We start from the raw sequence: 57,671 nt of genomic DNA, 5'->3' as shown, positions 1-57,671 counted from the left end.
AAGCGGTGGCTATTTTGCACTACTGCTCGCTAGGTCATGTACAGGATTTGATTAATCAACTTGATATTGATGGTCACGACAAACTCGCGCGTCACTTTGCGCACCACTTGGGTTTGATTCACTCAGAGGTCGAGCCAGCGAACAGCTATCTCTCTACTTCGGTGTTCGACCACTTTAAGCAGCGAATCGGCTGGATTGTCGCATTGGCACTGCTCGGCATCGTGTCAGGTTTGATCATCGCTCAGTATGAGGACACGCTAAGTCAGCTTGTGCTGTTGGCGATCTACATGCCAGTTATTGCCGCTGCGGGGGGTAACACGGGTACGCAGGCAGCAACCTTGGTGATTCGAGCCCTGGCTACTGGAGAGCTGAAAAAGCGCCAGTGGGTGGATGTGCTTTGGAAAGAGAGTCGAGTAGCAATCTGCATTGCGGCAGTGATCGCTTTGGTGATTGTTGGTCGCATCTTGGTGTTTAGCGATAGCTCTTCAACCGGCGGTTTTGACTTAAATACCATCGCACTGGCTATCGCAGTGGCTCTGTTTATACAGGTGACCATTTCGACTATTTTAGGTGGCTTACTGCCTATTCTAGCGCGTGCGTTTAAACTCGACCCTGCGGTACTGGTTAGCCCAGTACTGGCATCCATCGTCGATATTTCAGGCATGTGGATCTACTTCACGGTTGTGAACTACTTCTTGGGTATTGCCTGAGAAAATTCCACCACCTGTTGATAAAACAGCGTCTCAAATTGAGTAATTGGCGCGACAGTCGGCTGACTGTCGCGCTTTTTATTTGGGTAATAGTCAGCGACAAACTGCACGAACAGCGTTTGCGGCTCACCTTTCTCATCTAATCCAAAGCCGGCCATATTGTAAGTTCCATAGACAGAACCACTTTTAGCAACAATATTGCCTTTTACTGGAGATTTACGCATGCTGCGTCGATACTGCAGTGTGCCTGACTCTCCTGCTGTCGGCATAATGTCAATCAGTCTAAGTTGCTGCTCATTTTCCCACACATAGCGCAGCACTTGGCTTAAGCTGTGATTGGTCAAACGATTGTTGCGTGATAAGCCAGAGCCATCGGCCAATTGCGCGCGACTCAAGTCAATGCCGGTATTAGCGAATATAATCTGTTTGATGGCTTCGGTTCCGTTAGCAAAGCTGCCGGGTTGAAGATAAAAATGGTGGCCGAGTGTTTTGGTGAGGTTATCCGCAATCAAGTTGTTAGAGGACTTGAGCATCTTTTCCAGCATTAGTTCTAACGACGGCGATTTGTGTGATGCTAGCAGTTTGCTTGAATTTGTATTGGGCTTTGCGCCCACTCTCACCTGGCCATTGAAGGCGATACCTTGCTGATTGAGCAGGCGTTGCATCACCCTAGATACATAAAGTGACGTGTCCTGAACCGCAAAGCGCAGCGGCAGGGGCTTATCACGGCTCACCAAGCAGCCATTGATCTTAAAATGGTTGTCGTCTGCCGTGGTCAGTTCCAGTGAACATTGACTGCTCTCTTTCTCCACCTTAGTGACGGTTTTCGCTTGCGTCTCGACATAGATAGGCTGGTGCTCTGGAACAAACACGCGAGTCGATCCATCGTTGTTGGTATAAATAGAAGCTTGCACGCAGTTTTTATCTAACGTGATGGCACTCGCTGGTGCGCTATAGCAAACCCCTAGAATATCCCACGGCCAGCCGACGGCACGTTCATAGCCACTGAAGATACTGTTATCGAGCCAAATGTCTCCATCAACTTGTTTGATTCCTTTGGCTTTAATCTGACTGAGCATGTCAGATAGGTCTTTATTGGTCAGTAGTGGGTCGCCGCTAAATTGAATCACCCAGTCTTGCTGGTTCTGGATTACTCGAGTTTCAAAGCGAAAGCTATCGCCAAGCTCTAGCTTTGCCGCCAATGCAGTGACAACTTTTAGCGTGCTGGCTGGTGGGAATAATTGCTGAGTATCACCAAAGCTTTGGATGGATTGATTGTTGGCGAGGCTTTCAATTTGTGTTGAGACGCGACTGCCTTCAGGAAGCGCTTCCACTGGTGGGAGGGCGAGGGCAGTTTGCGCCGAGATAGAACTGAATAGAATTGCACCGGCCCATTTTGAGCCAGAGATAAGTTGCGAGTAAGCCATACTGTCGTTCCGTGAGCGTCGTTATTATTTGTGTGCGCTCGTTTATCATAGCGTGTTTTATAGCATGGTGTGAGGTCGTAGATAAAAAAGAAGCCAGGCGTTAGCCTAGCTTCATCAATGTGTTAGGTTCAGTTAACTCTTAGAAAGAGTATTTTAGACCTAGACGCAGAGTGTCTTCGCCTTGAACTTTTAGACCATCTACATATTCACTATCAAGGTTATTTAGCTGATAAGCTAAGTAAGCATTCATGTTTTTGTTGAATGCGTAATCACCAGTAATTTCGAAGAAATCACTTTGATCTTCTTTGCTACCATTTACTTTAACGTCAGTCTTTTGGTAAGCACCCATAATAGAGAAACCATTGCCAAAGCCGTATACAGCAGCAAGTTCTACACCGTTGAAGTCAGAACCATCTTTATCATCTACTTCACCAGTCGTGTATGTACCTGCTAAGTATAGAGATTCGTATGTGTAGTTAACACCAGCGATGATTGCATCACCAGAACCATTATCTTCACCGTTGTCACCACCAGAGTAACCTAGACCTAGGCCTAGACCCATTGGTAGGTTGTAGATAGCAGAGATACCGTAACCATTGGTGTCTTTATCTTCGCCTAAGATAGCACTCGCTTTAACAGTTAGTGCGTCAAAGTCGCCAGTGTAAAGAATAGTGTTGTTGATCTGCTCGTTACCTGCATTGATGAACTCTTTTTGAGCACCAGTGAAGGTAGTTACGTCAGACATTTGAGAGATTTGCACAGCTGCAGTATCTTGGCGACCGAATGAGATAGCACCGAAGTCACCTTTTAGACCTGCAAACATGTAGCGTTGTTTGAAGTCAGTGTTTGTATCGTCACTCACTTGGTCATTTGCAGAAGAGCCAACACCTTGCTCCGCTTCATAGAAACCGAAGCCAGATAGGTTGTTTGTAATTTCAGTTGTGCCACCAACGTTTAGACGGAAGCGGCTTTGGTTTGCCATAGTTCCGTCAATTTCTGCACCATCTGAACCAATGAAATCACCACGGAATTCCGCGCGACCGCCGATGTTTAGTTCAGTGCCTTCGCTGCTGTATACGTTAGCTGCGTTAGCGCCAGTAGCCAGTGCGGCAACCGAAACTGCTAGAGCAATCAGAGTTTTGTTCATCTTATAAGTCCTAATTTACTGTCCATAAATCATGTAGTTACTGTGCGAAAGGGATCACCTTTTGCGGGGGTAAGCATGCTTGCATACCAAAAGTCATTCAAGCGATTCACGTCATATTTATGTCAGATTTACTGCATAAATGTTAAACCCGCTGCTTGAGATGATATTTGTACACTGTTCATAATGGCTGGGACTAATAAAATGTTATAAATTTGGTTTTTGAACACCGTTTTATTGTGGGTAAAAAAAACTCAAGGGCTTGTTTGCTATGGGGTTGATGGATGAGTCGAACTGACAGGCTAAATTGTGACAACAAAATCTCAATTTAGTTTCATTGCGATAGCCTGAGAAGCTTTGGGAATAATAAATAGAGGATTGGAATCCAGATCACGCGATGTGATTAGCAAATAGCTGACTTAGATCGATCAATTTAGATGATTTACCGCGAGAGTTTGTTTACACTCAACCCACCAACCAAATTCAACACACAACCTGGTTTTATGACTGGGGGGTGTTTTTTTGTCCAAAGATAACTTTGGCTTAGGGGTATATATAATGGAAAAGGTTCCAATGACTGTTCGTGGTGCAGACCTTCTGCGCCAAGAGCTTGATCGCTTACTTAAACTTCGCCCACAGATCTCTGAAGCTATTGCTGAAGCGCGTGAACTTGGCGATTTGAAAGAAAATGCGGAATACCACGCTGCGCGTGAAGAGCAGGGTATCTGTGAAGCGCAAATCCGTGATATCGAATACAAGCTATCTGTTGCTCAAATCATTGATGTGACGCAGATGGACAACACGGGCAAGGTTATTTTCGGCTCAACAGTGACGCTGATTGATGTGGACACAGATGAAGAGAAAACTTACCAAATCGTTGGCGATGACGAAGCAGACATTAAAGCTGGCCGTATTTCAGTGAGCTCGCCAATTGCTCGTGGTCTGATCGGTAAGATGGAAGGCGATGAAGTCATGATCACCACTCCTGGTGGTGCGAAAGACTTTGAAATCGATAGCGTAGAGTACATCTAAGCGCTCGCATATCGAGTCTTGGTCATACATGAGCTACAAAAAAAGGTCGCAGCTGCGACCTTTTTTATTCGATGTCTACACAGAGCACTTGATACAGGGTACCGGTTACTTGCGTGGAAGCTCGATTTTGCGCTCTTCAGTTTGGCGGTACAGGACAAGCGTTTTGCCGATAGTCTGTACTTTCTCTGCGCCAGTTTCACGCACGATAGCATCGATGATTAGGTTTTTAGTTTCACGGTCTTCCGATGCAACTTTTACCTTAATCAGCTCGTGGTGGTTTAGAGCGATTTCAATTTCCGCTAGAACAGCCTCTGTCAGTCCATTTGCGCCAAGTAGCACAACTGGTTTTAGAGAGTGTGCTAGGCCTTTTAGATGCTGCTTTTGTTTTGTGCTTAGGTTCATTACGCGGCCAATTTTCTTTACTATAAGGGTTGAAAACCTCTATTTTACCGCCATCTATGGTGGAAGACTATAATTTATTAAGCAATATCCCCCTCTCACGGATCATCGCGACGATTTTTATTTTCATTTTTTCCCAATAATCACAGAGTTAGCCTATGCTCTTTAGTAAGGAGGAGAAATGACGTATCGCTGCGTTTCTATTTGTTTGGGTGATAGGTTGAGCCTATTGAAGCAATAGCTCCTATTTGTGTCTTATTGGGATTAGAATGAGCAAACAAAAACATTCGGCCAGTTCAGGCCGTTGGCTGAAGGAACACTTCGACGACAAGTATGCAAATGAAGCGAGAAAGAAGGGTTACCGTTCTCGTGCATATTTCAAAATGGAAGAGATCCAAACGAAAGACAAATTGTTGAAACCAGGAATGACAGTCGTCGATCTGGGTGCAGCACCTGGAGGTTGGTCACAATATGCGGCAAAAATCTTGGGTGAACAGGGACAAGTGATTGCTTGTGACTTACTGCCGATGGATCCTATTGCTGGGGTAAGTTTCCTCCAAGGGGACTTCCGTGATGATGCGGTACTTGAAGCGTTACTTGAAAGAATTCAACCATCCATGGTTGACGTAGTAATGTCTGACATGGCACCAAACATTGCAGGCAACAATTCGGTTGATCAACCACGCGCTATGTATTTGGTAGAGCTGGCATTGGATATGTGTCGACAAGTTCTAGCGACTAATGGTAGCTTTGTGGTTAAAGTCTTCCAAGGCGAAGGGTTTGATCAATACGTCAAAGATGTACGTGAAATGTTCAGAACTGTGAAAGTGAGAAAACCTGACTCTTCTCGAGCGCGTTCTCGTGAAGTCTTTATCGTAGCCACTGGTTACAAAGGTTAACTATTTGCCCATTATGGCAAGCGTTAACAGTATAGCTACAGCCCATAAACTGTAGTACCCTACCTTTAATTACAATTAGTTATCGAGAGGCTGACACCTTGAGTGACATGGCAAAAAATTTAATTCTGTGGCTCGTCATCGCTGTTGTTTTAATGTCAGTATTCCAGAGCTTTGGCCCTGGTGAAAGTAGTGGCAGAACAGTGGATTACACCACATTTGTACAGGAAGTTGGCCAAGGCCAGATTCAAGAAGCGACCTTCAAAGATAGTGAAATCACTTTCACTCGTAGAGGTGGCGGCTCCCGTTTCGTAACATACATGCCAGTCTATGACCAAAAGGTTCTAGACGACCTAATCAACCAGAACGTGAAAGTTCAGGGTACACCACCAGAAGAGCAAAGCCTACTTGGCTCGATCTTCATCTCGTGGTTCCCAATGATTCTGCTTATCGGTGTGTGGATTTTCTTCATGCGTCAGATGCAAGGTGGCGGCGGCAAAGGCGCAATGTCTTTTGGTAAGAGTAAAGCGCGCATGATGAGCGAAGAGCAAATCAAGACGCTGTTCTCAGACGTTGCTGGCTGTGATGAAGCAAAAGAAGACGTAAAAGAATTGGTGGATTACCTACGTGATCCAAGCCGATTCCAAAAACTGGGCGGTAAAATTCCAACAGGTGTGCTGCTAGTTGGTCCTCCTGGTACAGGTAAAACGTTACTTGCGAAAGCGATTGCCGGTGAAGCGAAAGTACCGTTCTTTACTATCTCTGGTTCTGACTTCGTAGAAATGTTTGTTGGTGTTGGTGCATCTCGTGTGCGTGACATGTTCGAGCAAGCAAAGAAAGCTGCACCGTGTATCATCTTTATCGATGAGATTGATGCGGTAGGCCGTCAGCGTGGTGCTGGTGTTGGTGGTGGTCACGATGAGCGTGAGCAAACATTGAACCAAATGCTGGTTGAAATGGATGGTTTTGAAGGTAACGAAGGTATTATCGTTATTGCAGCAACGAACCGTCCAGACGTACTAGACCCTGCACTTCTTCGCCCTGGTCGTTTTGACCGTCAGGTTGTGGTTGGTCTTCCAGATGTCCGTGGCCGTGAGCAGATCCTTAAAGTTCACATGCGTAAAGTGCCGCTAGCGGGTGATGTTGAGCCATCGTTGATTGCCCGTGGTACGCCAGGCTTCTCTGGTGCTGACCTTGCTAACCTAGTAAACGAAGCGGCTCTATTTGCTGCACGTGGTAACAAACGTAACGTATCTATGGTTGAGTTCGAACTTGCGAAAGACAAGATCATGATGGGTGCAGAGCGCCGCTCAATGGTGATGTCTGAAGACACGAAAGAGTCAACGGCTTACCACGAAGCTGGTCACGCGATTGTTGGCCGCTTGGTGCCAGAGCATGACCCTGTGTACAAAGTATCGATTATCCCTCGTGGACGTGCACTGGGTGTGACGATGTACCTACCAGAGCAAGACCGCGTTAGCATGTCTCGCCAGCATCTAGAGTCAATGATTTCTAGCCTGTACGGTGGTCGTCTAGCAGAAGAGCTTATCTACGGTGTTGATAAAGTATCGACAGGCGCTTCAAACGATATTGAACGTGCGACAGATATTGCTCGCAAGATGGTGACACAATGGGGCTTCTCTGAAAAACTCGGTCCACTGCTGTATGCAGAGGAAGAGGGTGAAGTCTTCCTAGGACGTAGCGTTACTCAGACTAAGCACATGTCTGATGATACGGCGAAACTGATTGATGATGAAGTTCGTCAAATCATCGACCGCAACTACGACCGTGCGAAGAAGATCCTTGAAGAGAATATGGACATCATGCACACAATGAAAGATGCACTGATGAAATACGAAACCATCGATGCAGGTCAAATTGATGACTTGATGGAACGTAAAGACGACATCCGTGAGCCTGCGGGCTGGGGTGACCAAGTGAAAGCGGCGCCAGAAGCAAAGCCTCAAGAAGCGAAAGCTGAAGAGAAGAAGCCTGAAGCGGATGCGGAAGCTAAGTCTCAAGAACCATCAAAAGAGCCTTCAAGTGACAAAGATGGTGAGTAATCTTCTCTTAGATTAATCTAACTAATAAACCCCGAACTTGTTCGGGGTTTTTGTCTATTTAGTGATTATGTTTATCCAATCAAAACAAAAGCAACTCGACCTATCGACTCCACGTGTGATGGGCATTCTCAATGTGACTCCTGACTCATTTTCTGATGGCGGTAAGTTCAATTCAATTGACGCTGCACTAAAACAAGCACAAGCCATGATTGATGCTGGTGTGAGTATTATTGACATCGGTGGCGAATCGACGCGACCAGGTGCACCAGAGGTGAACTTAGAAGATGAATTAGCACGAGTCATTCCGGCAATCAAAGCGATCAGGAAAGCACATCCTGAGGTTTGGATCTCCATTGATACTAGCAAAGCGCAAGTGATGAGGCAGGCAGTGGAACATGGTGCGGATCTTATCAATGATGTGCGAGCACTGCAGGAACCAGGTGCTTTAGAAGTTGCTGCTCAATGCCAGGTCCCAGTCTGTTTAATGCATATGCAAGGTCAACCAAGAACCATGCAGCAAGCGCCTCATTATGATGATTTGCTGGCAGATGTGACAAGCTTCCTCAACGAGAGAACCACGGCTTGTGAACAGGCTGGGCTTAAGAGAGATATGTTGATTCTTGATCCAGGGTTTGGGTTTGGTAAAACGCTTGAGCATAACTATCAGTTGCTTGAGCATCTTGACAAGTTTCACCAACTAGGGCTGCCACTTCTTGCGGGTATGTCTCGTAAGTCGATGATTTTTAAGCTGCTGGATAAAGCACCAGCAGAGAGTGTGAATGGCAGCGTGGTTTGTGCCACAATAGCCGCCATGAAGGGTGCACAAATTATTCGTGTGCATGATGTGAATGAAACCATAGAAGCGATGAAGATTGTTTCTATGTTAAAAGCAAGCGGCGTTTAAGACGGCGATTGTTTGACGACAAATTTATAGATAAGAACAACGAAGGTTATAGAGTATGTCGAATCAAAGACGTTATTTTGGTACAGATGGTGTCCGTGGCAAAGTGGGTCAATACCCGATCACGCCGGATTTTGTACTTAAGCTTGGCTGGGCTGCGGGCCGTGTACTTGCAAAACAAGGCACGAAGAAGGTTATCATTGGTAAAGACACGCGCATCTCCGGCTACATGCTTGAATCTGCACTGGAAGCGGGTCTTGCTGCTGCGGGTCTAAAAGCGACACTAACTGGCCCAATGCCAACACCTGCGGTTGCTTACCTAACCCAAACTTTCCGTGCTGAGGCGGGTATTGTCATTTCTGCCTCACACAACCCGTACTACGATAATGGTATTAAGTTCTTCTCGGCAGAGGGGACTAAGCTCCCTGATGATATTGAACTCGCGATTGAAGCAGAGCTAGATAAAGAGATTGAGTGCGTGGAATCGGCCCTTCTGGGGAAAGCAATGCGCTTAAACGATGCGGCTGGTCGTTACATTGAGTTTTGTAAGAGCACTTTCCCTCACGAGCTGAGCCTTAAAGACCTGAAAATTGTCGTGGACTGCGCGCATGGCGCAACTTACCACATTGCCCCTTCGGTATTTTCAGAGTTAGGCGCTGAAGTTATCGCGATGGGCGTTGAACCAAACGGCACTAACATCAACCACGAAGTCGGTGCAACCGATGTACGTGCAATTCAAAAACGAGTGGTGGAAGAGAAAGCACACTTAGGCCTGGCATTTGATGGTGACGGTGACCGTATCATCATGGTTGATCACCTGGGTAACAAGATTGATGGTGACCAAATTGCTTACATCATTGCTCGCGATGCATTGCGTCGAGGTGAGCTGAAAGGTGGGGTTGTGGGGACGCTCATGACTAACCTGGGTATGGAAAATGGCCTCAAGCAGCTGGGTATTCCATTCGTCCGAGCCGCAGTGGGTGATCGCTACGTTATGGAGCAATTGCAGGCGAAAGGCTGGAAGATCGGTGCAGAAAACTCAGGCCACGTTATTTTGCTTGATAAAGTGACCACGGGCGATGCGATTGTTGCAGCACTGCAAGTGTTGGCATCTGTTGTGGGCAGTGAGATGTCTCTAAATGAGCTTTCTCAAGGCATGACGCTTTATCCGCAAGTACTAGAAAACGTGCGTTTCTCTGGAGACTCAAACCCACTTGAAGCAGATGCTGTTGTAACAGCAACAAAAGAAGTGGAAGAGAAACTCGGCGACAAGGGCCGCGTTCTTCTGCGTAAGTCTGGTACCGAGCCATTAATCCGAGTGATGGTGGAAGGTGAAGATGCAGAGCTTGTACAAGCGAGCGCAACTAAGATTGCAGACGCAGTTAAAGCCAGCTTTTAAATTATCTTTCAAATGAGATAATTAGTGATGAGCGGTAAGGGATATGTGTGTACAATAACCTTACCGCTGATATTTTGAGCGGTTGATTGTAATATCCCGTTTTTTTGTTAAATATCTCTTGTCAGAGTATATTGCTTCGGCTAGTATTGCCTCCGCCTTCAATGAGGAGGTCGCTTGAATGACGCTGACGTTCATCTCAATTGAACGCAAAGCGTATTTAGCTGAACAATTTAGACATAGGTGGAAAATATGTTTCAGGTTCTACTTGTGATTTATCTGTTGGCGGCGCTTGGTGTCATTGGCCTTGTGTTGATTCAACAAGGTAAAGGCGCAGATATGGGAGCTTCTTTTGGCTCTGGTGCTTCAAACACTGTGTTTGGTGCAACGGGTTCAGGTAACTTCCTAACACGTATGACAGCACTTTGTGCGACAGTATTTTTCGTGATTAGCTTGGCTCTAGGTAATATGTCAACACATAAACCTGAGTCAGACTGGATTGACCCAAGTCAAGGTCAAGTTATCCAGCAAGCTGATGACGCTGTGAGTGATATCCCTGCTGAAAGCGGTGATGAGATCCCACAATAAGAATTTGAGTTTTAATTAACTCTATGCCGAGATGGTGAAATTGGTAGACACGCCAGCATGAGGTGCTGGTGCCTTTGGTGTGAGGGTTCGAGTCCCTCTCTCGGCACCATGTTTTACAAACTTGTAAAAAGCAGGCTTGAGCGTATAATGCTCAGCAAGTCGGACGCGGGGTGGAGCAGCTTGGTAGCTCGTCGGGCTCATAACCCGAAGGTCGTCGGTTCAAATCCGGCCCCCGCAACCAATTCTTAGTGGATGAGTCAATCGATGATTGTTTCAGCATTAAGATGTTGCAAGTTTGGCAGTGCGAGTCACTGCGGATTGAGTCATACTCAATCTATCAGGGTCCAGCAACAAAAAACCCCGACTTTTCGGGGTTTTTTGTTATCTGAATTTTGTGAATTCAGGTAATGCATGGAATTTAAATTGGGCTCTTATGCCCTTTTTTTGTTTCTGGAGAACGTCTAAATGACAGGTTTAGAGCGACAGCTGATTGAAATGCTTGAAGCGCCGGTAGAGGCTTCAGGTTACGAACTGGTAGGCATCGAGTTTATTCGTGCTGGCCAACACTCAACATTACGTATCTTTATTGATCACGAAAATGGAATTAATGTTGATGATTGTGCGGAAGTAAGCCACCAAGTGAGTGCAGTTATGGATGTTGAAGATCCTATCTCTGTCGCTTATAGCTTAGAGGTATCTTCTCCTGGACTTGATCGACCATTATTTAAAGCTGCTCACTATGAGCAACATATTGGTCAAGAGGTTAACCTCGTACTAAATATGGCTGTTGGCAACCGTCGCAAGTGGAAGGGCACTATCCACTCAGTTGATGGCGATAACATCACGTTAACTGTTGATGGACAGAACGAAGAGTTTGTGTTGAGCAATATTTCTAAAGCCAACATCATTCCTAAATTTTAGTTCTCCACGAGACATTTAAGCTTAAGAGGCTAGATAAAAATGAGCAAAGAAATTTTAGCGGTAGTTGAAGCGGTTTCTAACGAGAAAGCGGTACCTCGCGAGCGTATTTTTGAAGCGCTTGAAACGGCACTAGCAACTTCTACTAAGAAAAAGTACGAATTCGAAATTGAAGTTCGTGTGGAAATTGACCGTAAAACGGGTGAATTTGAAACTTTCCGTCGCTGGGAAGTAGTAGAAGAAGTTGAAAGCCCAACTCGCGAGATCTCTCTAGAAGCTGCACGCTACGAAGATGAGACAATCGAAGTGGGTGGTTTCATCGAAGATGACATCGAGTCAGTGACTTTCGACCGTATTACGACACAGACAGCGAAGCAAGTTATCGTGCAGAAAGTACGTGAAGCTGAGCGTGCTCAAATCGTTGAGCAGTTCATCGACAACGAAGGTGAGCTAGTAACAGGTATCGTTAAGAAAGTTAACCGTGACACGGTTATCCTCGACCTAGGTAACAATGCTGAAGCGGTTATCTTGCGTGATGATCAACTTCCTCGTGAAAACTTCCGTCCGGGCGACCGTGTTCGTGGTCTTCTTTACAAAGTTGCTCCTGAAGCTCGTGGTTTCCAACTGTTCATCACTCGTTCTAAGCCAGAGATGCTTGCGGAACTATTCCGTGTTGAAGTACCAGAGATTGGCGAAGAGCTAATTGAACTAAAAGGTGCTGCACGTGATCCAGGTTCTCGCGCAAAAATCGCGGTTAAAACCAACGATAAGCGTATTGATCCAGTAGGCGCGTGTGTAGGTATGCGTGGTGCACGTGTACAAGCTGTTTCTGGTGACCTAGGCGGTGAGCGTATCGATATCGTTCTTTGGGACGATAACCCAGCACAATTTGTTATCAATGCAATGGCACCAGCAGACGTTGCTTCTATCATCGTTGATGAAGATGCAAACTCAATGGACATCGCTGTTGAAGCAGACAACCTAGCGCAAGCGATTGGCCGTTCTGGTCAAAACGTTCGTCTAGCGTCTCAGCTAACTGGCTGGACTCTAAACGTAATGACGGTTGAAGATCTGCAGAAGAAACACCAAGAAGAGTCTCAAGCTTCAATTGAGAACTTCATGAAGCACCTAGATATCGAGCAAGACTTTGCTGAACTGCTAGTTGAAGAAGGCTTCTCAACGCTAGAAGAAGTTGCTTACGTACCAGTAAACGAACTACTAGAAGTTGACGGTCTTGACGAAGGTCTAGTAGAGGAGCTACGTAGCCGTGCCAAAGACGCACTAACGACACTAGCTCTGGCGCAAGAAGAGTCTTTCGATGGTCTAGAGCCAGCAGAAGACCTACTAGGCCTAGAGGGTCTAGAGCGTGAAATGGCATTCAAACTTGCTGCTAAAGGTGTAGCAACACTTGAAGACCTAGCAGACCAAGGTATTGATGATCTAGAAGGTATTGAAGGCCTAACTGACGAGCGTGCGGGCGAGCTAATTATGGCTGCGCGTAACATCTGTTGGTTTGGCGAAGAAGCATAATTTCAGCGAGGAGGGAGCTATATGACAGAAGTCACAGTTAAAGCTTTAAGCGAAGAGATTGGTACACCAGTTGAGCGCTTAGTAGAACAACTTGCTGATGCAGGCATGAAGAAAGCAGACACGGATATCGTTACGGAAGATGAGAAGCAACAACTTCTCTCTCACCTGAAAAAAGAGCACGGCGATACGTCGGGCGAATCTGAACCAACACGACTTACGCTGCAACGTAAGACTCGCAGCACGCTAAGTGTTGCAGCAGGTGGCGGCAAGAGTAAGGACGTTCAAGTAGAAGTGCGTAAGAAGCGCACATACGTGAAGCGCAGCACTATCGAAGACGATGCAAAACGTGAGGCTGAGGAAGCAGCAAAACGTGAAGCTGAAGAGCTTGCGAAACGTGAGGCTGAAGAACAAGCCAAACGCGAAGCTGCAGAGAAAGCACAGCGCGAAGCCGAAGAAAAAGCGAAACGAGAAGCGGATGCAAAACGTGAAGCTGAAGAAAAGGCAAAACGCGCCCAAGCTGAAAAGGCCAAGAAAGAAATGAATGCAAAAAATGCGGATGCAAATACGCAAGCGAAGAAAGAAGCTGATGAGCTAAAACGCCGTCAGGAAGAAGAAGCGCAACGTAAAGCGGAACAAGAAGCAGCGAAGCTTGTTGAAGAAGCGCGTAAACTTGCAGAAGAAAACGAAGCTCGTTGGTCAGAAGAAGAGACCAAGAAGAAAGAGCTAGAAAACTCTGATTACCATGTGACAACTTCTACTTATGCGCGTGAAGCTGAAGATGCAGCAGACCGTAAAGAAGAAGGCGGTAACCGTCGTAAGAAGAAGAAGCCAGCTCGCGATGACAACCCACGCGGTGGTCGCAACCAACGTGGCGGCAAAGGCCGTAACAAAGGTAAGCTAGCGAAACCAACTTCAATGCAGCATGGCTTTGACAAGTCAGCGACAGTAGCGAAGCAAGACGTTGTTATCGGTGAAACGGTTGTTGTTTCTGAACTTGCTAACAAGATGGCAGTGAAAGCAACAGAAGTTATCAAAGTAATGATGAAGATGGGTGCGATGGCAACCATCAACCAAGTGATTGACCAAGAAACTGCTCAACTTGTCGCAGAAGAGATGGGTCACAAGGTTATTCTACGTAAAGAGAACGAGCTAGAAGAAGCTGTACTGTCTGATCGTGACAACGATGCAGAAGTGTCTCCACGTGCACCAGTTGTGACTATCATGGGTCACGTTGACCACGGTAAGACATCGACGCTTGACTACATCCGTCGTACACACGTTGCTTCAGGCGAAGCGGGTGGTATTACACAGCACATCGGTGCTTACCACGTAGAAACTGACAACGGTATGATTACCTTCCTTGATACTCCTGGACACGCGGCGTTTACCGCAATGCGTGCTCGTGGTGCTCAAGCGACAGATATCGTTGTTCTTGTGGTTGCAGCAGACGATGGCGTAATGCCACAAACGGTTGAAGCTATCCAACACGCGAAAGCGGCTGAAGTGCCTCTAATCGTTGCTGTGAACAAGATCGATAAAGAAGATGCGAACCCAGATAACGTTAAAAATGAACTTGCTCAGTATGACGTTATTCCAGAGGAGTGGGGCGGTGACAACATGTTCGTTCACATCTCTGCGAAACAGGGTACAAACATCGACGGTCTTCTAGAAGCAATCCTACTTCAATCTGAAGTACTTGAGCTAACAGCGGTTGCTGAAGGCATGGCTTCAGGTGTTGTTGTTGAATCTCGTCTAGACAAAGGTCGCGGTCCAGTAGCAACAGTACTGGTTCAATCTGGTACGCTAAACAAGGGCGACATCGTTCTTTGTGGTCAAGAATACGGCCGTGTTCGTGCAATGCGTGATGAACTAGGTAAAGAGATCACAGAAGCGGGTCCATCTATCCCGGTTGAGATTCTAGGTCTATCTGGTGTTCCAGCATCAGGTGATGAAGCAACAGTAGTACGTGATGAGCGTAAAGCTCGTGAAGTAGCAAACTACCGTGCTGGTAAGTTCCGTGAAGTGAAACTTGCTCGTCAGCAGAAATCTAAACTTGAGAACATGTTCTCTAACATGGCTGCTGGTGAAGTTGCTGAGCTAAACGTCGTACTGAAAGCTGACGTACAGGGCTCTGTTGAAGCAATCGCTGACTCACTACTGAAACTATCTACTGACGAAGTGAAAGTGAACATCGTTGGTTCTGGTGTTGGTGGTATCACTGAGACTGATGCAGTACTTGCTGAAGCATCTAACGCTATCATCCTTGGCTTTAACGTACGTGCTGATGCATCAGCTCGTCGTGCGATTGAAGCTGCAAGTGTTGACCTACGTTACTACTCAATCATTTACCAATTGATTGACGAAGTGAAACAAGCAATGGGCGGTATGCTTGCTCCAGAATTCAAGCAAGAGATCATTGGTCTTGCTGAAGTACGTGACGTATTTAAGTCACCAAAACTGGGCGCAATCGCTGGTTGTATGGTAACGGAAGGTGTTATCAAGCGTAACAACCCAATTCGCGTACTGCGCGACAACGTTGTTATCTACGAAGGTGAGCTAGAATCACTACGTCGCTTTAAAGATGACGTTCAAGAAGTTAAGAACGGCTACGAATGTGGTATCGGCGTTAAGAACTACAATGATGTTCGCGTTGGTGACCAAATCGAAGTATTCGAGATTGTCGAAGTTAAACGTACTCTAGACTAATGGACAAACATGACTAAAGTTATCTTGTATTGAGATACTTAGTGATGGGTTGTTGAATACACCATGGGGGGCTGGTATTTACCATCCCCCCATTCTTGCTAATAAGAGTAAATATTATGTCAAAAGAATTTAGCCGCACACAGCGTGTAGGCCAGCAGCTACAGAAAGAGCTTGCTATGATTCTTCAGCGCGAAGTTCGTGACTCGCGCCTTGGAATGGTCACTATTTCTGACGTTGAGGTATCTCGTGACCTTGCGTATGTAAAAGTGTTCGTTACCTTCCTATGTGTCGGTGAACAGACACCTGAATCTTGTCTAGCGGCATTGCGTGAGCACGAAGTTCACATTCGCATGATGCTAGGTAAGCGCATTCGTCTGCGCCTAACGCCAGAGGTCCGCTTTTACTACGACAACACTTTGGTTGATGGTATGCGTATGTCTAACCTAGTGACTGAAGTTGTCAACGAAGATAAGCGTAAGCTCGAAGAAGCAGGTCGCTCTGATGAGCAGCCTTCTGAAGGAGAAGAGAAGTAATGGCTCGTCGTCGTAAAGGTCGTCCAATTAACGGTGTTATCCTGCTAGATAAACCAACAGGTATTTCATCAAATGATGCGCTTCAGAAAGTAAAGCGTATCTACTTTGCTGAAAAAGCGGGACACACAGGGGCTCTTGACCCACTTGCGACGGGCATGTTGCCTATCTGTCTTGGTGAAGCGACCAAGTTCTCTCAGTTCCTTCTTGACTCTGATAAGCGGTACCGAGTGATCGCTAAGCTAGGTGAGCGTACCAATACCTCTGATTCAGATGGTGAACTGGTTGAGACTCGCCCAGTGGATGTCAAGCTTGAGAAACTGGAAGCGTGCATTGATCAGTTCCGTGGTGAATCAGATCAAGTACCATCGATGTTCTCTGCACTGAAATATCAAGGTAAGCCACTCTATGAGTATGCTCGTCAAGGTATCGAAGTACCACGTGAAGCGCGTAAAATCACGGTTTACGAGATCATTCTACATCGCTTTGAGGGTGATGAAGTAGAGATGGAAGTCCACTGCTCGAAAGGGACTTACATTCGTACTATCGTTGATGATCTGGGAGAGATGCTGGGCTGTGGTGCACACGTAACCATGCTACGCCGTACGGGTGTTGCTAAGTATCCGTATGAGAAGATGGTGACCCTAGAGCAGCTGAACGAGTTGCTTGAGCAAGCACATCGCGAAGAGAAAGCTCCGAAAGAGTTGCTTGACCCACTGCTGATGCCAATGGATACCGCTGTTCAAGATCTGCCAGAGGTCAATCTTAATGCTGAGCTCACGGATTTAGTTCAACATGGGATGCCAGTACAGGTGTTTGGGGCTCCAGAAGGGACGCCACTGCGTATGACTTCCGGTGAAGAGAAGCTTTTCATTGGGGTTGCTGAAGTAAACAAAGATGGCAAAGTGGCCCCTAAGCGTCTAGTTGTATTTCGCGACGAAGTAGAGTCTTAGTCAAAAGCTTGCTGAGTTTATGACAATAAAGCCGAAGTCTATTCTTGTGTAGAATTGCTTCGGCTTTTTGTTTGGTCCGAACCCTAGAAAGCGGCCTCTATAGTGCGAGTAGGTTCGCGTCTTTAAGCTTACTGCGCAGCTCATTGGCTCGCTTGCGGTTAACTCCAAAGTCTGAGTAACCGGTGCGTGACTCCGAGCGTACCACAAGGTTATTGCCCTCTATTTTTAACTCAAGATCATCAACAAAGCGCATGATTTTAGAGGTGCACTCGATACGTAAGTAATTGCCTTCCTTTTCAGCCGTTTTTGCTCCAGCTAAGGTTAGGGCAATCGACTCAATATCATCGATGGTTGTATCCGCCTTGAGAGTGTATGGGGCAATGCTGTGTTTCTCTCTGTTGTCGATTGTTGAGACACAATTGGGTTTATCACCACATGGGCTGGCTGTGCGATCGCTCATCTGTTCAACTCCTTGACTGCATGCTGTTAGCGTAAACGCCATCACAGCAATGAGAGCACTGTTTTTCATTATTCATTTCCTGTTTTAGACATCCAAATAGTCGAGAATGCCTTCGGCGGCTTTTCGACCTTCATCAATCGCTGTTACCACTAAATCTGACCCTCGTACGGCATCACCGCCAGCAAAGATCTTTTCATTGGTGGTTTGATATTGAAACTCCTGTTCATGACTGGCTTTGATGCGACCCCACTGATCTATCTCAACACCATAAGGCTCAAGCCAGCTCATCTGATGGGGTTGGAAACCAAACGCCATGATAATCGCATCTGCCGCTAAGATATGCTCACTGCCTGGTACGGGCTCAGGTCGGCGACGGCCTGCTGTATCGGGGTCGCCCAGTGCGGTTTTTACTACTTTAACGCCAATTGCTTTGCCTTGGCTATCGACTTCAATGGAGATAGGCTGAAGATTGAACATAAAATTGACGCCTTCTTCGCGTGCGTTCTTCACCTCTCTGCGCGAGCCCGGCATGTTCTCTTCATCTCGACGGTAGGCACAAATAACACTGCTAGCACTTTGACGAATCGATGTACGCACGCAGTCCATCGCAGTATCACCGCCACCAAGAACCACGACCTTTTTGCCCGCCATATCGATAAACGGCTTGCTATCATCAAGGCCCATGACCTTATAAGTGTTGGAGATCAAGAAGGGGAGAGCGTCATAAACGCCTGGGGCATCTTCATTGGCTAAGCCAGCGCGCATATTTTTGTATGTGCCAACCCCTAGAAAAACGGCGTCATAGTCGTCCACGAGCTGTTGCATGTGGATATCTTTGCCTACCTCGATATTGAGCTGAAACTCGATCCCCATCTCTGTAAAAATACGACGGCGATTTTCCATGACCCCTTTTTCAAGTTTGAAGGAGGGAATGCCAAAGGTAAGTAGCCCCCCAATTTCAGAGTAGCGATCAAATACGACCGGTTTGACGCCATTGCGCACTAGAATATCTGCAGCGGCAAGTCCTGCAGGACCAGCGCCAATGATGGCGACTTTTTTATCTGTCCACTCTACTTGCGACATGTCAGGCTTCCAGCCCAACTCAAATGCTTTGTCCGTAATGTATTTCTCAATATTGCCTATGGTGACGGCGCCAAAGTCATCGTTGAGGGTGCATGAGCCCTCACAGAGGCGATCTTGAGGGCACACTCGCCCACAGACCTCAGGCAGGCTGTTGGTTTGGTGGGAGAGCTCTGCAGCTTCAATGATACGACCCTCATTAGCCAGCTTTAACCACTGCGGAATGTAGTTGTGAACCGGGCATTTCCACTCACAATAGGGGTTACCACAATCCAGGCAGCGGTCTGCTTGAGCAGTCGCCTGTTGTTTGGTAAACGGTTCATAGATTTCAACAAACTCAATTTTACGAATCTTAATCGGCTTTTTCGCTGGGTCTACGCGCTGAACATCAATAAACTGGTAAACATTCTGGCTCATAATCATTATCCTCCTTGATAACTCAACTATTGGGCTTGAACGCGCAGTTCAGCGGCGCTTCGACTCTGATGACCAAGCAGGGTGTTGAGATCAGCTGCTTTGGGTTTGACGAGGTAAAACTTCGGAATCCACTCATCAAAGTTGGCTAAGATGGCTTCAGCATGGGCTGAGCCTGTCTCTTCGAGATGCTCGGCGATCAGACCACGCAGATGCTCTTGGTGAATATTGAGGTCGGATAGGGCAATGGCCTCTACAGACTCGGTGTTGACTCTGCCAGCAAACTCACTATTTTGGTCCATGACATAGGCAAAGCCCCCGGTCATCCCTGCGCCAAAGTTAACCCCTGTTGCCCCCAAAATAGCGACGATACCACCAGTCATATACTCACAAGCATTGTCACCCGCGCCTTCGATAACAGCGATAGTACCCGAGTTACGTACACCAAAGCGTTCTCCAGCAAGACCTGCTGCAAACAGTTTGCCTCCTGTTGCACCATACAGGCAGGTATTACCAATGATAGAGGCTTCATGGCAGTGAAAAGCAGTGCCTAGGTGGGGCTTGATGACGAGCTTGCCTCCAGCCATGCCCTTACCAACATAGTCGTTCGCATCACCCGTTAGGTAAAGCTCGACTCCGCCAGCGTTCCACACGCCGAAAGACTGGCCTGCAGTACCATCGAGATGAATTTTTATCGGCGTCGCAGCCATTCCCTGATTACCGTAACGTTTGGCGATTTCACCAGATAGACGAGCCCCAATCGAGCGGTCAGTATTGATCACATGGTAGAACAGATGAGCGCTGTGTTGGTTTTCAACTGCTACTAATGCATTGTCGAGAATCGTTTGGTTTAGCGCGCCTTTATCAAAGGGAGTGTTTGGCTCAGTCCAGTACAGTGGATGTCCTTCAGGGGACTCTGGCTTGGTGATAATATCAGATAGGTCGAGTTTGGTTTGCTTAGCGGTGTAACCATCAAGCGCTTCCAATAGATCAGTACGACCAATCAGGTCTGTGAGCTTCTCTACACCGAGCAGAGCGAGCAGCTCACGAACCTCTTCAGCAAGGCCAGTGAAGTAGTTGACCACCATATCGGGTAACCCTTTAAAGTACTCACGACGCAGGGTTTCATCTTGAGTGGCCACACCGGTCGCACAGTTGTTAAGGTGGCAGATTCGTAGGAACTTGCAGCCCATAGCAACCATTGGAGCCGTGCCAAAGCCGAAGCTCTCGGCACCGAGTATTGCGGCTTTGACCACATCTAATCCGGTCTTTAATCCCCCGTCTACCTGCAGACGAATTTTATGACGTAGCCCATTAACGACAAGTGCTTGCTGCGTCTCTGCTAAACCGAGTTCCCAAGGGCTACCCGCGTATTTCACCGATGTCAGTGGGCTTGCTGCGGTACCGCCGTCGTAGCCAGAAATGGTAATTAGGTCAGCATAAGCTTTGGCGACGCCGGTAGCGATAGTGCCAACGCCTGGCTCAGAGACCAGTTTGACGGATACTAAGGCATTGGGGTTGACCTGCTTAAGGTCGAAAATGAGCTGGGCTAAGTCTTCAATAGAGTAGATGTCATGGTGTGGGGGCGGCGAAATGAGTGTCACTCCTTGCACGGAGTACCTAAGTTTTGCGATCTCTGCGGTGACCTTATGTCCAGGAAGCTGGCCACCCTCTCCAGGTTTAGCGCCTTGGGCGACTTTTATCTGTAGAACATCAGCATTGGTGAGGTAGTGTGGTGTTACTCCGAAGCGCCCTGATGCGACCTGTTTGATGCGTGAATTACGATTGGTGCCGAAGCGACGCGGGTCTTCGCCCCCTTCACCTGAGTTTGAATAACCACCCAGATGGTTCATCGCCATGGCTAGTGCTTCATGAGCTTCTGGGCTGAGCGCGCCAATTGACATGGCTGCAGAATCAAAGCGTTTGAATAACTCGCTCGTTGGCTCAATTTTCTCAAGTTGAAGTGGCTCTTGTGCAGGCTTGAGTTTGAGCAGATCGCGTAAGGTCGCGATAGGTCGTTGATTGACTTGCTGGGCAAAAGAGCGGTAGTCGTGATTATCACCCGATTTCACCGCAGTTTGCAGCGTGCCGACGACATCAGGATTGTAGGCATGATACTCGCCACCATGTACATATTTGAGCAGGCCGCCATGTTCAATTGATTTACGTTTGGCCCAAGCTTTGCGAGAGAGGTTGAGAAGGTCTTGCTGAAAGTCCTCGAAATCAGCGCCTTGAATACGCGTTGTCACGCCCTTAAAGCACGTATCTACAACGGCTTGGCTCAGTCCTACGGCCTCAAACAGCTGTGAGCAACGATAGGAAGCAACGGTCGAGATCCCCATCTTGGACATGATTTTATACAGACCTTTGTTGATTCCTGATTGATAGTTGGTCATGACCTCACGGTAGCTTTTGTCTAAAGCGCCAATATCTATCGATTTGCTCAAGGTTTCATAGGCTAGGTATGGATAGACGGCGGTCGCGCCAAACCCAAGCAATACTGCAAATTGGTGCGGATCTCGAGCTGTAGCTGTTTCTATCACGATGTTGGCATCACAACGTAAATTGGCCTCGGTTAGGCTGCGCTGAACAGCGCCTACAGCCATAGCTGCAGGTATCGGTAGTTTGCCTCTAACTAATGCGCGGTCAGAGAGGACAACCAGCACAGAGCCGTCACGAACCACTTGTTGTGCTTTGTCGCATAACATGTTTATGGCCTGCTCAAGAGAGTGGATTTGTGGATCGTAGTTAATGTCTAGGATGGTGTTGCGGTAGTGTTCATCACCGAGCTCTAATAGCTGCTGCATGTCAGAGTAGAGCAGCACCGGAGAGTTAAATGTCACGCGATGAGCGTGGCCATCGGTTTCACAAAAGACATTCATCTCTTGGCCGATACTCGTCGCCAGCGACATCACGTGCTTTTCGCGCAGTGGGTCTATTGGTGGGTTTGTCACCTGGGCAAATTTTTGGCGAAAATAGTCCGTCACGAGCCTCTCTTTTGATGAGAGCACGGCCATTGGTGTGTCATCACCCATCGAGCCCACGGCCTCTTGTCCCATATCTCCTAGCACTAACAGGACTTGATTGACCTCTTCATTGGTCATCGCAAACTGCTTTTGATATGTGGCGAGCAGGTGGTCATCAAAGCTGCGAGCACCGACTGACTCATCACTGAGTTCACTCAGCGGTTTGAGGGATTGAACATTGTTGGTCATCCACTCTTTATAGGGATGTCGCGACTTAAGATCGTGATCGATCTCTTCAGACTGCCAGAGTTTGCCTTGCTTGGTATCGACCACTAGCAGCTCACCGGGGCCCACACGCCCTTTGGTGGAGACTTCATCTGGCGCATAATCCCAAATGCCTACCTCTGAAGCGAGGGTAATAAGGCTGTCTTTGGTGATCACATAGCGAGCGGGTCGCAAACCGTTGCGATCAAGATTGCAGGCGGCATAGCGTCCATCCGACAGGACAATACCCGCAGGGCCGTCCCAAGGCTCCATATGCTTGGAGTTAAAGTCATAAAAGGCGCGAAGATCGTCGTCCATATCCGGGTGGTTTTGCCAAGCTGGTGGCACAAGCATGCGCATTGCGCGGAAGATATCCATGCCACCGGCTAAGAACAGATCTAGCATATTGTCCAGGCTCGAAGAGTCAGAGCCTACCTCGTTAACGAAAGGGGCTGCAGTTTGCAAGTCGGGCAGCAGGGGGGACGAGAACTTATAGGCACGAGCACGAGCCCACTGACGATTACCTTCAATAGTGTTGATCTCACCATTGTGTGCCAGATAACGAAATGGTTGAGCAAGAGGCCAACGAGGTTGAGTATTCGTGGAGAACCTTTGGTGAAATAGGCAGATCGCAGACTCCATGCGAAGATCAGCAAGATCAAGGTAGAAGCGAGGTAGATCGGCGGGCATACACAGGCCTTTGTAGACGATCACCTGAGTGGAGAGGCTACAAATATAGAAGTCGCTGTCGTCAGTAATCTGTTTTTCAATTCTTCTTCTGGCAATGTATAGACGGCGCTCAATGTCTTTCTCGCGCCAGCCTGCCGGGGCCGAGATGAACACTTGTTGGATATTAGGCAGCGAGTTCGCGGCAATCGGGCCCAGTACGTCAGAGTTTGTTGGTACGTCTCGCCAGCCGGAAACAGTGAGTGTTTCTTGCGCCAGTTCTCGATTGATAATGTCTTTGGCTGATTGGGCTTTGATTGGGTCTTGGCTAAAGAAGATCATGCCTATTGCATACTGCTTGCCCAGATTGAATCCTTGCTCTGATGCGATCAGCCGTAAGTAAGAGTCCGGCTTTTGCAGTAATAAACCGCAACCATCACCGGTTTTTCCATCGGCGGCAATACCACCTCGGTGGGTCATTCTATCGAGTGCATATATGGCGGTGCGCACTAGCTTGTGGCTGGTTTCGCCTTGCATATGAGCGATTAAGCCAAAGCCACAATTGTCTTTGTCCAATGAGGGGTCATATAACGCCATTGCAAACTCTCCCTTTGCTTCCTGCATCCATGCAGGGTTGGTCTGCTCATGTGACGGTGACGAATTGCATTGTGTGTTGAAGATGAATCCGTTTACTGCCTTGTCTGAGCGCACACAAATGAGGGTATAAACCTTCATTTGTGTTGAATTTGTATGTAAAAAAAATGTTGTATAAATAATTGTCGATTTAACAACCTATATCTAGAGCCCATTGAGGTCAAGTATTTTGAACGGCGCAAAATGTATTCAATATTGAATTGCAGACAAAAAAAGACCAGCCAACTGGCTGGTCAAATTAAAATGGAAGGAATCTATAGTTTAAGCTGAAAGCATCATCGAGTTGGCTTTAGCTTCAAGGTTTGAGTTGCCCATTAGGTAACTATCAATGGCAATCGCACATTCACGACCTTCATTGATACAACGTACAACCAGTGATTGGCCGGTACGCATATCACCTGCGGCAAATACACCTTTCTGGTTGGTTGCAAAATCTTCGGTTGCAACATTACCGCGCTCGTCGAGCTTGATATCTAGCTGAGCAAGTACGCCCGTCGGCTCTGGATGTAGGAAGCCCATTGCTAAGAAGGCCATATCACACGGAATCACACGCTCAGAGTTAGCCACTTCTTCAAAAGTAGGGCGCTCACCTGGCGCAGCGTCTTTCCATACGATGTCCGCGATACGTAGACCCGTTACCTGACCTTCATCGTTGCCGATGAACTCTTTGGTCAGGATGTTCCAGTGACGATCACAACCTTCTTCGTGCGAAGTGGTGGTTTTCATGATCATCGGATACTGAGGCCAAGGCATATTCGCAGGACGCTTCTCTGGTGGAATCGGCATGATCTCAACCTGAGTCACACTTGCTGCTTTGTGACGGTTAGACGTGCCCACACAGTCAGAACCCGTATCACCACCACCGATAACTACAACATGTTTGTCTTTAGCGTGAATTTCTTCACCCTTAAGATCCATGTTGTTCGCACGGCGGTTGTTTTGACCTAAGAACTCCATCGCAAAATGGACGCCTTGCAGTTCGCGACCTGGAACTGGAAGATCGCGAGGAACCGTTGAACCGCCAGTCAGTAGCACGACATCGAACTCTTGACGAAGCTGAGCTGCATTCACGTCAACACCAACGTGCTGGTTCACTTTGAATTCAACGCCCGCTTCTGCCATGAGATTGATCTTACGATCAATCACATCCATACCCAGTTTGAAATCTGGGATACCAAAGCGCAGTAGACCGCCCACTTTTTCATCGCGCTCAAAGACCGTCACAGAGTGACCCGCACTATTGAGCTGCTCTGCCGCGGCAAGACCTGCTGGGCCAGAGCCGATAATCGCCACTGTTTTACCAGTGCGCGAGCGAGGTGTCTTAGGTTTAGCGTACCCTTCACGGTACGCAGTTTCTACGATGGTTTTCTCGATGTTACAGATAGTGATTGGGTCTTGGTTAATACCCAACACACACGCACTTTCACAAGGAGAAGGACAAACACGGCCTGTGAACTCAGGGAAGTTATTGGTAGAACTTAAGATGTTCCAAGCCTCTTCCCAACTATCACGATACACTGCATCGTTAAACTCAGGAATGATGTTACCAATCGGACAACCGCTGTGACAGAAAGGGACACCACAGTCCATACAACGCGATGCTTGAGTATTGATCTTGTCACCAAACTCTTCGTTGAGAACAAACTCTTTGTTGTTTTCGATACGAACAGATGGGTCGAGCTTCTTCGGAAGCTCACGACCATGTTCTAAAAATCCAGTAGGCTTACCCATTATACGGCCTCCACTTCTGCTTGCTCTGCTTGTGCCTTGCGCTTTTGTAGCACTGCTTTGTAATCACGTGGCATAACTTTCACCAGTGATGCAAGGCTTGCTTCAAAGTTGTCTAGGAAAGACTGAGCAACTTCACTTCCTGTGAATTCAACATGCTTAGTCAACATGTCGAGTAGTAATTCTCTATCTTCTTGTTCGATTGGATCTAGGTCAACCAGTTCAGGGTTTAGCTTGGACTCAAAATCACCAGACTTATCCCAAACATACGCGACACCGCCACTCATGCCTGCTGCAAAGTTGCGGCCAGTAGAGCCAAGGATAACGGCAACACCACCAGTCATGTACTCACAACCGTGATCACCAACACCTTCAACGACCACTTTCGCACCAGAGTTTCGAACACAGAAACGTTCACCAGCCATACCACGGATATAGGATTCACCTGAGGTTGCACCGTAGAAACAGACGTTACCGACTACGATATTGTCTTCAGCGACAATGGTGGACTTCGCATTAGGATAGAGCACGAGCGTACCGCCAGAGAGGCCTTTACCCCAGTAGTCATTCGCATCGCCTTCCACTTCGAACTTCACGCCTTTGGCAAGGAAAGCACCAAATGATTGACCTGCAGAGCCATTGAATTTCACGTTCATTGGCTGTGGTAGACCAGCGTCTTTGTAAACTTTTGAGATTTCGTTCGACAGCATGGTACCTGCAGAACGGTCCGTATTGATGATCGGGAACTCAGCGTTCACGGCTTCGCCCTTCTCAAGCGCAGGAATGGCTGCTTGAATCAACTTACGGTCAAGAACCTCTTCTAGGTTGTGGTTTTGCTCTGTTTGGTTGAACACGCCATCATCTTCACGTGCTTGCTCGATGTGCAGCACAGGAGACAGGTCTAGGTTCTTGTATTTCCAGTGAGTAATGTCTTCACGAACTTTCAGTTTGTGCGACTGACCTACCATCTCATCGATAGTACGGAAACCAAGCTCAGCCATAACTTCGCGTAGACCTTCTGCCATGTATTGGAAGAAGGTCACGACGTCTTCTACGCGGCCATCGAAGCGCTCACGTAGTGTCTTGTTCTGAGTTGCGATACCCACAGGACAGGTGTTTTTATGACACTTACGCATCATGATACAGCCTTCAACAACGAGCGCTGCTGTTGCTACACCCCACTCCTCAGCACCGAGTAGCGTTGCTACTGCAAGGTCACGAGGCGTCTTCATCTGACCATCAGACTGAACCACGATACGGTTACGTAGGCCATTCTTCAGTAGCGTTTGGTGCGTTTCCGCTAGACCCAGCTCCCAAGGTAGACCTGTGTGACGAATAGACGACATTGGTGATGCACCTGTACCGCCATCGAAACCTGCGATCAGTACAACGTCAGCTTTTGCTTTTGCTACACCCGATGCGATGGTACCCACACCCGCTTCCGATACCAGCTTCACGTTCACGCGGCCTGCGCGGTTTGCGTTCTTCAAGTCGTAGATCAGCTGAGCCAAATCTTCGATTGAGTAGATATCGTGGTGCGGCGGTGGCGAGATTAGACCTACGCCTGGAGTCGAGTGACGTGTTGCACCGATCCAGTCATCCACCTTATCACCTGGTAGCTGACCACCTTCACCTGGTTTCGCGCCTTGAGCCATCTTGATCTGTAGCTCATCTGCGTTAGTTAGGTAGTAAGACGTTACACCGAAACGGCCTGAAGCCACCTGTTTGATTGCAGAGCGTTCCCAATCACCGTTCTCTTTGCGCTCGAAACGAGTTGGGTCTTCACCACCCTCACCAGAGTTCGATTTTGCGCCGATGCGGTTCATTGCTACCGCTAGCGTTGAGTGTGCTTCGTACGAGATAGAACCGAATGACATTGCCCCTGTTGCAAAACGCTTAAGGATGTTTTCGATTGGCTCAACTTCTTCGAGCGGGATTGAGCCTGCTGGGTTTTTAACAAAATCTAGCTGGCTACGTAGCGTTGCAGCGTTATCGCCCTGGTCATCAACGGCTTTCGCGTACTTCTTGAACTGAGCGTAGTCTTTGTTACGTGTCGATTCTTGTAGTAGCGAGATAGTCTCAGGGTTAAACAGGTGTTTTTCACCACGTTGTTTCCACTGGTAAACACCACCAACATCAAGTACTTGTACAGGGATTTCACGTGTTGGGTAGCCAATACGGTGACGGACGAGTACTTCTTTCGCGATATCATCAATGGTAAGACCTTGGATTCGAGAAACGGTACCCGTGAAGTATTTATCAACCACAGACTTGCTAACACCCAGTGCTTCAAAGATCTGTGCGCCGTGGTAAGACTGTAGCGTTGAGATACCCATCTTCGAGAAAATCTTCAACAGGCCGCCGTTAATAGCATTGCGGTAATTGTCGAACAGCTCTTTGATGCTTGCTTCAGGGTCTAGTTTCTTAGTGCGCTGAAGCTCTACCATAGTTTCAATGACGAGGTATGGGTTCACGGCGTTCGCACCATAGCCCACAAGCGTTGCAAAGTGGTGCGTTTCACGAGCATCACCCGTTTCCACCACGATGTCACACTTAGCACGCAATCCCTTACGGATTAGGTGGTGGTGAACCGCGCCAACCGCCAGCATGGCAGGAATCGCTGCGTGGTTAGAGTTAATCGCACGGTCTGTTAGCAGGATGATTGAGTAACCATCAACGACTGCATCTTCTGCGTACTGACAGATACGCTTGAGTGCGCGCTCTAGCTTGCCTTCATCTTCATTCGCTTGGAATACGATGTCTAATGTCTTCGCTTGCAGGTGCTCGTTATCGATAGCACGTAGCTTCTCAAGCTCAGAGTTAGACAGAACTGGTGACTCAAGCTCTACCTTTTGACAGTGCTCTGGAGACTCAGCCAATAGGTTCTGATCCTTACCTAGGTAGGTGTTCAGAGACATCACCATACGCTCACGAATTGGGTCGATTGGCGGGTTAGTTACCTGAGCAAACAGCTGCTTAAAGTAGTTTGATAGATGTTGTGACTGGTGCGAAAGAATCGCTAGCGGCCAGTCGGCACCCATTGCAGAAAGTGGCTCTTTGCCGTCTTTTGCCATAGGAACGATGATTTCGTTAACCTCTTCTGAGCTCACACCGAACGCTTGCTGCTTGTGCAGTAGCTTCTCTGGCGATGGTTGGCTGAACTCGTTGCTCGCTTCTGGCAGCTTCTTCAGGCTCAGTAGGTTCTCTTCAACCCATTTCTCGTAGGGTTGCGCTGATGCAATGCCATCTTTCACTTCTTCATCAGAGATGATGCGGCCTTGCTCTAGGTCGGCAACGAAGATACGACCTGGTTGAAGACGACCACGGAACTCAACGTTTTCTGGCTCGATCTCAACCACACCAGACTCAGATGCCATCACGAGGAAGTCATCTTTGGTCACTGTGTAGCGAGAAGGGCGCAGACCGTTACGGTCAAGGGTTGCACCAACTTGAACGCCGTCGGTGAAACAGACTGATGCCGGGCCATCCCATGGTTCCATCACGTTCGCATGGTACTGATAGAACGCACGACGAGTTGGATCCATGTTTTTGTTTTCTTGCCATGCTTCAGGGATCATCATCATCAACGCATGTGGCAGGCTGCGACCAGAGAGAACTAGGAGCTCAAGTGCCATATCGAAGTTAGATGAATCTGAGCTGCCTTCCTGACAAATAGGCAGTAGCATGTCGATCTCTGCCTGAGTGAACAGGTCAGATTCGATGATTGCTTCACGGGCTTTCATCCAGTTCAGGTTACCGCGAACTGTGTTAATTTCACCGTTGTGAGCAATGTAACGGAAAGGCTGTGCTAGACGCCATTTCGGGAATGTATTGGTAGAGAAACGAGAGTGAACGAGCGCGAGTGCTGTCACCATCGTTGGATTCTGTAGATCGAGGAAGTATTGAGGCACTTGCTCTGTGGTTAGCTGACCTTTATACACCAACGTCTTGTAGGACATTGAGTTGATGTAGAAGTCGTCACCGATGTTAGACACGCTTTCTAAACATACTCGAACCGTGTAGTTACGCAGTACATAGAGTTTACGCTCTAGCTCTTCTGGGGTAATACCAGGGCCACCTGATACAAAAACGTGTTCAAATTGCGGCTCGGTGCTTAGCGGGTCAGCGCCGATCATTGAGTTATCTGTTGGCAGAACTCGGTAGCCAATCACGTCTAACTCAAGGCGTCTTGCGTTGCGTTCTAAGATGTCACGGCACTGTGCGCGTTTATGTTCGTCTTTCGGGAACAGAACGACACCGACGCCATACTTCTCAAAAGAAGGCAGCTTGATACCAAGCTTAACGGCTTCTTCTAATAAGAATTCATGTGGTTTTTGCAGCAGTATACCCGCACCATCACCTGAGCATGGATCGCAGCCTTGACCACCACGGTGTTCCATACGTGCAAGCATATCGAGTGCTTGAGTCACTACATCATGTGATTTACGGTTTTTTAGGTGAGCAACAAAACCGATACCACAGGCATCATGCTCCAACTCGGGAGTATAAAGACCCTGTGCACTTTGCTCTCTATCTACCATAGATACATCCTTCCAGTTTCTAAACGGACGCACTTAGCCAAACGTTTGCCTGCTCTTTAAGTGAGAAACAGGGCCGCTTTATGGGTTCTAAGTGGTCGATTCCTTTTTAATAATGATGATCAACTGCCATGCAGGCAGCCTGATTCCATTCCGTTCCTCGCAGGAAAAATTTTGCGAGAAAAACAATCCTTGGAGATATTGCTAAGTTTTTTATCACTTTCTAGTGATTTATATAGGTGGGTTGCAGTATCTACCGTACGTTTCGTCTTTTAATATTGTCTGTCAAATTACAAAATTATCGGAAACGTGTAAGTATCCTACAATTTTGTATAGGAGTTTGGCAATCAAAACTGGCTCTAGCACACAAAATATTTGTCATAAAAGTCGCAACAAATGAGTAACAATGGGGTGTGTGCAGTAGTCAGTGAATATTTATTGATTTCAACTATCCTCATTTTCTTATGCTGGTGGTATTATGCGCGACCTTCGCTTGCAGGGATGTAATTTACTTTCATAAATCGAATTGAGATTTATTAACAGGTGAAATGATGCAATTACACGAACTCGTCAATACTATCGGCCAAGACCTGCAACGCAGATATGGCGAAAAAGTCCATAAACTGACTCTCCATGGTGGCTTTAGCTGTCCAAACCGTGACGGTACGATTGGCCGGGGTGGTTGCACGTTTTGTAACGTCGCTTCTTTTGCTGATGAAGAGACACAACAGCAGTCAATTCTCTCTCAATTGCAAGATCGCGCAGGCGAAGTAAAGCGTGCGAAAAAGTACCTGGCTTACTTTCAAGCCTACACAAATACCTATGCAGAAGTGCAAGTTCTCAAGAACATGTACGAAGAGGCAATATCGGCAGCTGATATTGTTGGCCTGTGTGTCGGTACGCGCCCTGACTGTGTGCCTGATGCGGTTTTAGACCTCCTCGCGGGCTACGTAGAGCAAGGGTATGAGATTTGGCTCGAGCTTGGATTGCAAACCGCAAACAATGACACCCTCAAACGCATAAACCGTGGCCATGACTTTGAATGTTATGAAGAGATGACCAAAAGAGCGCGCTCGCTTGGGATCAAAGTGTGTACTCATTTGATTGTCGGGCTACCCAAAGAGACGCATCAAGACAATATAGAGACACTCGAAAAGGTGTTAGCCGTCGGTACCGATGGCATCAAGCTGCATGGTTTGCACATTGTAGAAGGGAGCACCATGGCAAAAGCCTGGCGTGCGGGTCGTCTTGAAGCTCCCGAACTTGAAACCTATGTTGAAACGGCCTCTCAAATGGTTCGCATGACCCCACCTGAGGTGGTCTTTCACCGCGTCTCCTCTTCAGCGCGCCGTCCGACCTTGTTGTCTCCGCTTTGGTGTGAAAACCGCTGGTTGGCGATGACAGAAATCGGTCGCTCATTGGATAAACACGGTGCACAAGGCAGCCTAATTGATCGTCCTTTTGTGTATCAGCCTCCAGTAAAAAACTAAACATTAACGAAAGCATTGAACCTAACTTTTAGGGTGTTACATTAGCCCACAGTGCAGTTAGGTTTGGAGCCGTTAATGAAGCAAATAAAAGGACTTGCCCAGTATTACGTCGACTTGTTAGTCAAACTCGGCATCGTACGTTTTTCGATGCTGTTGGCTATTGCGTTAGTGGCTCTCGCCGTTGTGGTACAGGTAGGGATAACGCTCTTCTTTGAGGGCAATGTCGATGACTTAGACATTGTCCGTTCCGTTTTCTTTGGTCTTTTGATCACCCCGTGGGCCGTCTACTTTCTCTCCGTGGTTGTTGATCAGCTCGAAGAGTCTCGTCAGCGCTTGTCTAAACTGGTCTCCAAACTCAAAGATATGCGTAGCCGAGACCAAGAGTTGAATTATCAACTGCAGCAGAATATTGCCAAGCTTAACCAACAGATTGAGGAGCGTATCCGCGCGGAAGAGGCGCGTGAAGAAGCGATGGTAGATCTGGAAAATGAGGTCTACCAACGTGAGAGAACACAGCTTGAGCTTGCAGAACGCACGGCATTATTGCGCTCTTTTATCGATACCTCTCCCGATCTCATCTACTACCGCAACTCCGAGGGACTGTTCTCAGGGTGTAATCGCGCGATGGAGGAGTTGATCGGTAAGTCTGAACGAGAATTAGTGGGTTTGACACCATGGGATGTCTACGACAAAGCGACGGCAGAGTATATCGTCGATACCGACCAGAAAGTCTTTTCAGAGAATAAGCCCATTACCTATGAGCAGTGGCTAGAGTACCCAGATGGAAGAAAAGCATACTTTGAACTGCGTAAGGTACCTTTCTATAGCAAAAGTGGCCGTCACCTTGGATTGGTCGGTTTTGGCCGTGATATTACGGAACGCAAGCGTCATGAAGAGTCGCTCGAAAAAGCCAGCCGTGACAAAACCACCTTTATCTCTACCATCAGTCATGAGTTACGTACACCGCTTAACGGTATTGTTGGCTTAAGTCGAATGCTGCTCGATACTCAGTTAGATGAAGAGCAGCGTAAACACCTGCAGACGATTAATGTTAGTGCAGTGACCTTAGGCAATATCTTTAATGACATTATCGATATGGATAAATTTGACCGCAGCAAGCTCGAACTCCTACCAACGCCAGTCAATTTTGAAGATTTTGTGGTGGAGATAGAGAGTATTGCCGCGCTGATGGCACAGCAGAAAAACCTACGCTTTGATCTTGAGCGCTTGACGGATCTGCCGCATATGATTGAAGTGGATGGTACACGCTTGAGGCAGGTGCTTTGGAATCTGATCAGTAATGCGATGAAGTTTACCAAAGAAGGGGGCGTGGTGATGAACGTCAGTGCCTCTCAAAGTGAAGATAAAGCACATATTACGATAGAGATCGAAGACACCGGGATTGGTATTCCAGAGAAAGAGATTGAGAAGATTTTTGCTATGTACTATCAAGTGAAGTCCGGTAAGGATAATCTTCATGCGGTAGGTACAGGGATAGGACTTGCAGTCTCAAAACTGCTGATCAATATGATGAATGGTGACATCACCACGTCGAGTGAAGAAGGCTTTGGCAGTACATTTACTATTGATATCGAAGTACCGCTTGCTGAGGCTCCAGTAGAAGAGGTTCTGGGATTAACTGAGCAGCGCAGCTTGAATATCTTTATGGTTGAAGATATCGAACTCAATGTGACTGTGGCTAAATCCTTACTCGAAAGCCTAGGACATGAAGTGACGGTTGCAATGACGGGGGAGGAAGCTTTAGAACGCTTTGACCCTGCGGATTATGATCTAGTGCTGCTTGATATCCAACTACCTGATATGAGTGGTTTTGATATTGCGGCAACCTTGCGAGAACAGTATGCGTGCCTACCTCCCATTGTCGCCCTCACAGCAAATGTGATTAAAGACAAAACAGAATATCTCAAACAAGGCATGGATGACGCGATAAGCAAACCGCTTTCAGTGGCAGCGATACACAGCGTGATTACAAAATTCTGCTTTAAACAGGATGTTGCAACAGAGTGTCAACCCGAGGTGGCAACGGAACTTTCCAGTTACGACAGTAGTCAATACGGAGAAATGCTCGATCTCGAGATGTTGAACTCTTACATTGACATTGTTGGTACGCAACCGGTTTTGGACAGTATCAAGATGTTTGAAGAGGCAATGCCAGAGTACATTGATATCTTAGACTCCAATATGACCGCAAAGGATAAGAAAGGCATTGTATCAGAGGCACATAAAATCAAAGGTGCTGCTGGCTCAATCGGTCTAAAATATATTCAAAGTATTGCGCAAAAAGCGCAGACTCCAGATTTTCCAGCTTGGTCAGAAAATATTGATGACTGGGTGGGTAAGATTAAATCTGACTATCAGAACAATATCGCCATTCTTAGACAATGGTTGATGGAGAAGGAATCATAATGAAAAAAACAATGGCTTTAGTTATGGCGTCAACGGCGCTATTTGGATGTCAATCAATGAATAGCCAACAGGAATCCTCGGCTCAAGAGGCGGTGTATAGTCAATCAGTGTCATTGAAAAGCGCTCTATGGTTTAACAAGATGCCGACCTTTGGGGATAATCCAGAATTTAATCTACATGGTTCACTGGTTCTTGAGCAAAAAGAGGGCCTGCCAGCAGAGCTCGATATCGATCGTATTACACTGCATCAGGGTGGAGATAGCTATTTGCTCACAGCTGATCAATTTGAGCTGCGCGGCTACAGCGAGTCTCAGTGGGAAATCGCGTTTGCGCTACCCATCGAACTCTCAGAGACGCAACCGGTTGATGTTTTTGTCTACTTTGAACAAGAAGGTAACTTGAGCTGGGTATCAGAGCAAGGTGTTACTGTTGAAGTGGTTTACTAAGCTGTCGTTAGTTAAAAAATGAGTGAATGCTGAAAGACAAAAAAAGCGCTGGTCACTGACCAGCGCTTTTTTGGTGTCTGTTGAGACTGAAGATTACTCTTCTAGCTCACCACAGAAACGGTAGCCTTCACCGTGAATCGTTGCGATGATTTCAGGTGTACCTGATACAGATTCGAAGTGCTTACGGATACGACGAATTGTGACGTCTACCGTACGATCGTGTGGCTTAAGCTCACGACCAGTCATCTTCTTCAGAAGGTCAGCACGAGTCTGAATCTTACCTGGGTTCTCACAGAAGTGCAGTAGTGCACGGAATTCCGAACGAGGTAGTTTGTAGCTTTCACCAGCTGGGCTAACAAGAGAGCGGCTGTTGATATCAAGAACCCAACCGTTGAACGTATACTTTTCAACTGCGCGTTTTTCTTCTGGTGCAGCAGCTGCATTCATTGAGCGGCTTAGAAGGTTACGAGCACGAATAGTCAGTTCACGAGGGTTAAATGGCTTAGTGATGTAGTCATCTGCACCGATCTCTAGGCCAAGAATTTTATCAACTTCATTATCGCGACCTGTTAAGAACATAAGAGCGATGTTTGCTTGTTCACGAAGTTCACGAGCGAGAAGAAGACCGTTCTTACCAGGTAGGTTAATGTCCATGATTACGAGGTTTACGCGATGTGCTGAAAGCACTTGGTGCATCTCTTCACCATCACTTGCCTCAAAAACAGCATATCCCTCTGCTTCAAAAATACTCTTTAACGTATTGCGAGTCACTTGCTCATCTTCAACGATAAGAATCTGCGGAGTCTGCATTGGCGGTTCCTAAACTTGTCTATATAAATGCTAAAAATAAAAAAATATGCAATTGATTAACAGATAATCTAATAATTGCTAATAATAAACCAAAGTTGTTAAAAAAACATGCTCTTTGGCGGTCCGCCATCCTTGGAGCCTTTGTATTCTGAAGGTTTGACAAACGAATGGTCATTCCAGTCAGATTATGATGTGCGGATTTTATAGATTTAACAGCATTCTAACAATGCCTAGATGTTAAATTCCTGCATTTTTTTGATTTGAGTCAATAGTCAACTGTTAAGCAATATCAATCAAATTTAGGGCACGCTATAAAGAATGGTAATGAATATGACCAATCCACTACTGAATGCTTATGTAAATGTTTGCTTTAGGTTATCGGAACAGGACCTTGCTGATTGGCGAGGTGACACTGCCGTTATTATCACAGCATGGAATCCGAGAAGCGTGCGTTTAGCGCAATTTCAGAACCATCAAAGAAACCATGCTCTTAAAAGTGATTTAGAGCACTTTAGAATGTTTAAGTTATTGGTAGGAAACGAAAATTTTGATTGGTTTGAGGAGTCATATTGGGTCGATATCAGCTTGAAAGGAGGACTGACTTTAGCTGAGAAGTATCAACAAAATGCGATCTATTGGGTAGATAAAAAGCAGGTTTTTCTGGTTTATAGTGTCGATAAACAGCTGATTTACATCGGTGAAATCGATGATTTTTTGCCCTAAAAGAATTCACTTTTTACTTCAAGGAGGATGTATGAAAGATATTACACCAGATATTTGTGACCACTTTGCTGAACAAGTTCAGCTACTGAGCTTACCATTACAGAACTTTGGGCAGCGCAGTGCGTTTTGGGGCGAAGTTGTAACAATATGTTGCTACCACGATAACTCCAAAGTACGAGAAGTATTATCTCAGCCAGGACATGGAAAAGTCTTATTTGTTGACGGTAATGGTTCTTGCCAAAAAGCACTGATGGGAGATGAGTTAGCTGTTTTGGCGATTGAAAATGGCTGGGAGGGTGTCATCGTGTATGGAGCAATACGAGATGTCGCCGCCCTATCTGAAATGGATCTTGGTGTGAAGGCGTTAGCCGCATGCCCGTTTAAAACCGAGAAGCGTGGGTTGGGGCAGGTGAATGTCACCATTACGATGCAAAACTATATGGTTCAGCCGGGTGATTATATCTATGCAGATTGGAACGGTATTCTCATTGCAGAGCAGGAGCTCGACTTGAATAGAGTTTTTAATAAGTTCCCAAGCTTAGAAACGGAAACCTAACCCGACCTCTAATCCACTTTGCCACTCTTGGTAGTCAAGGGTGGCATGCACATCGATATTCTCGCTCAGGCGCAAGCGACTTGTTAACTCAGCTGAGAGCCCTTGTTCGGTCTCACTGTTGTCACCTGCGTCCACTTCTTTATAACTGTGTAGGCTGCCGCGTACCGATATTCTGTCTGTGACGGAATAGCTTACGCCGCTTAAAAAGCCGTTGTCTTTTTCATTAAGTCGGGCACCAACGTAGACGTCAAAGTTCTCGAAAATACTGTAGGAATAGCCGCTCTCGAGACTCATACTTTGGCTGTAAGCTTGTGAAGAGTGGCTGTTGACGAAGATTTTGTGATTAGACACAGAGGCGTTTGCAGGCAGTTTAGGCAACTCTACAGCCCATGCAGAAAAGGAAAAAGCACAACAAGAACAAACGCAAAAAAGCGACGTAAGTTTACGCATTTTTATTCTCCTTGATTTCCTTGTCCACTGCATAGTTAGTAAAGCACAGTTTAGGATAGCCGACGATGAATATTTAGAAAAATTGGTGTTATCGGCGATAAAACTGACTCAATCGCACAAATTGATGATACGAGGATGCAATGACAAGGTGCAGTTTTGACTCGGATTACTCTTCAAAACACACTCTTAACAGGCCGATTGACTGCAAAAGCTGAGTAAAATCGCAATGAGATAAAATAAACCATTGACTTGAACCTAAAAAGTACGGTACTCATAGAAACAGTTAAAGGAAATGTAGATTTAATAGCCACGATGTTAATGCAGCACAGCCTAATTATTGCAACCACGATGATTACCGACATTATTACTGTTGGGGCAGGCTGCTGAACGAAGAATTTTTCAAAAAAAGGCCTGTATCCAAGAAGATACAGGCCTTTTTTTATAAGCAAAATTGACAACTTGGAGTGAAGGGATGCGAGTATTAAAGTTTGGAGGCTCATCATTAGCCGATGCGGATCGTTTTTTACGAGCGGCTGATATTATTGCCAACAACGCACAGCAAGAAGAGGTTGCCGTGGTGTTGTCGGCGCCGGGTAAGACAACAAATAAGCTAGTTGCAGTCATCGATTCTGCCCTAAACGGTGGTGAGGTTGACCAGCAGATAAATGAAGTTGAGTCCTCTCTTTTTGATCTCTTTGGTGAGATTGAAGCAGTCGTAGGTTCACTCAACAGCGAGGGCTTTAAGTCTGTCGTTGCGGATTCAATGGAAAACTTACGCCAATTTGTGCATGGTATTGCGCTGCTAGGCATGTGCCCTGATAACGTAAACGCTCGCATTATTTCTAAAGGTGAGCGCGCCTCAGTTCAACTGATGAAGGCAGTGTTAGAAGCGAAGGGCCAGCCCGCGAGCTTGATCGATCCAGTCAGTTATTTAATCGCTCAGGGGCCTTCCCTTGAAGCTATGGTCGATGTTGAGCTTTCATCACAAAACTTCCGAGTGCATCCATTACCAAAAGGTCATGTCAACATCATGCCGGGCTTTACCGCCGGTAATGACAAAGGTGAGTTAGTGACATTGGGGCGCAATGGCTCTGATTACTCGGCAGCCGTTCTTGCGGCGTGTTTACGCGCAGATTGTTGTGAGATCTGGACAGATGTTGATGGCGTTTATAACTGCGACCCACGATTAGTGGATGATGCTCGTTTATTAAAATCTCTAAGCTACCAAGAGGCGATGGAGCTATCGTACTTTGGCGCTTCTGTTCTACACCCTAAAACCATCGCTCCTATTGCTCAGTTCCATATTCCTTGTTTGATTAAAAACAGCTTTAACCCACAAGGTGCGGGTACGCTAATCGGGCAGGATACTGGGGAAGATAACCTCGCTATCAAGGGAATCACAACGCTAAGTGACCTGTTGATGGTGAACGTCTCAGGCCCTGGTATGAAGGGCATGGTGGGTATGGCAAGCCGAGTGTTTGGCGCTATGTCTGCAGCAGGCGTATCGATCGTGCTGATTACTCAATCTTCATCAGAATACAGCATCAGTTTCTGTATTGAATCAGAAGACAAACTTAGGGCAGAGCGTGCTCTGGCTGATTGTTTCGAACTAGAGCTTAAAGATGGCTTGTTAGAGCCTGTTGAGTTTATCGATGATCTAGCGATTGTCACTCTAGTGGGCGACGGTATGCGCACCTCACGCGGCGTTGCTTCACAGTTCTTCTCCTCACTTGCAGAAGTGAATGTCAATATTGTTGCTATTGCTCAAGGCTCATCGGAGCGCGCGATTTCAGCCGTTATTCCAGAGGATAAGATCTCTGAAGCGATCAAAGCCTGTCACGAAAACTTGTTCAACTCTAAACACTTCCTCGATGTCTTTGTTGTCGGTGTGGGCGGTGTTGGTGGTGAGCTGGTGGACCAAATCGAGCGCCAGCAAGAGAAGCTCGCCGAGAAAGGCATCGTGATCCGTGTTTGTGGCTTAGCCAACAGCAAAGGTTTGCTGTTAGATGGTGATGGTCTACCACTGGAGAGCTGGCGCGATCGTATGAAAGATGTGTCTGAGCGCTTCTCTGTAGCTGCGCTAGCCGCCCATGTTCAGCGTAACCACATTATTAACCCAGTGCTGGTTGATTGTACTTCAAGCGAAGAGATTGCCAATCAGTACGCTGATTTCTTAGCGGCGGGTTTCCACGTCGTGACACCGAACAAGAAAGCGAACACCGCAAGTATGGCGTATTACCATCAGCTACGCGATATTGCTCGCAGCTCTCGTCGCAAACTGATGTACGAAACGACAGTCGGTGCAGGCCTGCCGGTTATCGAGAACCTACAGAACCTGATTGCCGCCGGTGATGAGCTAGAGAAGTTCAACGGCATCTTATCCGGTTCACTCTCCTACATCTTTGGCAAGCTAGATGAGGGAATGACGCTAAGTGAAGCGACGAATATTGCGAAAGAAAATGGCTTTACTGAGCCAGACCCTCGTGATGACTTATCCGGTATGGATGTCGCGCGTAAGCTACTGATCCTTGCACGTGAAGCAGGTATGAACTTAGAGCTAGAGGATGTAGAAGTCGATCAGGCCCTACCACCAGGCTTTGATGATTCAGGTTCTATCGATGAGTTTATGGCACGTCTTCCAGAAGCTGATGGTTATTTCCGTGACTTGTCAGCCCAAGCGGCAGAAGAAGGGAAAGTGCTGCGTTATGTGGGTGAAATTCTTGATGGTCGCTGTAAAGTGCGAATTGCCGCAGTAGATGAAAATGACCCAATGTATAAGATAAAAGATGGTGAGAATGCATTAGCATTTTACAGTCGTTACTACCAACCGATCCCACTCGTACTGCGCGGATACGGCGCGGGTACTGAAGTGACGGCGGCGGGCGTATTCTCCGATGTGATGCGTACACTTGGCTGGAAGCTGGGAGTTTAATATGAGTCGTGGTTTAGATGTCGTTGTATACGCCCCTGCTTCTATCGGTAATGTGAGCGTAGGTTTTGATGTGTTGGGGGCGGCAGTGTCCCCTCTCGATGGTACGCTACTCGGTGACCGCGTTCATGTCACTATGGGTGATGAGCCTTTTGCACTCCATACGTCAGGACAGTTTGTCGATAAGCTGCCAGAGAACCCAAAAGAGAATATTGTCTTCGATTGCTGGCGTGTATTTGCACGTGAGCTCGAGAAAAAGAAACAAGCATTGCTGCCCATTGAGATGACATTAGAGAAAAACATGCCGATTGGTTCGGGGCTAGGCTCTAGCGCATGTTCCATTGTTGCAGCTTTGGACGCGTTAAATCGTTTTCACGGCCAACCATTGGATGAAATGGAGCTTCTGGCTTTAATGGGCGAGATGGAAGGTCAGATCTCTGGTGGCGTGCATTATGATAATGTAGCTCCTTGCTATCTTGGTGGATTGCAACTCATGCTCGAAGAGTTAGGGGTGATCAGTCAGTCAGTGCCAAGCTTTGAAGAGTGGCACTGGGTGATGGCCTACCCGGGGATCAAGGTATCGACTGCAGAAGCGCGTTCTATTTTGCCTTCTCAATACCGCCGCCAAGATGTGATTGCACACGGTAGACATCTTGCGGGCTTCATTCATGCGTGCCATTCTGGTCAGCCGGAATTGGCCGCTAAAATGATTAAGGATGTCATTGCAGAACCATACCGAGAGAAACTACTGCCAGGTTTTGCTCAGGCGAGACAGTATGCAGTCAGTGCCGGTGCGTTAGCGACAGGTATCTCAGGAAGTGGCCCAACTCTATTTAGTGTTTGCAAAGAAAAAGATGTGGCTGAGCGTGTTGCACGCTGGCTAGAACAAAATTACGTACAAAATGATGAAGGATTCGTCCACATTTGCCGTTTGGATCAAATGGGGTCGAGAGTGACAGGAAGTGAGCTATGAAGCTGTACAATATAAAAGAGAACGATGAACAAGTATCCTTTGGCCAAGCTGTGCGCCAAGGTTTAGGCCGCAATCAGGGGTTATTCTTCCCATCAGAGCTGCCTAAGTTTGATGATATTGATGCTTTGTTAGCGGAAGACTTCGTTTCACGAAGCGGCAAGATACTATCGGCATTAATCGGTGATGAGTTACCTCAAGACCAGGTTAACTCAATGGTTGATGCAGCGTTTCAATTCCCAGCGCCAATCAAAGCGGTGAAAGAGGGCGTTTATGCTCTAGAGCTTTTCCACGGTCCTACGCTAGCGTTTAAAGATTTTGGTGGTCGCTTTATGGCTCAATCGCTAGCGGCAGTCTCTGACGGCGGCAAAATCACGATCTTAACTGCGACGTCTGGCGATACTGGTGCGGCGGTTGCTCATGCCTTTTATGGTATGGAAGACATCAATGTGGTGATCTTGTATCCAAAAGGTAAGATCAGTCCACTGCAAGAGAAGCTGTTCTGTACTCTGGGTAAAAATATTCATACCGTTGCTATCGATGGGGACTTTGATGCGTGTCAGGCACTCGTTAAGCAAGCATTTGATGATCAAGCTCTACGTGAAGAAATTGGCCTAAACTCAGCCAACTCTATCAATATCAGCCGTTTGATGGCGCAAATCTGTTACTACTTTGAAGCCGCCTCTCAGCTAACGAAAGAGCAGCGTGAGAATCTAGTTATCTCGGTACCAAGCGGTAACTTTGGTAACCTGACTGCCGGTTTATTAGCGAAAGCACTTGGCCTGCCAATTAAGCGCTTCATTGCAGCGACGAATGCGAACGATACGGTGCCACGTTATCTAGAAACCGGTAAGTGGGAACCCAAGCCGACAGTGGCCACCACATCTAACGCGATGGACGTGAGCCAACCAAATAACTGGCCTCGCATCGAAGAGCTTTGCGGCGTAAAAGAGTGGGGCTTGGAGACATTGGGCAAAGGCGCGGTGACGGATGAGCAAAGTGCAGCATCTGTTAAAGATTTGAATGACCTAGGTTATTTGTGCGAGCCTCACGGTGCAATTGCTTATCGAGTGCTTCAAGAGCAACTCGCTGAAGATGAAACAGGTCTGTTCTTATGTACAGCGCATCCAGCGAAGTTTAAAGAGGTCGTTGATGATATTCTCGACGCTGATATCGAACTGCCTGGCCCGCTGGCTAAGCATGCTGCGATGGAATTGCTGTCGGAAGATCTAGCAAATGACTTTGACGCGCTGAAGGAAGTGCTTCGACGCGTACAGTAGATACAAGAAAGAGAAAGAGAAAGGGTAGCCTTGGCTGATATTGGAAAGCTTGGGTTATCCTTCAAATACAGAATAGAGTTACTTCACCTCTGTACTATTTTCTGCTTGTTCAACGCAAAAAAACGGCGCTCAATGAGCGCCGTTTTTACATCTTTTCTCAACAGATATCTATAAAATTATAGAGACTCTGTAAATGTACGAGCGATAACGTCACGTTGCTGCTCTGGAGTTAGAGAGTTGAAACGTACAGCGTAGCCAGATACACGGATTGTTAGCTGTGGGTAGTTCTCTGGGTGCTTAACTGCGTCTTCTAGCGTCTCGCGCTTAAGAACGTTAACGTTTAGGTGTTGACCGCCTTCAATGCGAGGTGCAGTTTCGATAGCAACTTCGCGAGACTCGTACTCACCTAGGTCAGCAGCAGGGATTACTTGGTCTGCTTCAAAACCAGTGTTAGCAACAACACAACGAGCTTCGTTCTTCTCGTTGTCTAGTAGCCAGATTGAGTTTAGTAGATCATCGTTAGCTGACTTAGTGATTTGAATACCTTGGATCATGACTTTCTCCTAGTCCATCTTGTGGAAATTTTTGATGTTTGTTTTCAGAATTCTTATTGAGCTACGTATTATATAGCGGATAACCACTATTTTAATATTGATTTAAGTCAAAAAACAACAAAAAACCACAACTTTTTTAAGTTTGTTTTTTTGTTCTAAATCAATAAAACCTCGTATAGTATAGGGTTTCTAAAAGATTTTAAAACATAAAAAATAGTTAAATACTGATTTTGTAGTAAGTTTACTACATTTTGGGGCTGGAATTTTAATCAAAAGGCCGTCAAAAGGCGTGTTATTGAATCGACATGTAATTATAGAGAGATCAAATGTTAGAAGTAAAAAGTATCCAATCTGGTAAGTGGGTTGGTGCTCATGTGTCGGCGGCGGGTGGTGTAGAGAATGCCCCACTGAGAGCGAAAGAGATTGGAGCGAATGCGTTTGCTCTATTTACAAAGAATCAGCGTCAATGGGTAGCGAAACCTCTGACTAAAGATTCAATCAAGGTGTTTAAGCAGCGCTGTGAGTTATTTGGCTTTACTGCCGAGAAAATCCTTCCACACGACTCCTACTTAATCAACCTTGGTCATCCTGAGCCAGAAAAACGAGAGAAATCGCGAGCAGCCTTCATTGATGAGATGGAGCGTTGTAACCAGCTTGGTTTAACTCTGCTTAACTTTCATCCGGGAAGTCACTTGAAGCAAATCAGCGAAGAGGCTTGCCTTGATTTAATTGCAGAGTCGATAAACCTGGCCCATCAGCAGGTACCTAATGTTATCGCTGTGATTGAAAATACAGCGGGCCAAGGCTCGAACCTAGGGTGGGACTTTGCGCATTTGGCCTATATTATTGAGCGTGTTGAAGATAAAGCACGTGTCGGTGTCTGCCTAGATACCTGCCATACTTTTGCTGCGGGTTATGACTTAAGTTCAGACCAAGCCTGTGAAGCGACTTTTGCTGAGTTTGACCGCGTGGTAGGGATGCACTTTCTTAAGGCAATGCACATAAATGATTCAAAAACGCCACTTGGTAGTCGAGTTGACCGACATCATTCATTAGGAGAAGGGCACATTGGTTGGTCTTGTTTTGACTTTATTTCACAAGATCCTCGCTTTGATCATATGCCGTTAATCCTTGAAACTATTGACTCTGAGCGTTGGCCGCAAGAGATTGTTGCGATTCGTGACGGAAGATCAATTTAATATCTTCGTGGTGAGCTAAAGTTGGCACTGTTCTTTCATCTCTTTATGTGCAAATAGAGCTATAACGATCACGAGTGTTATCGTTGTTAAGGAGAAAGTAGTATGACAGCAGCAAGATTTTCCTCACCACGAACCGTCTCTTCAGGACACAAAACCGCCGTTCCAAATCGTCACGTTACTGGACGTGGTCACTACCGAACTCCGCAGCCTTCTAGGCGATAAGCCAGATCCATTGGCTGGCAATCAATACCATCATTCGTCGCTTTCGTCTTTATCTCAGTAGGTAAGGAATGATCTGCCTTTTGCTTCGGGTTACACTTTAGTGAAGTTAACTAAGTAACCTTCAGTTGAGTAAATAAGGCAGACCATGATTACCTGGGAAGACATTTTAGACACAGAAAAACAGCAACCTTACTTTCAACAAGCTCTCGCTTTTGTCGAGGGAGAAAGGAAGTCAGGTAAGGTGGTTTTTCCTCCGCCTTTGGACGTGTTTAGTGCTTTTGATGCGACGCCCTTCTCAGAGATCAAAGTCGTGATTTTGGGACAAGACCCATACCATGGGCCTAACCAAGCACATGGATTGTGTTTCTCTGTTCTTCCGGGTGTCAAAACACCGCCATCACTGGCCAACATGTATAAAGAGCTCGCCAGCGATATCGAAGGTTTTACGATTCCTCAGCATGGCTACTTACAGAGCTGGGCCAAGCAGGGTGTGTTACTACTCAATACGGTGTTAACCGTAGAGCAAGGGAAAGCGCACTCTCACGCTAAGTGTGGCTGGGAAACCTTCACCGATAAAGTGATTGAAACGATCAACCTTCAACAACAAGGCGTTGTGTTCTTGTTGTGGGGGGCACATGCTCAGAAAAAGGGCCGCTTCATCGATACGCAAAAGCATCATGTATTGAGTGCTCCTCACCCCTCTCCACTGTCGGCGCATAGAGGTTTTTTCGGTTGTCAGCACTTCTCTAAAGCGAATGAACTGCTCAGTCAGCAAGGAAAAGCTGAGATAGATTGGCATCTAGGGGAGTTAGCAGATGAGCAGCTAGGCCTAGGCTTCTAAAGTTAGTGGGTATTTGTTCAAATATTGAACGCTGTCAATCAAAAGTTGTCTATCCCCCTATATACTTACTAAAAGTAGGTGTTAAGGAGAGACATCATGATGATTGAACGTATTAGGCGTGAGCATGGCTATATGATCCGACTGTTAGCCATGCTTCGCAGAAAACTCGTTGCCCTTAAGGAAGAGCAATCGGTCAACTATAGCCTTATCCGCGAAATAGTGGATTATCTTGCCAAACACTCCAACTCTGTTCATCACCCAAAAGAAGATATTCTTTACCATTACTATATGGAGCACTACGGTCATGAGCAGGAGATGGAGAACTTAGAGCAAGACCATGTCATGCTGTCTGAAAAATCTCATGCTTTCTTGGACACATTGGAGATGATTTTAGCGGATGCTGTGATACCACAAGATGTGTTTATTGCTCAGCTAGAGGATTTTCTCGATACTCAGCGCAAGCACCTAGAATTTGAAGAGCACTCTATCTTACCTCTTATTGCCAACTCATTTACGTCACAAGACTGGCAAGCGGTTGAAAGCCAATGGGATAGAGAGGAGAGTGACCCTGTATTTGGTGACACCATTGCCGATGAGTATATGCTGTTGGCGGATCGTGTGCGTCGTGGAGAGCGAGAGTGCGTGTAACTTAGCATTGGAATAAGAGTAAAAAGGCACCGGTTTTAGTTAACTAAATCATAGCTAACTAAAACCGGTGCCTTTTTGTATCTTGTTAGTAGTCGAGTTCTTCGATGTCGAATGAGATATCCATATCAATTAACTCTTTCTGTAATCGCTGTCTATCTTTAATAGCCTCGATTTCACGCCACTTTCTTTTCATAGGTTTAGAGCGTGACGCCTTTACTACTGGGATTTCAATATCTAGCTGTTCATCAAATTGCAAGCCTTCCATATGCTACCTCTGACGTTGTTCCTAGCGAATGTTGTTATTACTCGATGATGTCCTAAATAGGGCTTTAAAGGTGTTGTCATCACCCTAGCGACACTAACGATATATCATGAACTTCCCCAAGCTAACTTTGATTTATTTCTCATTTGTTTCCTTGAGATGAAAGTTTTACGACACTTTTGATGAGCATTTCACACATTTTTGTCTTTTCTATGCACTTGAAGTGCAAGGTCTGTGAGTGGAAATGCCGAAATAGCGGGTGTTTTTGTCTGCTTTTTAATCACTTGAACGTTTGCTCGAAAAAAATTTCCATGCCGCTTCCATGTTAAATGCCAGTAGGGATTTTGTGCTTGTGAGCTTGAAGCACGTCTAAATTTTCTTTTCGATGAAATATCGAACTTCAGCGTCTAAGCTTTTTTATGATTTGCGCTCAAAGCCAGAGAGTAACGGGGTTTGCCGCATTGTGTCCTTCTGCATGGAGCTTTTAATTTAGAGTTTGAAATCTAAAACGCGCAAGAGATGAAAAATATAAATATAATTCGTCACCCACATGTTTGCTTGATGTTACTAAAGTGTGCGATTTGGCTTAATGTAAGATCACTTGCATATTGATTTTTGTGGAGGGTAGGCGCATTATCGCGCCGTCAAAAATTCTACAAATATAAACTCATATCGCATCAAAGTGCGCTAATGACAGGGAAATCAGCGTTGATGTAGTGCAATCTTGCATGACAACTCATTGACGTTAACCCCTTATGAGAGGTTACAGTGACAGACATAATCAATTTGATGAACGATCTTCTTTGGGGATCGATTCTCGTTTATCTTCTTGTTGGCGTAGGTATCTACTTTACCGTTCGACTGGGCTTTATCCAGTTCCGCCACTTCCGCCATATGTTCTCCGTTTTACGTAATAGCCGTAAAGCCGACAATGCAGGCATCTCTTCTTTCCAAGCTCTTTGTACTAGCCTTGCTGCTCGCGTCGGCACCGGTAACATGGCAGGCGTAGCCGTTGCGCTTACTGTGGGTGGTCCGGGTGCAATCTTCTGGATGTGGCTGATCGCGATGCTAGGTATGGCAACCTCGTTTGCTGAAAGTACGCTAGCTCAGCTCTACAAGACGAAAGATGACGATGGTAACTACCGTGGTGGTCCAGCTTACTACATGGAGAAAGGCTTGGGCATGCGTTGGATGGGGGTTCTATTCTCTGTCTTCCTAATCATCGCTTTCGGTCTGGTTTTCAACGCAGTTCAAGCTAACTCAATTGCAAGTGCAATGAACACCGCATTTGGTTGGGACCAAATGTATGTGGGTATTGCCGTCGTGGTTCTTTCTGCCGTCGTTATCTTCGGTGGCATCAAGCGAATCGCTCGCACCGCAGAGCTTATCGTTCCAGTAATGGCTCTGGCTTACCTTCTTCTTGCTCTGTTCATCATGCTGACAAACCTGGAAAAACTGCCAGATGTATTGATGCTTATCTTTAAGAGTGCATTTGGTCTGACAGAAGCAGCAGCGGGCGGTCTGGGCTACGCCATTGCACAGGCAATGATTAACGGTATCAAACGTGGTCTATTCTCAAACGAGGCGGGTATGGGTTCTGCGCCAAACGCAGCAGCATCAGCAACACCTTATCCACCGCACCCAGCGTCACAAGGTTATGTACAGATGCTTGGCGTTTTCGTAGACACAGTTGTCATCTGTTCAGCTACGGTTGCTATCATTTTGATGTCAGGTGAGTATCTAGGTACAGAGACAGCAGTAACAGGTATTGAGTTGACCCAACGCGCGTTAAGTGCACAAGTGGGTGAATGGGGCTCTATCTTTGTTGCGGTTGCTATCTTCTTCTTCGCATTTACGTCGATCATTGCAAACTACTCGTACGCGGAGACAAACCTAATCTTCCTTGAGCACAATCATAAAGCGGGTCTTGGTCTGTTCCGTATTGTTGTACTAGGCATGGTTATGTTCGGTGCTCTAGCATCACTACCCGTGGTTTGGGCGCTAGCGGACGTATCAATGGGTCTGATGGCGATTGTTAACTTGGTGGCGATTCTATTGCTGTCAGGCATCGTGGTTAAGCTTGCGAAAGACTACAACAAGCAGCTTTCTGAAGGCAAAGTGCCTACCTTTGATGCTAACGAGTACCCAGAGCTGCGCTCTCAGCTTGAAGACGGTATTTGGGACAACACGAAAGAAAAACAAAATGCTTAATCGTTAAAACCGATTAACACGATTGAAAAAGCCATGCAGACACAGCATGGCTTTTTTTATATTCTAAGTAACAATAAAAAAGATCATAAAGGAAGTTTCGTCATGCTCATCGTTGTTTCTCCAGCTAAAACCTTAGATTACGAGTCACCACTCGCGACTCAGCGCTTTACGCAGCCTGAGTTGATAGAACATTCTGCGCAGCTAATTGAAGAGTGTCGCAAACTGACTCCGAGTGATGTGTCGGCACTGATGAAGGTTAGCGATAAAATTGCGGGTCTGAATGTGGCTCGCTTTGAGCAGTGGAGTGAGACATTCACTCAAGACAATGCGCGTCAAGCGATCCTGGCTTTTAAAGGCGATGTCTACACAGGATTAGAGGCGGAGAGTCTTGACGAGGCGGGCTTTGATTACGCGCAAAAGCATCTGCGTATGTTGTCTGGGCTCTATGGCTTACTCAAGCCGCTTGATTTGATGCAGCCATACCGCCTAGAGATGGGAACCAAGCTTGTCAATGCCCGCGGAACGAACCTGTATCAGTTCTGGGGAGAAATCATTACAGATAAGCTTAATCAAGCTATCGTAGAGCAGGGGGATAATGTATTGATCAATCTTGCATCGAATGAGTATTTTAAGGCTGTGAAGCCGAAAAAGCTGGATGCAACCGTGATTACACCGGTATTCAAGGACTGCAAAAATGGTCAATATAAGGTGATCAGCTTCTACGCCAAAAAAGCACGCGGCATGATGGCGCGCTATATTATTGACAATAAAGTTGATTCGATAGAGGAACTAACCAAGTTTGATGTCGCAGGCTATTACTTCAGTGAGGAAGAGAGCAGCGATAAAGAGTTAGTGTTTAAACGCGAAGAGCAGTAAGACACGATAAGGCTCTAGGCTGATTGATACATAGGCGGGGTAATTATGTGGCATTGGTTGAAAAAATGGATAGCGAAATATGATCGCTGGTGCGAGTCATTAGGATTAACACCAGAAAACAAGCGTAGTTGTGTCCCCCACAAAAAAGACCCCGCGCATGACGACTGAGATTGCGCTATTTGATAGTCATTGCCACTTTGACTTTGACGTTTTTGCTGGTGACTTTGATGCCCATCTAACTCAGGCTCGGCAGGCGGGTGTAAAACGAATGCTTATTCCCGCGATTGGCAAAAGTAATTGGTCTCGCTTGGAGAGCCTTTCAAGGCGTTACAACGAAATCGACTGGGCGCTTGGCTGCCACCCATATTTTTTGTCGGAATGCTCGATTGAGCAAGTCGATCACATTGTGACTCACTTCCATACCACACACACCAAACCGATTGCCATTGGCGAGTGCGGACTCGACAAAATGGTCGAAGTAGATTTCGCTTTGCAACGCCAAGTCCTGCAATCTCATCTTACAGCGGCGAACGAGTTACAACTTCCCGTCGTGTTGCATAGTCGAAAAGCGCACAACGATTTATTGCATATTTTGAAGCAGCAACCAGCCCAATTCGGAGGCATTCTGCATGGCTTCTCAGGCAGCTTCCAACAGGCAATGCAATTTGTTGAAAAAGGGTTACTCATTGGTGTCGGTGGCATCATTACCTATCCAAGGGCAAATAAAACACGCAATGCAATCAGTGAGTTACCACTAGAGTGCATTGCGCTCGAAACGGACGCTCCAGACATGCCGATTAACCATTTTCAGGGCCAACCCAACCACCCCAAACGTTTACCTGTGATCCTCAGCACACTTTCAGAGCTTAAGCAAATTGAAAAGCAAACGATTGCGCAAAAGATCTGGCAAAACACCACTTCTCTGTTTTAAAAATGTGAAATTTCTCTAAACTTTCTGTATCGATAGAACGGTCATTTAAACGTTTGCGTGATCTTGATCACAATATTGAGTGAGCGTGTCATGAATCTTCTCAGAAAGTGTGAGGGTGGCATTACTTTCTGCCATCAGGGATGAGTATAATTGCCCCGCTTTTGAGCTTCATTATCTAATACGCCTAATAAATAACCTATAAGGAAATCATAAACTATGAGCCTGTTTATGAGCCTGGTTGGTATGGCAGTGCTGCTTGGCATCGCGCTACTACTGTCTGACAACCGCAAAGCTATTAATCTACGAACTGTTGGTGGCGCTTTCGCTATCCAATTCCTAATCGGTGGTTTCGTTCTTTACGTACCTTGGGGTCGTGACCTACTTGCTGGTTTCTCAGCAGGTGTACAGAACGTAATTGACTACGGTAAAGACGGTACAGGTTTCCTATTCGGTAGCCTAGTTAACTTCTCTGTTGACGGTATCGGTTTCATCTTTGCTTTCCAAGTACTACCAACACTAATCTTCTTCTCTGCACTTATTTCTGTACTTTACTACGTAGGTATCATGCAGTGGGTCATCAAAGTTCTTGGTGGTGGTCTACAAAAAGCACTAGGTACTTCTCGTGCGGAATCTATGTCTGCAGCAGCAAACATTTTCGTTGGTCAAACTGAAGCACCTCTTGTTGTACGTCCATTCGTACCGCGCATGACTCAATCTGAGCTATTCGCTGTAATGTGTGGTGGTCTTGCTTCTGTTGCTGGTGGTGTACTAGCTGGTTACGCTTCTATGGGTGTACCTCTAGAGTACCTAGTTGCAGCATCATTCATGGCAGCACCTGGTGGTCTACTATTTGCTAAGATCATCAAGCCAGAAACTGACACTCCAAACGACGAGCTAGGCGATGACATCGACGGCGGAGAAGACAAGCCTGCTAACGTTATCGATGCAGCAGCTGGCGGTGCATCTGTTGGTCTACAACTTGCTCTAAACGTGGGTGCAATGCTACTAGCGTTTATTGGTCTAATCGCTCTAGTTAACGGCATCCTTGGTGGCGTTGGTGGTTGGTTCGGTATGGAGAACCTAACTCTAGAACTACTTCTAGGTTGGATCTTCTCTCCACTAGCATTCCTAATCGGTGTACCATGGGACGAAGCAGTTCTTGCTGGTTCATTCATCGGTCAGAAACTGGTTGTTAACGAATTCGTTGCTTACCTAAACTTCGTACCATACGTGGGTGAAGGCGCTCAAATCGTTGAAGCGACTGGTCAAGTAATGTCAGAGAAGACAGCGGCTATTATTGCATTTGCTCTGTGTGGTTTTGCGAACCTTTCTTCTATCGCAATCCTACTAGGTGGCCTAGGTGGTCTAGCACCAAGCCGTCGCGCTGACATCGCTCGTATGGGTGTTAAAGCGGTTGCTGCGGGTACGCTATCGAACCTAATGGCAGCAACAATTGCTGGCTTCTTCCTATCTTTCTAATCAAGTAGAGATAGAGTATATAGACGCCATTTAAATATCGCCCCGTAGCATTCACGTGCTGCGGGGCTTTTTTGTTTATGGGGTCTACCAATGCAATTCAGCACTTTCCCGCTGCTCGAATTGGATGATTTTCAGTTGAACGTTTGCGTGATAAAGCCTTACTGGAAAAGGCTTCATCGCATATTGTTTAAGTGATATTTTTTGAGATACAAACCGTTTGCTTTTTTCGTGAAGCTACAGTCAGGCAACAAAACTCTATACTCTATGGGTATAGAAACAGACAGGTGATACACATGAACGAAATTATCCTTGCTACCGTTGCTGGATTTGTTGTCGGAGTACTCTTTACTGCGATTAAACTACCCATTCCCGCTCCACCAGTACTTTCTGGTGTTATGGGTATTGTTGGGGTTTATCTTGGCGGTATTTCATACCAGTGGATCGTGGAACGATTCTTTGGCTAAACAGACACCACAATCATAGATTGTAGTGCCACACAGAAAGCAAACATGCCCTGTGCGGTGAAAAGGAAATCAATTGGCATTGAACGCAGACACTCAATGCTAAGTCTTCAAGGAACCAAGTCCGTTCATCATTATCAATAGTCCTCACTATACTAGATAGGCACTGTTGAACTAATTTTGAATATTGATCGGAGATAGAAATGAGCGATTTAAACACAGCAGCACTACGTGCATTAAAACTAATGGACCTAACAACGCTGAATGATGACGATACGGATGCGAAAGTAATTCAACTGTGTCACGACGCAAAAACAGCGGTCGGTAACACTGCTGCCATCTGTATTTACCCACGCTTTATTCCTATTGCGAAGAAAACACTACGTGAACAAGGCACGCCAGAAGTGCGTATCGCGACAGTGACTAACTTCCCACACGGTAACGATGATATCGCTATTGCTGTTGCGGAAACAAAAGCAGCGGTTGCATATGGTGCTGATGAAGTCGACGTGGTATTCCCATACCGTGCGTTGATTGCTGGTGATGACAAAGTAGGCTTCGAGTTAGTCAAGCAATGTAAAGCAGCTTGTGGTGACGTTCTGCTGAAAGTGATCATCGAAACCGGTGAGCTGAAAGAAGAAGCGTTGATCAAGAAAGCGTCTCAAATCTGTATCGAAGCGGGCGCAGATTTCATCAAAACATCAACGGGTAAAGTGCCAGTAAACGCAACGCCAGAATATGCACGCATGATGCTTGAAGTGATTCGCGATATGAAAGTCGCGGACTCTGTTGGTTTTAAACCAGCGGGTGGTGTGCGCACTGCGGAAGATGCTGCTCAATACCTTGCGATGGCCGATGACATTCTTGGTGACAACTGGGTAGATGCTCGTCACTACCGTTTTGGTGCGTCGAGCCTTCTGACAAACCTTCTAAATACATTGAACGTAACAGACGAAACGGCTGATCCTTCAGCGTACTAAAACCAATAACGTTTGTTCTGATGAGGGGAGACATCCCCTCTCTATTTACTCACTGAGTGAATAGAACCTCTTATTCTACGTCCGCGAATAGCGCGGGAGGCACTAATGTATTTACCACAAGAAATCATTCGTAAAAAGCGTGATGGTGAAGTCCTCACCAACGAAGAGATTCAATTCTTCATTCAAGGCGTTGCTGACGACAGCGTGTCAGAGGGGCAAATCGCTGCTTTTGCGATGGCGATCTTTTTCAATGAAATGACGATGCCTGAACGCATCGCACTGACGTGTGCAATGCGTGATTCTGGCATGGTTATCGATTGGTCTCACATGAACTTTGGCGGCCCAATTGTTGATAAACATTCAACAGGTGGTGTAGGGGATGTCACTTCATTGATGCTTGGCCCTATGGTGGCAGCATGCGGTGGTTTCGTCCCAATGATCTCTGGTCGTGGTTTAGGCCACACTGGCGGTACGCTTGATAAGCTAGAGTCTATCCCCGGTTACAATATTACCCCAAGTAATGACGGTTTTGGTTCCGTCACCAAAGAGGCGGGTGTGGCGATTATTGGTCAGACAGGCGATCTGGCACCCGCAGATAAGCGTGTTTACGCCACTCGTGATATCACCGCGACAGTCGATAATATCTCACTGATCACCGCCTCTATTTTGTCAAAGAAACTCGCAGCAGGCCTAGAGTCACTCGTGATGGACGTGAAAGTAGGATCAGGCGCATTCATGCCAACGTATGAAGCTTCTGAAGAGCTTGCTCGTTCTATTGTTGCGGTTGCTAACGGCGCGGGTACCAAGACAACCGCTATCCTAACGGACATGAATCAGGTATTGGCATCATCAGCAGGCAATGCGGTAGAAGTGCGCGAAGCGGTTCAGTTCTTGACGGGGGAATATCGTAACCCTCGCTTGTTTGAGGTGACGATGGCGCTATGTGCTGAAATGTTGGTGCTGGCTAAACTTGCCACCGATAGTGATGACGCGCGTAGCAAGCTTCAAGCCGTGCTCGATAACGGTAAAGCGGCCGAATGTTTCGTTAAGATGGTGTCAGGTCTTGGTGGGCCAGCAGACTTTGTTGAAAACTATGACAATTATCTAGGAAAGGCAGAGATCATCAAACCCGTTTATGCCGAACAGGCAGGTGTTGTCAGTGCAATGGATACTCGTGCAATTGGTATGGCTGTGGTTGGTATGGGCGGTGGACGTCGTGTCGCGACAGACAAAATTGACTATGTCGTTGGTTTTGACCAATTCATTCGCCTAGGTGAAGTCGCTGATGAAACGAAACCGTTGGCGATGATTCATGCTCGCACAGAAGCTCAGTGGCAAGAAGCGGCGCAGGCGCTTAAAGCTGCTATCAAGGTAGGGGGTGACTACCAGCCTACTCCTGACGTTTATCGACAAATTCGTGCCGAAGACGTATAGATTTTGTTGAGTTGGCGCTGCCAGCTCTAAGGAAGATGTTATGAAAAGAGCCTTTATTTTAGTTCTTGATTCATTCGGTATCGGCGCATCAGCTGACGCTGACAAATTTGGTGATGTGGGCTCAGATACGATGGGGCACATTGCTGATGAGTGTGCGGCAGGTCGTGCTGATAACGATGAGCGTTCGGGTCCACTAACGCTACCTAACCTATCAAAGCTAGGTTTAGCAATGGCCCACAAAGAGTCTACGGGTCGTCTTGCCCCAGGTCTTCGTGACGATATTGAGGTGATTGGCGCTTACGGTCATGCATCAGAGCTTTCTTCTGGTAAAGACACGCCATCTGGCCACTGGGAAATCGCTGGTGTGCCTGTGTTGTTCGATTGGGGTTACTTCACAGATAAAGAGAACAGTTTTCCGAAAGAGCTGACAGATCGCATCTTAGAGCGTGCAGGTCTGGATGGTTTCCTTGGCAACTGCCACGCATCGGGCACTCAAGTGTTAGATGATTTGGGTGAAGAGCATATGCGCAGCGGTTTGCCGATTTTCTACACCTCGGCAGACTCAGTGTTCCAGATCGCTTGTCATGAAGAGACGTTCGGATTGGAGCGTCTACTGGATCTTTGCCAAATTGCGCGTGAAGAGCTTGAAGACTACAACATTGGTCGTGTTATCGCGCGTCCGTTCATTGGTGCTGGCAAAGGCCAGTTTGAACGCACAGGGAACCGTCGTGATCTATCGGTTGAGCCGCCATCAGACACCGTGCTGCAAAAGCTGGTGGATGAGAAGCAAGGTGAAGTGGTCGCAATTGGTAAGATTGCTGACATCTACGCGAACTGTGGCATCACTAAGAAAGTGAAAGCAACTGGTATTCCGGCTCTCCTTGAGGCGACGTTGGAGGAGATTCCAAAGGCTGGCGACAACACGATTGTTTTCACCAACTTTGTCGACTTCGACTCTGCCTACGGACACCGCCGCAATGTTGCCGGCTACGCGGGTGCCTTGGAGTACTTTGATAGTCGCATTAACGAAGTGCTCGACATCATGCAGGATGATGACGTGCTTATCCTTACCGCAGACCATGGCTGTGACCCGACTTGGCCTGGTACAGACCATACTCGTGAGCATATCCCGGTGATCGTTTATGGCAAGAATGTACCAGCAGGCTCACTGGGTCTACGTGACAGCTTTGCAGACATTGGTCAAACATTGGCGTCTTACTTCGGTACAAGCCCAATGGATTACGGTAAAAACTTTCTATAAATCAGATGTGTGAGGCGATGCCTCACACCAATAAATTCTTACTCTCTAGATAACTAGAATCGAAATAAAGGAATAAATAATGGCTACTCCTCACATTAATGCAGAAATGGGTGATTTCGCTGACGTTGTTCTAATGCCAGGTGATCCACTACGTGCAAAATACATCGCTGAAACCTTCCTAGACGACGTTGTTCAAGTGTGTGATGTACGTAATATGTTCGGTTACACGGGCACTTACAAAGGTCGTAAGATCTCTGTGATGGGTCACGGCATGGGTATTCCTTCATGCTCAATTTATGTCACTGAGCTAATTAAAGATTACGGTGTTAAGAAAGTGATCCGTGTTGGTAGCTGTGGTGCGGTTCGTGATGACGTGAAACTGCGTGATGTTGTTATCGGCATGGGTGCGTGTACCGACTCTAAAGTTAACCGTATTCGCTTTAAAGATCATGACTTTGCAGCGATTGCTGACTACGACATGGTTCGCAACGCAGAGCAAGCGGCGAAAGCGCGTGGTATTGATGTGAAGATCGGTAACCTATTCTCAGCAGAACTGTTTTACACTCCAGATCCGGAGATGTTCGATGTGATGGACAAGTACGGTGTACTAGGTGTTGAAATGGAAGCAGCGGGTATCTACGGTATCGCAGCAGAATACGGTGCGAAAGCTCTTGCTATCTGTACGGTTTCAGACCACATCAAACGCGGTGAGCAAACCACATCAGATGAGCGCCAAACCACCTTCAATGAGATGATGGAAATCGCTCTAGATTCAGTGCTTCTTGGTGACGCAGAGTAATCGGTATCGTCTTTTGAAGCAGAGATAAAATAGCCTGAGAGCGACAAACTCTCGGGCTATTTTTTTAGAATAAGCTTGATAATTATTACCGTGATAACCAGAAGCTGTACAAGTACTAGCTTTGTGACTTTATCGCAAAGGTAGGTAGCGACAAGTGCCAGCGAATAGCACCAAGGCGAATGATCAAGGTCGAGCTGACACCTGCTGCGAGGGCTGTTGTCGTGTCATAACCCATCGCTAATGCGCCAGTATGGAACATACCGCCGAGAATACAGGCCGTTGCATACACTTCGCTACGCAGAACCATAGGGATCTCGCGCGCAAGCACATCGCGGATAATACCGCCACCACATCCGGTAATCACTCCCATGATGATCGCCACCATGTAAGAGTCTTGGAACATCAAGGCTTTCTCTACACCAATGCTGACAAAAACAGCCAAACCAATAGCATCACTGACAGGCAACACCCACCAAGGAAGACGTTTTGGTCGTCGCACCACAAGCATGGTGAGAATACAGGTGACAAAAATGACCGTGAGGTAGGTAGTATCGCCAATCCAGAATACCGGGGTTGCCCCCAGAGCCATATCGCGAATAGTACCACCACCGATAGCCGTTACACTTCCCAGTACAATCACGCCGAAAGGATCCATTTTCAGCCGTCCTGCTAGTAAGACCCCAGAGACTGCAAATACGGCAGTACCAAATAGATCCACTAGATACAAAAGTAGAGTGTCCATAGCTGTGAACATTTAAACTGACAAGAGAATGAGGCGGATTGTACGCAGTTTATCTATCTGAGAAAAGCGTTATAGCAAACGATTTCTGCGCACCTGATCTAGATATTGGCAAACTTCTTCAACCGCCAGTAAGGTTCGCTCTGTAGGGCGATTTATCCAATCGGCTTTCAGTGTCCAAATATGCTGGTTTTTGACCGCTGGCACCTGGTTTTTCCACGGCTGCCAAAAGGAGACGTCGTAGGTGTCATGGTAGGAGGTAAAAAGCACTTCAGGTTGAGCTACCACCACTTGTTCGATACCGACTTGAGGGTAGGGAGCCCCACTGTTAGCGAAGATGTTCTCGCCGCCACACAGCGCAAATACTTCAGATGGCCAGTTACCATCAGAGATGGTAATCATCGGAGCAGCACTCAGCTGGTAAAAATACTTCACTGGTTGCTGGGATTGATATTGGCTACGTAGCTCTTCAAGACGTTGACTAAATTGTTGAGCGCGCTGTTGGCCTAGCTGCGGCTGCTGAGCGTATTGGCTCATCTCGCTTATTGTCTGTGGAATATCATCAAGGGTTGTGCTGTCGGTGTAGTAAATGTTGTATCCCAGAGCTTCGAGCTGCTCAAGAGGCTTTTGTGGGTTGCCCGCGCGCCATGCCAAAATTAAATCAGGTTTTAGCGTGATAATTCGTTCAATGTTAATACTTTTGTAGTTGGCCACTCTCTCAAGATTCGCC

General features: G+C 46.7%; 47 protein-coding genes and 2 tRNA genes (2 of these 49 cut by a window edge). 35 read left to right on the top strand and 14 right to left on the bottom strand.

From position 1 onward, the window contains the following. Positions 1-710 carry the 3' portion of a magnesium transporter gene (locus tag GT360_RS11830; protein ID WP_164649071.1) on the top strand. 136 nt of this gene lie to the left of the window's left edge, so 710 of the gene's 846 nt are visible here — the last part of the coding sequence; its start codon lies beyond the left edge, outside the window; it ends in the stop codon at positions 708-710. Here GT360_RS11830 and dacB read toward each other — a convergent pair. Then, positions 689-2,137, bottom strand: a complete 1,449-nt coding sequence (gene dacB, locus GT360_RS11825; protein ID WP_164649070.1) for a serine-type D-Ala-D-Ala carboxypeptidase — start codon at positions 2,135-2,137, stop codon at positions 689-691. The two genes, GT360_RS11830 and dacB, sit on opposite strands and share 22 nt — an antisense overlap. A 139-nt stretch (positions 2,138-2,276) precedes the next feature. Next, the gene (locus GT360_RS11820; protein WP_164649069.1) at positions 2,277-3,284 is read right to left on the bottom strand and encodes a porin; all 1,008 of its coding nucleotides are present in this window, start codon (positions 3,282-3,284) and stop codon (positions 2,277-2,279) included. A gap of 555 nt (positions 3,285-3,839) precedes the next feature. Here GT360_RS11820 and greA point away from each other — a divergent pair. Next, positions 3,840-4,313 (top strand): transcription elongation factor GreA, encoded by a 474-nt coding sequence (gene greA / locus GT360_RS11815; protein ID WP_164649068.1) that lies wholly within the window; start codon positions 3,840-3,842, stop codon positions 4,311-4,313. Between the two features lie 105 nt (positions 4,314-4,418). Here the strand turns inward: greA and yhbY are convergent, their stop codons facing one another. After that, positions 4,419-4,715, bottom strand: coding sequence for a ribosome assembly RNA-binding protein YhbY (yhbY, locus tag GT360_RS11810; RefSeq protein WP_164649067.1), 297 nt, complete (start codon positions 4,713-4,715; stop codon positions 4,419-4,421). A gap of 266 nt (positions 4,716-4,981) precedes the next feature. On the opposite strand from yhbY, the gene rlmE reads away from it, so the two are divergent. The 12 genes from rlmE to truB all read left to right on the top strand — a co-directional run bounded on the left by rlmE (position 4,982) and on the right by truB (position 17,193). Then, positions 4,982-5,611, top strand: a complete 630-nt coding sequence (gene rlmE / locus GT360_RS11805; protein ID WP_164649066.1) for a 23S rRNA (uridine(2552)-2'-O)-methyltransferase RlmE — start codon at positions 4,982-4,984, stop codon at positions 5,609-5,611. A gap of 107 nt (positions 5,612-5,718) precedes the next feature. Beyond that, entirely contained in the window at positions 5,719-7,671 is a 1,953-nt protein-coding gene (ftsH, locus tag GT360_RS11800; RefSeq protein ID WP_204274530.1) for an ATP-dependent zinc metalloprotease FtsH, read from the top strand. 67 nt (positions 7,672-7,738) lie between these two features. Then, the gene (folP, locus tag GT360_RS11795) at positions 7,739-8,575 is read left to right on the top strand and encodes a dihydropteroate synthase (protein WP_164649064.1); all 837 of its coding nucleotides are present in this window, start codon (positions 7,739-7,741) and stop codon (positions 8,573-8,575) included. A gap of 55 nt (positions 8,576-8,630) precedes the next feature. Beyond that, on the top strand, positions 8,631-9,971 hold the full coding sequence (glmM, locus tag GT360_RS11790; RefSeq protein WP_164649063.1) for a phosphoglucosamine mutase: 1,341 nt from the start codon (positions 8,631-8,633) through the stop codon (positions 9,969-9,971). A gap of 249 nt (positions 9,972-10,220) precedes the next feature. Beyond that, entirely contained in the window at positions 10,221-10,556 is a 336-nt protein-coding gene (secG, locus tag GT360_RS11785; protein ID WP_164649062.1) for a preprotein translocase subunit SecG, read from the top strand. A gap of 25 nt (positions 10,557-10,581) precedes the next feature. After that, positions 10,582-10,665, top strand: a tRNA-Leu gene (locus GT360_RS11780). 55 nt (positions 10,666-10,720) lie between these two features. Then, positions 10,721-10,797: transfer RNA gene (locus GT360_RS11775), tRNA-Met, on the top strand. Positions 10,798-11,021: 224 nt separating this feature from the next. Then, positions 11,022-11,477: a ribosome maturation factor RimP gene (rimP, locus tag GT360_RS11770; RefSeq protein WP_164649061.1), complete on the top strand. Its 456-nt coding sequence runs from the start codon at positions 11,022-11,024 to the stop codon at positions 11,475-11,477. A gap of 39 nt (positions 11,478-11,516) precedes the next feature. Further along, positions 11,517-13,004, top strand: a complete 1,488-nt coding sequence (nusA, locus tag GT360_RS11765; protein ID WP_164649060.1) for a transcription termination factor NusA — start codon at positions 11,517-11,519, stop codon at positions 13,002-13,004. A 21-nt stretch (positions 13,005-13,025) separates the two neighbouring features. Further along, the gene (infB, locus tag GT360_RS11760) at positions 13,026-15,710 is read left to right on the top strand and encodes a translation initiation factor IF-2 (protein ID WP_164649059.1); all 2,685 of its coding nucleotides are present in this window, start codon (positions 13,026-13,028) and stop codon (positions 15,708-15,710) included. A gap of 116 nt (positions 15,711-15,826) precedes the next feature. Continuing rightward, positions 15,827-16,243, top strand: coding sequence for a 30S ribosome-binding factor RbfA (gene rbfA / locus GT360_RS11755; protein ID WP_164649058.1), 417 nt, complete (start codon positions 15,827-15,829; stop codon positions 16,241-16,243). After that, entirely contained in the window at positions 16,243-17,193 is a 951-nt protein-coding gene (gene truB / locus GT360_RS11750; RefSeq protein WP_164649057.1) for a tRNA pseudouridine(55) synthase TruB, read from the top strand. Before rbfA ends, truB begins: the two co-directional genes overlap by 1 nt. Before the next feature lie 97 nt (positions 17,194-17,290). Here truB and GT360_RS11745 read toward each other — a convergent pair whose 3' ends face one another. From GT360_RS11745 to gltB (GT360_RS11725), 5 genes are all read right to left on the bottom strand, one after another. Continuing rightward, positions 17,291-17,722 carry a DUF1499 domain-containing protein gene (locus GT360_RS11745; RefSeq protein ID WP_164649056.1) on the bottom strand — a complete coding sequence of 144 codons (432 nt, stop codon included), beginning with the start codon at positions 17,720-17,722 and terminating at the stop codon, positions 17,291-17,293. 15 nt (positions 17,723-17,737) lie between these two features. Further along, the gene (locus GT360_RS11740; RefSeq protein ID WP_164649055.1) at positions 17,738-19,150 is read right to left on the bottom strand and encodes an FAD-dependent oxidoreductase; all 1,413 of its coding nucleotides are present in this window, start codon (positions 19,148-19,150) and stop codon (positions 17,738-17,740) included. Positions 19,151-19,176: 26 nt separating this feature from the next. Then, the gene (gltB, locus tag GT360_RS11735; protein WP_164649054.1) at positions 19,177-23,640 is read right to left on the bottom strand and encodes a glutamate synthase large subunit; all 4,464 of its coding nucleotides are present in this window, start codon (positions 23,638-23,640) and stop codon (positions 19,177-19,179) included. 318 nt (positions 23,641-23,958) lie between these two features. Next, the gene (locus GT360_RS11730) at positions 23,959-25,428 is read right to left on the bottom strand and encodes a glutamate synthase subunit beta (RefSeq protein ID WP_164649053.1); all 1,470 of its coding nucleotides are present in this window, start codon (positions 25,426-25,428) and stop codon (positions 23,959-23,961) included. Next, positions 25,428-29,966 carry a glutamate synthase large subunit gene (gltB, locus tag GT360_RS11725; protein WP_164649052.1) on the bottom strand — a complete coding sequence of 1,513 codons (4,539 nt, stop codon included), beginning with the start codon at positions 29,964-29,966 and terminating at the stop codon, positions 25,428-25,430. Before gltB (GT360_RS11725) ends, GT360_RS11730 begins: the two co-directional genes overlap by 1 nt. A gap of 548 nt (positions 29,967-30,514) precedes the next feature. On the opposite strand from gltB (GT360_RS11725), the gene mnmL reads away from it, so the two are divergent. From mnmL to GT360_RS11710, 3 genes are all read left to right on the top strand, one after another. Then, the gene (gene mnmL, locus GT360_RS11720; RefSeq protein ID WP_164649649.1) at positions 30,515-31,453 is read left to right on the top strand and encodes a tRNA modification radical SAM protein MnmL/YtqA; all 939 of its coding nucleotides are present in this window, start codon (positions 30,515-30,517) and stop codon (positions 31,451-31,453) included. A gap of 75 nt (positions 31,454-31,528) precedes the next feature. After that, a complete protein-coding gene (gene arcB, locus GT360_RS11715; RefSeq protein WP_164649051.1) occupies positions 31,529-33,880 on the top strand; it encodes an aerobic respiration two-component sensor histidine kinase ArcB in 2,352 nt (783 codons plus the stop codon). Then, a complete protein-coding gene (locus tag GT360_RS11710) occupies positions 33,880-34,326 on the top strand; it encodes a hypothetical protein (RefSeq protein ID WP_164649050.1) in 447 nt (148 codons plus the stop codon). Before arcB ends, GT360_RS11710 begins: the two co-directional genes overlap by 1 nt. A gap of 93 nt (positions 34,327-34,419) precedes the next feature. On the opposite strand, the gene arcA is transcribed toward GT360_RS11710, so the two are convergent. After that, a complete protein-coding gene (gene arcA, locus GT360_RS11705) occupies positions 34,420-35,136 on the bottom strand; it encodes a two-component system response regulator ArcA (protein WP_164649049.1) in 717 nt (238 codons plus the stop codon). A gap of 324 nt (positions 35,137-35,460) precedes the next feature. Here arcA and GT360_RS11700 point away from each other — a divergent pair, with 324 nt between their 5' ends. Together GT360_RS11700 and GT360_RS11695 are read left to right on the top strand one after the other, a co-directional pair. Then, positions 35,461-35,859: a DUF3293 domain-containing protein gene (locus GT360_RS11700; protein WP_164649048.1), complete on the top strand. Its 399-nt coding sequence runs from the start codon at positions 35,461-35,463 to the stop codon at positions 35,857-35,859. A 31-nt stretch (positions 35,860-35,890) separates the two neighbouring features. Further along, entirely contained in the window at positions 35,891-36,415 is a 525-nt protein-coding gene (locus GT360_RS11695; protein WP_164649047.1) for a putative 4-hydroxy-4-methyl-2-oxoglutarate aldolase, read from the top strand. Here GT360_RS11695 and GT360_RS11690 read toward each other — a convergent pair. Then, positions 36,398-36,865, bottom strand: a complete 468-nt coding sequence (locus tag GT360_RS11690) for a hypothetical protein (RefSeq protein ID WP_164649046.1) — start codon at positions 36,863-36,865, stop codon at positions 36,398-36,400. The genes GT360_RS11695 and GT360_RS11690 overlap by 18 nt on opposite strands. A gap of 472 nt (positions 36,866-37,337) precedes the next feature. Here GT360_RS11690 and thrA point away from each other — a divergent pair, with 472 nt between their 5' ends. Genes thrA through thrC form a run of 3 tightly spaced genes read left to right on the top strand, consistent with a single transcriptional unit; the run spans position 37,338 to position 42,044 of the window. Continuing rightward, positions 37,338-39,797 carry a bifunctional aspartate kinase/homoserine dehydrogenase I gene (gene thrA, locus GT360_RS11685; protein ID WP_164649045.1) on the top strand — a complete coding sequence of 820 codons (2,460 nt, stop codon included), beginning with the start codon at positions 37,338-37,340 and terminating at the stop codon, positions 39,795-39,797. Between the two features lies 1 nt (position 39,798). Next, positions 39,799-40,767, top strand: coding sequence for a homoserine kinase (gene thrB / locus GT360_RS11680; RefSeq protein ID WP_164649044.1), 969 nt, complete (start codon positions 39,799-39,801; stop codon positions 40,765-40,767). Then, complete coding sequence (gene thrC / locus GT360_RS11675) at positions 40,764-42,044, top strand: threonine synthase (RefSeq protein ID WP_164649043.1); 1,281 nt, start codon at positions 40,764-40,766, stop codon at positions 42,042-42,044. The genes thrB and thrC overlap by 4 nt, the downstream gene beginning before the upstream one ends. A 176-nt stretch (positions 42,045-42,220) precedes the next feature. On the opposite strand, the gene grcA is transcribed toward thrC, so the two are convergent. Next, positions 42,221-42,598 carry an autonomous glycyl radical cofactor GrcA gene (gene grcA / locus GT360_RS11670; RefSeq protein WP_164649042.1) on the bottom strand — a complete coding sequence of 126 codons (378 nt, stop codon included), beginning with the start codon at positions 42,596-42,598 and terminating at the stop codon, positions 42,221-42,223. A gap of 326 nt (positions 42,599-42,924) precedes the next feature. Here grcA and nfo point away from each other — a divergent pair, with 326 nt between their 5' ends. The 3 genes from nfo (at position 42,925) to GT360_RS11655 (ending at position 45,508) form a co-directional block, all read left to right on the top strand. Beyond that, positions 42,925-43,797 carry a deoxyribonuclease IV gene (nfo, locus tag GT360_RS11665; RefSeq protein WP_164649041.1) on the top strand — a complete coding sequence of 291 codons (873 nt, stop codon included), beginning with the start codon at positions 42,925-42,927 and terminating at the stop codon, positions 43,795-43,797. Between the two features lie 367 nt (positions 43,798-44,164). Then, entirely contained in the window at positions 44,165-44,860 is a 696-nt protein-coding gene (gene ung / locus GT360_RS11660; protein WP_164649040.1) for a uracil-DNA glycosylase, read from the top strand. Between the two features lie 96 nt (positions 44,861-44,956). Then, the gene (locus GT360_RS11655) at positions 44,957-45,508 is read left to right on the top strand and encodes a hemerythrin domain-containing protein (RefSeq protein ID WP_164649039.1); all 552 of its coding nucleotides are present in this window, start codon (positions 44,957-44,959) and stop codon (positions 45,506-45,508) included. An 85-nt stretch (positions 45,509-45,593) separates the two neighbouring features. Here the strand turns inward: GT360_RS11655 and GT360_RS11650 are convergent, their stop codons facing one another. Then, a complete protein-coding gene (locus GT360_RS11650; RefSeq protein WP_164649038.1) occupies positions 45,594-45,773 on the bottom strand; it encodes a DUF3545 family protein in 180 nt (59 codons plus the stop codon). 765 nt (positions 45,774-46,538) lie between these two features. Between GT360_RS11650 and GT360_RS11645 the strand changes: the two genes are divergently transcribed. The 10 genes from GT360_RS11645 (at position 46,539) to deoD (ending at position 56,202) form a co-directional block, all read left to right on the top strand. After that, a complete protein-coding gene (locus tag GT360_RS11645) occupies positions 46,539-47,981 on the top strand; it encodes an alanine/glycine:cation symporter family protein (protein ID WP_164649037.1) in 1,443 nt (480 codons plus the stop codon). 102 nt (positions 47,982-48,083) lie between these two features. Then, positions 48,084-48,857, top strand: a complete 774-nt coding sequence (gene yaaA, locus GT360_RS11640) for a peroxide stress protein YaaA (protein ID WP_164649036.1) — start codon at positions 48,084-48,086, stop codon at positions 48,855-48,857. A 45-nt stretch (positions 48,858-48,902) separates the two neighbouring features. After that, positions 48,903-49,025 carry a DUF5363 family protein gene (locus GT360_RS11635; protein ID WP_164649035.1) on the top strand — a complete coding sequence of 41 codons (123 nt, stop codon included), beginning with the start codon at positions 48,903-48,905 and terminating at the stop codon, positions 49,023-49,025. After that, positions 49,015-49,788, top strand: a complete 774-nt coding sequence (locus GT360_RS11630) for a TatD family hydrolase (RefSeq protein ID WP_239502551.1) — start codon at positions 49,015-49,017, stop codon at positions 49,786-49,788. Before GT360_RS11635 ends, GT360_RS11630 begins: the two co-directional genes overlap by 11 nt. A gap of 216 nt (positions 49,789-50,004) precedes the next feature. Next, positions 50,005-51,267 carry a NupC/NupG family nucleoside CNT transporter gene (locus tag GT360_RS11625; protein WP_164649034.1) on the top strand — a complete coding sequence of 421 codons (1,263 nt, stop codon included), beginning with the start codon at positions 50,005-50,007 and terminating at the stop codon, positions 51,265-51,267. 293 nt (positions 51,268-51,560) lie between these two features. After that, the gene (locus GT360_RS11620; protein WP_164649033.1) at positions 51,561-51,731 is read left to right on the top strand and encodes a XapX domain-containing protein; all 171 of its coding nucleotides are present in this window, start codon (positions 51,561-51,563) and stop codon (positions 51,729-51,731) included. A gap of 200 nt (positions 51,732-51,931) precedes the next feature. Further along, positions 51,932-52,708, top strand: a complete 777-nt coding sequence (gene deoC / locus GT360_RS11615) for a deoxyribose-phosphate aldolase (protein WP_164649032.1) — start codon at positions 51,932-51,934, stop codon at positions 52,706-52,708. Between the two features lie 105 nt (positions 52,709-52,813). Continuing rightward, on the top strand, positions 52,814-54,142 hold the full coding sequence (gene deoA / locus GT360_RS11610) for a thymidine phosphorylase (RefSeq protein ID WP_164649031.1): 1,329 nt from the start codon (positions 52,814-52,816) through the stop codon (positions 54,140-54,142). Positions 54,143-54,182: 40 nt separating this feature from the next. Next, positions 54,183-55,403: a phosphopentomutase gene (locus GT360_RS11605; RefSeq protein ID WP_164649030.1), complete on the top strand. Its 1,221-nt coding sequence runs from the start codon at positions 54,183-54,185 to the stop codon at positions 55,401-55,403. Positions 55,404-55,482: 79 nt separating this feature from the next. Next, complete coding sequence (gene deoD, locus GT360_RS11600) at positions 55,483-56,202, top strand: purine-nucleoside phosphorylase (RefSeq protein WP_164649029.1); 720 nt, start codon at positions 55,483-55,485, stop codon at positions 56,200-56,202. A gap of 115 nt (positions 56,203-56,317) precedes the next feature. Here deoD and GT360_RS11595 read toward each other — a convergent pair whose 3' ends face one another. Together GT360_RS11595 and btuF are read right to left on the bottom strand one after the other, a co-directional pair. After that, positions 56,318-56,944 carry a TRIC cation channel family protein gene (locus tag GT360_RS11595; protein ID WP_164649028.1) on the bottom strand — a complete coding sequence of 209 codons (627 nt, stop codon included), beginning with the start codon at positions 56,942-56,944 and terminating at the stop codon, positions 56,318-56,320. Between the two features lie 69 nt (positions 56,945-57,013). Beyond that, positions 57,014-57,671, bottom strand: partial view of a vitamin B12 ABC transporter substrate-binding protein BtuF gene (gene btuF, locus GT360_RS11590; protein WP_164649027.1) — the 3' portion only. The gene runs 200 nt beyond the window's last position; 658 of the gene's 858 nt are visible here — the last part of the coding sequence; its start codon lies beyond the right edge, outside the window; it ends in the stop codon at positions 57,014-57,016.

Source organism: Vibrio astriarenae (assembly GCF_010587385.1).
Lineage (GTDB): Bacteria > Pseudomonadota > Gammaproteobacteria > Enterobacterales > Vibrionaceae > Vibrio > Vibrio astriarenae.
This window is presented reverse-complemented; position numbering and strand designations above follow the sequence as displayed.

Bases quoted from the DNA above. Each gene is read 5' to 3' on its own strand.
- dacB (WP_164649070.1), bottom strand. From the start codon at position 2,137: ATGGCTTACTCGCAACTTATCTCTGGCTCAAAATGGGCCGGTGCAATT.
- GT360_RS11820 (WP_164649069.1), bottom strand. From the start codon at position 3,284: ATGAACAAAACTCTGATTGCTCTAGCAGTTTCGGTTGCCGCACTGGCT.
- greA (WP_164649068.1), top strand. From the start codon at position 3,840: ATGGAAAAGGTTCCAATGACTGTTCGTGGTGCAGACCTTCTGCGCCAA.
- yhbY (WP_164649067.1), bottom strand. From the start codon at position 4,715: ATGAACCTAAGCACAAAACAAAAGCAGCATCTAAAAGGCCTAGCACAC.
- rlmE (WP_164649066.1), top strand. From the start codon at position 4,982: ATGAGCAAACAAAAACATTCGGCCAGTTCAGGCCGTTGGCTGAAGGAA.
- ftsH (WP_204274530.1), top strand. From the start codon at position 5,719: ATGGCAAAAAATTTAATTCTGTGGCTCGTCATCGCTGTTGTTTTAATG.
- folP (WP_164649064.1), top strand. From the start codon at position 7,739: ATGTTTATCCAATCAAAACAAAAGCAACTCGACCTATCGACTCCACGT.
- glmM (WP_164649063.1), top strand. From the start codon at position 8,631: ATGTCGAATCAAAGACGTTATTTTGGTACAGATGGTGTCCGTGGCAAA.
- secG (WP_164649062.1), top strand. From the start codon at position 10,221: ATGTTTCAGGTTCTACTTGTGATTTATCTGTTGGCGGCGCTTGGTGTC.
- rimP (WP_164649061.1), top strand. From the start codon at position 11,022: ATGACAGGTTTAGAGCGACAGCTGATTGAAATGCTTGAAGCGCCGGTA.
- nusA (WP_164649060.1), top strand. From the start codon at position 11,517: ATGAGCAAAGAAATTTTAGCGGTAGTTGAAGCGGTTTCTAACGAGAAA.
- infB (WP_164649059.1), top strand. From the start codon at position 13,026: ATGACAGAAGTCACAGTTAAAGCTTTAAGCGAAGAGATTGGTACACCA.
- rbfA (WP_164649058.1), top strand. From the start codon at position 15,827: ATGTCAAAAGAATTTAGCCGCACACAGCGTGTAGGCCAGCAGCTACAG.
- truB (WP_164649057.1), top strand. From the start codon at position 16,243: ATGGCTCGTCGTCGTAAAGGTCGTCCAATTAACGGTGTTATCCTGCTA.
- GT360_RS11745 (WP_164649056.1), bottom strand. From the start codon at position 17,722: ATGAAAAACAGTGCTCTCATTGCTGTGATGGCGTTTACGCTAACAGCA.
- GT360_RS11740 (WP_164649055.1), bottom strand. From the start codon at position 19,150: ATGAGCCAGAATGTTTACCAGTTTATTGATGTTCAGCGCGTAGACCCA.
- gltB (WP_164649054.1), bottom strand. From the start codon at position 23,640: ATGGCGTTATATGACCCCTCATTGGACAAAGACAATTGTGGCTTTGGC.
- GT360_RS11730 (WP_164649053.1), bottom strand. From the start codon at position 25,428: ATGGGTAAGCCTACTGGATTTTTAGAACATGGTCGTGAGCTTCCGAAG.
- gltB (WP_164649052.1), bottom strand. From the start codon at position 29,966: ATGGTAGATAGAGAGCAAAGTGCACAGGGTCTTTATACTCCCGAGTTG.
- mnmL (WP_164649649.1), top strand. From the start codon at position 30,515: ATGCAATTACACGAACTCGTCAATACTATCGGCCAAGACCTGCAACGC.
- arcB (WP_164649051.1), top strand. From the start codon at position 31,529: ATGAAGCAAATAAAAGGACTTGCCCAGTATTACGTCGACTTGTTAGTC.
- GT360_RS11710 (WP_164649050.1), top strand. From the start codon at position 33,880: ATGAAAAAAACAATGGCTTTAGTTATGGCGTCAACGGCGCTATTTGGA.
- arcA (WP_164649049.1), bottom strand. From the start codon at position 35,136: ATGCAGACTCCGCAGATTCTTATCGTTGAAGATGAGCAAGTGACTCGC.
- GT360_RS11700 (WP_164649048.1), top strand. From the start codon at position 35,461: ATGAATATGACCAATCCACTACTGAATGCTTATGTAAATGTTTGCTTT.
- GT360_RS11695 (WP_164649047.1), top strand. From the start codon at position 35,891: ATGAAAGATATTACACCAGATATTTGTGACCACTTTGCTGAACAAGTT.
- GT360_RS11690 (WP_164649046.1), bottom strand. From the start codon at position 36,865: ATGCGTAAACTTACGTCGCTTTTTTGCGTTTGTTCTTGTTGTGCTTTT.
- thrA (WP_164649045.1), top strand. From the start codon at position 37,338: ATGCGAGTATTAAAGTTTGGAGGCTCATCATTAGCCGATGCGGATCGT.
- thrB (WP_164649044.1), top strand. From the start codon at position 39,799: ATGAGTCGTGGTTTAGATGTCGTTGTATACGCCCCTGCTTCTATCGGT.
- thrC (WP_164649043.1), top strand. From the start codon at position 40,764: ATGAAGCTGTACAATATAAAAGAGAACGATGAACAAGTATCCTTTGGC.
- grcA (WP_164649042.1), bottom strand. From the start codon at position 42,598: ATGATCCAAGGTATTCAAATCACTAAGTCAGCTAACGATGATCTACTA.
- nfo (WP_164649041.1), top strand. From the start codon at position 42,925: ATGTTAGAAGTAAAAAGTATCCAATCTGGTAAGTGGGTTGGTGCTCAT.
- ung (WP_164649040.1), top strand. From the start codon at position 44,165: ATGATTACCTGGGAAGACATTTTAGACACAGAAAAACAGCAACCTTAC.
- GT360_RS11655 (WP_164649039.1), top strand. From the start codon at position 44,957: ATGATGATTGAACGTATTAGGCGTGAGCATGGCTATATGATCCGACTG.
- GT360_RS11650 (WP_164649038.1), bottom strand. From the start codon at position 45,773: ATGGAAGGCTTGCAATTTGATGAACAGCTAGATATTGAAATCCCAGTA.
- yaaA (WP_164649036.1), top strand. From the start codon at position 48,084: ATGCTCATCGTTGTTTCTCCAGCTAAAACCTTAGATTACGAGTCACCA.
- GT360_RS11635 (WP_164649035.1), top strand. From the start codon at position 48,903: ATGTGGCATTGGTTGAAAAAATGGATAGCGAAATATGATCGCTGGTGC.
- GT360_RS11630 (WP_239502551.1), top strand. From the start codon at position 49,015: ATGACGACTGAGATTGCGCTATTTGATAGTCATTGCCACTTTGACTTT.
- GT360_RS11625 (WP_164649034.1), top strand. From the start codon at position 50,005: ATGAGCCTGTTTATGAGCCTGGTTGGTATGGCAGTGCTGCTTGGCATC.
- GT360_RS11620 (WP_164649033.1), top strand. From the start codon at position 51,561: ATGAACGAAATTATCCTTGCTACCGTTGCTGGATTTGTTGTCGGAGTA.
- deoC (WP_164649032.1), top strand. From the start codon at position 51,932: ATGAGCGATTTAAACACAGCAGCACTACGTGCATTAAAACTAATGGAC.
- deoA (WP_164649031.1), top strand. From the start codon at position 52,814: ATGTATTTACCACAAGAAATCATTCGTAAAAAGCGTGATGGTGAAGTC.
- GT360_RS11605 (WP_164649030.1), top strand. From the start codon at position 54,183: ATGAAAAGAGCCTTTATTTTAGTTCTTGATTCATTCGGTATCGGCGCA.
- deoD (WP_164649029.1), top strand. From the start codon at position 55,483: ATGGCTACTCCTCACATTAATGCAGAAATGGGTGATTTCGCTGACGTT.
- GT360_RS11595 (WP_164649028.1), bottom strand. From the start codon at position 56,944: ATGGACACTCTACTTTTGTATCTAGTGGATCTATTTGGTACTGCCGTA.